The organism is Streptomyces sp. NPDC059649 (assembly GCF_042734445.1).
Lineage (GTDB): Bacteria > Actinomycetota > Actinomycetes > Streptomycetales > Streptomycetaceae > Streptomyces.
Genome location: NZ_JBHWDV010000007.1, coordinates 113,755 through 170,445, shown reverse-complemented (window position 1 = coordinate 170,445; position 56,691 = coordinate 113,755). Strand labels below are relative to the sequence as shown.

General features: G+C 70.2%; 51 protein-coding genes and 1 pseudogene (1 of these 52 only partly in view). 31 read left to right on the top strand and 21 right to left on the bottom strand.

Features of this window, described 5'->3' with window-relative positions:
• The 3 genes from ACFV1J_RS12300 to ACFV1J_RS12290 form a co-directional block, all read left to right on the top strand.
• Positions 1-115, top strand: the 3' portion of a protein-coding gene (locus tag ACFV1J_RS12300) for a VOC family protein (protein ID WP_385857257.1). 269 nt of this gene lie to the left of the window's left edge; 115 of the gene's 384 nt are visible here — the last part of the coding sequence; its start codon lies off the left edge, out of view; the stop codon is at positions 113-115.
• Positions 116-348: 233 nt separating this feature from the next.
• Positions 349-1,257, top strand: a complete 909-nt coding sequence (locus tag ACFV1J_RS12295) for an arginase family protein (RefSeq protein WP_385857256.1) — start codon at positions 349-351, stop codon at positions 1,255-1,257.
• Positions 1,258-1,473: 216 nt separating this feature from the next.
• Positions 1,474-1,959: an SRPBCC family protein gene (locus tag ACFV1J_RS12290; protein ID WP_385857255.1), complete on the top strand. Its 486-nt coding sequence runs from the start codon at positions 1,474-1,476 to the stop codon at positions 1,957-1,959.
• A 152-nt stretch (positions 1,960-2,111) separates the two neighbouring features.
• Here the strand turns inward: ACFV1J_RS12290 and ACFV1J_RS12285 are convergent, their stop codons facing one another.
• Positions 2,112-3,623, bottom strand: coding sequence for an FAD-dependent monooxygenase (locus ACFV1J_RS12285; protein WP_385857277.1), 1,512 nt, complete (start codon positions 3,621-3,623; stop codon positions 2,112-2,114).
• A 497-nt stretch (positions 3,624-4,120) separates the two neighbouring features.
• Here ACFV1J_RS12285 and ACFV1J_RS12280 point away from each other — a divergent pair, with 497 nt between their 5' ends.
• Positions 4,121-4,546, top strand: a complete 426-nt coding sequence (locus ACFV1J_RS12280) for a hypothetical protein (protein WP_385857254.1) — start codon at positions 4,121-4,123, stop codon at positions 4,544-4,546.
• Positions 4,547-5,309: 763 nt separating this feature from the next.
• Positions 5,310-5,858, top strand: coding sequence for a carbonic anhydrase (locus ACFV1J_RS12275; protein WP_385857253.1), 549 nt, complete (start codon positions 5,310-5,312; stop codon positions 5,856-5,858).
• A gap of 50 nt (positions 5,859-5,908) precedes the next feature.
• On the opposite strand, the gene ACFV1J_RS12270 is transcribed toward ACFV1J_RS12275, so the two are convergent.
• On the bottom strand, positions 5,909-6,772 hold the full coding sequence (locus ACFV1J_RS12270) for a hypothetical protein (protein ID WP_385857252.1): 864 nt from the start codon (positions 6,770-6,772) through the stop codon (positions 5,909-5,911).
• 202 nt (positions 6,773-6,974) lie between these two features.
• On the opposite strand from ACFV1J_RS12270, the gene ACFV1J_RS12265 reads away from it, so the two are divergent.
• Positions 6,975-7,145, top strand: a complete 171-nt coding sequence (locus tag ACFV1J_RS12265) for a hypothetical protein (RefSeq protein WP_385857251.1) — start codon at positions 6,975-6,977, stop codon at positions 7,143-7,145.
• A 277-nt stretch (positions 7,146-7,422) separates the two neighbouring features.
• On the opposite strand, the gene ACFV1J_RS12260 is transcribed toward ACFV1J_RS12265, so the two are convergent.
• The 4 genes from ACFV1J_RS12260 to ACFV1J_RS12245 all read right to left on the bottom strand — a co-directional run bounded on the left by ACFV1J_RS12260 (position 7,423) and on the right by ACFV1J_RS12245 (position 10,849).
• Entirely contained in the window at positions 7,423-7,947 is a 525-nt protein-coding gene (locus tag ACFV1J_RS12260; protein ID WP_385857250.1) for a MepB family protein, read from the bottom strand.
• Positions 7,948-8,196: 249 nt separating this feature from the next.
• Positions 8,197-9,321, bottom strand: coding sequence for a S8 family peptidase (locus ACFV1J_RS12255; protein ID WP_385857249.1), 1,125 nt, complete (start codon positions 9,319-9,321; stop codon positions 8,197-8,199).
• Between the two features lie 97 nt (positions 9,322-9,418).
• Entirely contained in the window at positions 9,419-9,889 is a 471-nt protein-coding gene (locus tag ACFV1J_RS12250) for an SRPBCC family protein (RefSeq protein WP_385857248.1), read from the bottom strand.
• Between the two features lie 183 nt (positions 9,890-10,072).
• Positions 10,073-10,849 (bottom strand): SDR family oxidoreductase, encoded by a 777-nt coding sequence (locus tag ACFV1J_RS12245; RefSeq protein ID WP_385857247.1) that lies wholly within the window; start codon positions 10,847-10,849, stop codon positions 10,073-10,075.
• Between ACFV1J_RS12245 and ACFV1J_RS12240 the strand changes: the two genes are divergently transcribed.
• Entirely contained in the window at positions 10,848-11,078 is a 231-nt protein-coding gene (locus tag ACFV1J_RS12240) for a hypothetical protein (RefSeq protein ID WP_385857246.1), read from the top strand. The genes ACFV1J_RS12245 and ACFV1J_RS12240 overlap by 2 nt on opposite strands.
• Positions 11,079-11,172: 94 nt before the next feature.
• On the top strand, positions 11,173-11,805 hold the full coding sequence (locus ACFV1J_RS12235; protein ID WP_385857245.1) for a TetR family transcriptional regulator: 633 nt from the start codon (positions 11,173-11,175) through the stop codon (positions 11,803-11,805).
• A 206-nt stretch (positions 11,806-12,011) separates the two neighbouring features.
• On the opposite strand, the gene ACFV1J_RS12230 is transcribed toward ACFV1J_RS12235, so the two are convergent.
• Positions 12,012-12,524: a hypothetical protein gene (locus tag ACFV1J_RS12230; protein ID WP_385857244.1), complete on the bottom strand. Its 513-nt coding sequence runs from the start codon at positions 12,522-12,524 to the stop codon at positions 12,012-12,014.
• 463 nt (positions 12,525-12,987) lie between these two features.
• Between ACFV1J_RS12230 and ACFV1J_RS12225 the strand changes: the two genes are divergently transcribed.
• Positions 12,988-14,190 (top strand): FAD-binding oxidoreductase, encoded by a 1,203-nt coding sequence (locus ACFV1J_RS12225; RefSeq protein WP_385857243.1) that lies wholly within the window; start codon positions 12,988-12,990, stop codon positions 14,188-14,190.
• 220 nt (positions 14,191-14,410) lie between these two features.
• Positions 14,411-15,649 carry a GNAT family N-acetyltransferase gene (locus ACFV1J_RS12220; protein ID WP_385857242.1) on the top strand — a complete coding sequence of 413 codons (1,239 nt, stop codon included), beginning with the start codon at positions 14,411-14,413 and terminating at the stop codon, positions 15,647-15,649.
• 137 nt (positions 15,650-15,786) lie between these two features.
• Here the strand turns inward: ACFV1J_RS12220 and ACFV1J_RS12215 are convergent, their stop codons facing one another.
• The gene (locus ACFV1J_RS12215; protein WP_385857241.1) at positions 15,787-16,752 is read right to left on the bottom strand and encodes a helix-turn-helix domain-containing protein; all 966 of its coding nucleotides are present in this window, start codon (positions 16,750-16,752) and stop codon (positions 15,787-15,789) included.
• A gap of 197 nt (positions 16,753-16,949) precedes the next feature.
• Positions 16,950-17,237: an antibiotic biosynthesis monooxygenase gene (locus tag ACFV1J_RS12210; RefSeq protein WP_385857240.1), complete on the bottom strand. Its 288-nt coding sequence runs from the start codon at positions 17,235-17,237 to the stop codon at positions 16,950-16,952.
• A gap of 100 nt (positions 17,238-17,337) precedes the next feature.
• Here ACFV1J_RS12210 and ACFV1J_RS12205 point away from each other — a divergent pair, with 100 nt between their 5' ends.
• On the top strand, positions 17,338-17,910 hold the full coding sequence (locus tag ACFV1J_RS12205) for a TetR/AcrR family transcriptional regulator (protein ID WP_385857239.1): 573 nt from the start codon (positions 17,338-17,340) through the stop codon (positions 17,908-17,910).
• A gap of 228 nt (positions 17,911-18,138) precedes the next feature.
• Here ACFV1J_RS12205 and ACFV1J_RS12200 read toward each other — a convergent pair whose 3' ends face one another.
• Complete coding sequence (locus ACFV1J_RS12200) at positions 18,139-19,575, bottom strand: oxygenase MpaB family protein (RefSeq protein WP_385857238.1); 1,437 nt, start codon at positions 19,573-19,575, stop codon at positions 18,139-18,141.
• A gap of 289 nt (positions 19,576-19,864) precedes the next feature.
• Complete coding sequence (locus tag ACFV1J_RS12195; RefSeq protein WP_385857237.1) at positions 19,865-20,245, bottom strand: winged helix-turn-helix transcriptional regulator; 381 nt, start codon at positions 20,243-20,245, stop codon at positions 19,865-19,867.
• On the opposite strand from ACFV1J_RS12195, the gene ACFV1J_RS12190 reads away from it, so the two are divergent.
• Positions 20,230-21,354, top strand: coding sequence for an NAD(P)H-dependent flavin oxidoreductase (locus ACFV1J_RS12190; protein WP_385857236.1), 1,125 nt, complete (start codon positions 20,230-20,232; stop codon positions 21,352-21,354). The two genes, ACFV1J_RS12195 and ACFV1J_RS12190, sit on opposite strands and share 16 nt — an antisense overlap.
• 754 nt (positions 21,355-22,108) lie before the next feature.
• The gene (locus ACFV1J_RS12185) at positions 22,109-22,855 is read left to right on the top strand and encodes a dienelactone hydrolase family protein (protein ID WP_385857235.1); all 747 of its coding nucleotides are present in this window, start codon (positions 22,109-22,111) and stop codon (positions 22,853-22,855) included.
• A 157-nt stretch (positions 22,856-23,012) separates the two neighbouring features.
• Here the strand turns inward: ACFV1J_RS12185 and ACFV1J_RS12180 are convergent, their stop codons facing one another.
• On the bottom strand, positions 23,013-23,501 hold the full coding sequence (locus ACFV1J_RS12180; RefSeq protein ID WP_385857234.1) for a MarR family winged helix-turn-helix transcriptional regulator: 489 nt from the start codon (positions 23,499-23,501) through the stop codon (positions 23,013-23,015).
• Positions 23,502-23,727: 226 nt separating this feature from the next.
• Between ACFV1J_RS12180 and ACFV1J_RS12175 the strand changes: the two genes are divergently transcribed.
• Together ACFV1J_RS12175 and ACFV1J_RS12170 are read left to right on the top strand one after the other, a co-directional pair.
• Positions 23,728-24,900: a cytochrome P450 gene (locus ACFV1J_RS12175; protein ID WP_385857233.1), complete on the top strand. Its 1,173-nt coding sequence runs from the start codon at positions 23,728-23,730 to the stop codon at positions 24,898-24,900.
• 88 nt (positions 24,901-24,988) lie between these two features.
• Positions 24,989-25,651 (top strand): class I SAM-dependent methyltransferase, encoded by a 663-nt coding sequence (locus ACFV1J_RS12170; RefSeq protein WP_385857232.1) that lies wholly within the window; start codon positions 24,989-24,991, stop codon positions 25,649-25,651.
• 117 nt (positions 25,652-25,768) lie between these two features.
• Here ACFV1J_RS12170 and ACFV1J_RS12165 read toward each other — a convergent pair whose 3' ends face one another.
• The gene (locus tag ACFV1J_RS12165; protein WP_385857231.1) at positions 25,769-26,578 is read right to left on the bottom strand and encodes a LysR family transcriptional regulator; all 810 of its coding nucleotides are present in this window, start codon (positions 26,576-26,578) and stop codon (positions 25,769-25,771) included.
• Positions 26,579-26,646: 68 nt separating this feature from the next.
• Here ACFV1J_RS12165 and ACFV1J_RS12160 point away from each other — a divergent pair, with 68 nt between their 5' ends.
• Together ACFV1J_RS12160 and ACFV1J_RS12155 are read left to right on the top strand one after the other, a co-directional pair.
• A complete protein-coding gene (locus ACFV1J_RS12160; protein WP_385857230.1) occupies positions 26,647-27,543 on the top strand; it encodes an NAD(P)H-binding protein in 897 nt (298 codons plus the stop codon).
• Positions 27,540-28,229, top strand: a complete 690-nt coding sequence (locus tag ACFV1J_RS12155) for an SDR family oxidoreductase (RefSeq protein ID WP_385857229.1) — start codon at positions 27,540-27,542, stop codon at positions 28,227-28,229. The genes ACFV1J_RS12160 and ACFV1J_RS12155 overlap by 4 nt, the downstream gene beginning before the upstream one ends.
• A 181-nt stretch (positions 28,230-28,410) precedes the next feature.
• On the opposite strand, the gene ACFV1J_RS12150 is transcribed toward ACFV1J_RS12155, so the two are convergent.
• The 3 genes from ACFV1J_RS12150 to ACFV1J_RS12140 are packed head-to-tail and all read right to left on the bottom strand — an operon-like array spanning position 28,411 to position 31,196.
• Entirely contained in the window at positions 28,411-29,595 is a 1,185-nt protein-coding gene (locus ACFV1J_RS12150; RefSeq protein ID WP_385857228.1) for a cytochrome P450, read from the bottom strand.
• 31 nt (positions 29,596-29,626) lie between these two features.
• On the bottom strand, positions 29,627-30,997 hold the full coding sequence (locus tag ACFV1J_RS12145; protein ID WP_385857227.1) for an NAD(P)/FAD-dependent oxidoreductase: 1,371 nt from the start codon (positions 30,995-30,997) through the stop codon (positions 29,627-29,629).
• A complete protein-coding gene (locus ACFV1J_RS12140; RefSeq protein ID WP_385857226.1) occupies positions 30,987-31,196 on the bottom strand; it encodes a ferredoxin in 210 nt (69 codons plus the stop codon). Before ACFV1J_RS12140 ends, ACFV1J_RS12145 begins: the two co-directional genes overlap by 11 nt.
• 1,805 nt (positions 31,197-33,001) lie before the next feature.
• Here ACFV1J_RS12140 and ACFV1J_RS12135 point away from each other — a divergent pair.
• The 5 genes from ACFV1J_RS12135 to ACFV1J_RS12115 all read left to right on the top strand — a co-directional run bounded on the left by ACFV1J_RS12135 (position 33,002) and on the right by ACFV1J_RS12115 (position 39,220).
• Entirely contained in the window at positions 33,002-33,181 is a 180-nt protein-coding gene (locus tag ACFV1J_RS12135; protein WP_385857225.1) for a CopG family transcriptional regulator, read from the top strand.
• A 1-nt stretch (position 33,182) separates the two neighbouring features.
• The gene (locus tag ACFV1J_RS12130; protein ID WP_385857224.1) at positions 33,183-33,551 is read left to right on the top strand and encodes a VOC family protein; all 369 of its coding nucleotides are present in this window, start codon (positions 33,183-33,185) and stop codon (positions 33,549-33,551) included.
• Between the two features lie 21 nt (positions 33,552-33,572).
• Positions 33,573-34,430, top strand: coding sequence for a class I SAM-dependent methyltransferase (locus tag ACFV1J_RS12125; protein ID WP_385857223.1), 858 nt, complete (start codon positions 33,573-33,575; stop codon positions 34,428-34,430).
• A gap of 376 nt (positions 34,431-34,806) precedes the next feature.
• Entirely contained in the window at positions 34,807-37,647 is a 2,841-nt protein-coding gene (locus ACFV1J_RS12120) for a SpoIIE family protein phosphatase (RefSeq protein WP_385857222.1), read from the top strand.
• 430 nt (positions 37,648-38,077) lie between these two features.
• Positions 38,078-39,220 (top strand): ABC transporter substrate-binding protein, encoded by a 1,143-nt coding sequence (locus ACFV1J_RS12115; RefSeq protein WP_385857221.1) that lies wholly within the window; start codon positions 38,078-38,080, stop codon positions 39,218-39,220.
• A gap of 254 nt (positions 39,221-39,474) precedes the next feature.
• Here the strand turns inward: ACFV1J_RS12115 and ACFV1J_RS12110 are convergent.
• Positions 39,475-39,710: pseudogene (locus ACFV1J_RS12110) on the bottom strand (DUF2243 domain-containing protein); the annotation flags it as partial.
• A 137-nt stretch (positions 39,711-39,847) separates the two neighbouring features.
• Here ACFV1J_RS12110 and ACFV1J_RS12105 point away from each other — a divergent pair.
• Positions 39,848-40,561 (top strand): hypothetical protein, encoded by a 714-nt coding sequence (locus tag ACFV1J_RS12105; protein ID WP_385857220.1) that lies wholly within the window; start codon positions 39,848-39,850, stop codon positions 40,559-40,561.
• Positions 40,562-40,715: 154 nt separating this feature from the next.
• Here the strand turns inward: ACFV1J_RS12105 and ACFV1J_RS12100 are convergent, their stop codons facing one another.
• On the bottom strand, positions 40,716-41,915 hold the full coding sequence (locus ACFV1J_RS12100) for an MFS transporter (protein ID WP_385857219.1): 1,200 nt from the start codon (positions 41,913-41,915) through the stop codon (positions 40,716-40,718).
• A gap of 75 nt (positions 41,916-41,990) precedes the next feature.
• Here ACFV1J_RS12100 and ACFV1J_RS12095 point away from each other — a divergent pair, with 75 nt between their 5' ends.
• Positions 41,991-42,749, top strand: a complete 759-nt coding sequence (locus ACFV1J_RS12095) for a DeoR/GlpR family DNA-binding transcription regulator (protein ID WP_385857218.1) — start codon at positions 41,991-41,993, stop codon at positions 42,747-42,749.
• Between the two features lie 4 nt (positions 42,750-42,753).
• The gene (locus ACFV1J_RS12090; protein ID WP_385857217.1) at positions 42,754-43,383 is read left to right on the top strand and encodes an HAD family hydrolase; all 630 of its coding nucleotides are present in this window, start codon (positions 42,754-42,756) and stop codon (positions 43,381-43,383) included.
• Positions 43,384-43,543: 160 nt separating this feature from the next.
• On the opposite strand, the gene ACFV1J_RS12085 is transcribed toward ACFV1J_RS12090, so the two are convergent.
• The 3 genes from ACFV1J_RS12085 to ACFV1J_RS12075 form a co-directional block, all read right to left on the bottom strand.
• On the bottom strand, positions 43,544-44,053 hold the full coding sequence (locus ACFV1J_RS12085; protein WP_385857216.1) for a hypothetical protein: 510 nt from the start codon (positions 44,051-44,053) through the stop codon (positions 43,544-43,546).
• A gap of 218 nt (positions 44,054-44,271) precedes the next feature.
• Positions 44,272-45,951: an IPT/TIG domain-containing protein gene (locus ACFV1J_RS12080; protein WP_385857215.1), complete on the bottom strand. Its 1,680-nt coding sequence runs from the start codon at positions 45,949-45,951 to the stop codon at positions 44,272-44,274.
• Positions 45,952-46,226: 275 nt separating this feature from the next.
• Positions 46,227-47,093: a GNAT family N-acetyltransferase gene (locus ACFV1J_RS12075; protein ID WP_385857214.1), complete on the bottom strand. Its 867-nt coding sequence runs from the start codon at positions 47,091-47,093 to the stop codon at positions 46,227-46,229.
• 482 nt (positions 47,094-47,575) lie between these two features.
• Between ACFV1J_RS12075 and ACFV1J_RS12070 the strand changes: the two genes are divergently transcribed.
• Genes ACFV1J_RS12070 through ACFV1J_RS12045 form a run of 6 tightly spaced genes read left to right on the top strand, consistent with a single transcriptional unit; the run spans position 47,576 to position 56,432 of the window.
• Positions 47,576-51,058 carry an amino acid adenylation domain-containing protein gene (locus ACFV1J_RS12070; RefSeq protein WP_385857212.1) on the top strand — a complete coding sequence of 1,161 codons (3,483 nt, stop codon included), beginning with the start codon at positions 47,576-47,578 and terminating at the stop codon, positions 51,056-51,058.
• Positions 51,055-52,422 (top strand): lysine N(6)-hydroxylase/L-ornithine N(5)-oxygenase family protein, encoded by a 1,368-nt coding sequence (locus ACFV1J_RS12065; protein WP_385857211.1) that lies wholly within the window; start codon positions 51,055-51,057, stop codon positions 52,420-52,422. The genes ACFV1J_RS12070 and ACFV1J_RS12065 overlap by 4 nt, the downstream gene beginning before the upstream one ends.
• Positions 52,419-52,775, top strand: coding sequence for a cupin domain-containing protein (locus ACFV1J_RS12060; RefSeq protein WP_385857209.1), 357 nt, complete (start codon positions 52,419-52,421; stop codon positions 52,773-52,775). Before ACFV1J_RS12065 ends, ACFV1J_RS12060 begins: the two co-directional genes overlap by 4 nt.
• Entirely contained in the window at positions 52,772-54,295 is a 1,524-nt protein-coding gene (locus tag ACFV1J_RS12055; RefSeq protein WP_385857208.1) for a class I tRNA ligase family protein, read from the top strand. Before ACFV1J_RS12060 ends, ACFV1J_RS12055 begins: the two co-directional genes overlap by 4 nt.
• Positions 54,292-55,083, top strand: coding sequence for a thioesterase II family protein (locus ACFV1J_RS12050; RefSeq protein WP_385857207.1), 792 nt, complete (start codon positions 54,292-54,294; stop codon positions 55,081-55,083). The genes ACFV1J_RS12055 and ACFV1J_RS12050 overlap by 4 nt, the downstream gene beginning before the upstream one ends.
• The gene (locus tag ACFV1J_RS12045; RefSeq protein WP_385857206.1) at positions 55,080-56,432 is read left to right on the top strand and encodes an MATE family efflux transporter; all 1,353 of its coding nucleotides are present in this window, start codon (positions 55,080-55,082) and stop codon (positions 56,430-56,432) included. Before ACFV1J_RS12050 ends, ACFV1J_RS12045 begins: the two co-directional genes overlap by 4 nt.
• Positions 56,433-56,691 lie beyond the last annotated feature (259 nt).

Sequence of the window (56,691 nt, the reverse complement as noted above, 5' to 3'; positions counted from 1 at the left end):
TGTCACCGACCACCGGAATCCCGATGGCTCTGGCTGGGCGGTCCTTGCTGATCCCGAAGGCAATGAATTCTGCGTGCTGCGCAGCGAGTCCGACCGAGCCGCCATGACGTCCTGACGCTTCTGCGGCCATCCGGGCCGGTTTCGGATGAGTGCTGGCCACAGCCAGACGAGTGCTGGTCACAGCCACTCGTTGAGGGCCGCGACGAGGACGGTCGCTTCGTCACGGATGACTGGCCAGGTGCAGCTTGGTGGCCGGCCCGCCGCACGCGTCCGGCAGCGCCCAGAGAGCATCGAACAGGTTTTCCCCAGGCCCGGGTATTTCCCGGGGAACTGTGTAACGATCTTCCTATGCGTCGCACCGTACTGATCGATGCCCCGTCCAACCTGGGACTGCGGCCGCCCGCGCCCGGCACCGTTCCCGGCTGCGCCAAGCTCGCCGGGGCGCTGCGCGAACAGGGCCTGCTGCGCCGGCTGGGCGCGTTGGAGGGCGGCGTCGTGGTGCCGCCACGCTACGACCTCACGGGCTGGCGGGAGGGGGTGGACGGGGACTTCAACGCCGCGGCCCTGGCCGGGTACACCCGCAAGCTGGCCGCGCGCGTCGAGGACCGGGTGCGCAGCGGCGACTTCCCGGTGCTGCTCGGCGGGGACTGCAGCATCCTGCTCGGGGCGGTGCTCGGCCTGCGTCGGCTGGGCCGGTACGGCGTCGCCTACCTCGACGGGCACGGCGACTTCAGACACCCGGGGAACGTGGCCGTGTGCGGGCCGCTGGGAGCCGCCGCCGGAGAGGGCGTCGCCCAGATCACCGGCCGCGGACAGGCCGACCTCACCGACATCGACGGACTGCGGCCCTACGTCCGCGACGTGGATCTGAGCGTCCTGGGCGTCCGTGACGCGGACGAGGACCAGGAAGAGTTGACGAAGCTCGGTATCCGCCACACCCCCGTCGGGGAAATCCGACGGCGCGGACCGGAGATGACGGCCCGTGCGGTACTCGACCACCTCGAAGGGTCCGCGCTCGACGGCTTCTGGATCCACCTCGACGTGGACATCCTCGATCCCTCCGTGATGCCGGCGGTCGACAGCCCCGACCCCGGCGGACTGCTGACCGACGAACTGCGGGCGCTGCTGGCCCCGTTGGCCGCCTCGCCGCGCTGCGTCGGGATGAACGTCACCATCTACGACCCCGACCGCGACCCGGAGGCAAAGGGCGCCGTGCTCCTCGCCGACCTCCTTGAGGACGTCCTCACGCACCCCTGATCACAGCCGGCCACACCGGCGCCCTGGGCCACTGGACCCCAGGGGGCGGCCGCCTCACACGACACACAAACCGCTACAAGCCACCATTGGTGGCACGGGCCTGGCCCCCACCCGACCGATGAGTCCCGCCTCGCCGCGTCGTCTGCATACTGGACCGGGCGTCCCCTTCCGCACCTGCGGCAGGTCCGAGATGAGACGACAAGGAGCGTGCACACCGTGGACCAGGAGCACGTGAGCGCCACCCTGACTGTCGCGGTGCCCGCCGCGACAGTGTTCGCGGTGCTGGCGGACCCGAGGACCCATTCGGCGATCGATGGCACTGGCTGGGTTCAGGAATCCGTTGACCAAGCGCCGCTGACCGAAGTGGGGCAGCTCTTCCGGATGGACATGTACCACCCCAACCATCCACACGGTGACTACCAGGTGGTCAACAAGGTCCAGGTGCTCGACCCGCCGCGCGCCATCGGCTGGCTGACGGGGACGGCGAAGGACGACGGAACCCTGGAGTTCGGCGGCTGGACCTGGCGTTACGACCTTGCGCCGCTCGGCCCGTCCGAGACCGAGGTCACGCTCACCTACGACTGGTCGGCGGTGCCGCGGTCCATCCGGGAGTACATCCAGTTTCCGCCGTTCGGCCCTGAGCATCTCACCAACTCGCTGCACCACCTGGCCGAGCTAGCCGCACCGACGCCCCCTGCCTGAACGCCCGGCGATCAGACAGCCGGCGGCCAGACATCCAGTGGGCAGACATCCGGCGGCCAGACATCCGGTGGCCAGACACCCGGTGCGCGGCCGTAGAGGACCACTGGACCGCAGACGTCCGGAAGCGGTTGGGGAGACCTCGCGGTCGCTGTTTAGGTTGCCTGGCTGCCGAACCAGTGGCCGGCGGCCCGCTCGAACTCTGCACGGTCAAAGGCGCTCTCGCCTGCCCAGGCGACGATGCCGTCGGGTCGGACAAGCACGGCACCGAGTCCGAGGTCGTTGTGCGCCGACCCGGCCGCGTACCGGATCCGCCCGGCCCAGCCCTGCACGGAATCGTGCAGACGGCGTTCGGTGGTGAAATCGAGGGCCACGCCGCGTCCTTCCCGCAGCAGGTCGCCCAGGCGGGTGCCGTCCTCCAGGCGCAGTTCCGGGGCATTGCGGCCGACCAGCGGCTGCTCGCTGCCGAGGTCGTAGCGCAGTGCCGTCCCGGACAACTTCTCGAAGACGTAGGTCGTTCCGTCAGGGGTCCCGATCAGATCGCGGATCAGAGCTTGCACCGCCTGGCCGTGCCGGTCCGGCTTCATGGCCGCCACCTGGGCGCGCGTCCAGTCGAGCACCCAGGCGCCGATCGGATGGCGCTCGCGGGTGTAGGTGTCGAGGAGCCCCTGCGGCGCCTCTCCGCGCACGGTCGCTGCGAGCTTCCAACCCAGGTTCAATGCGTCGCCGATGCCGACGTTGAGTCCCTGCCCTCCGAGGGGCGAGTGAATGTGGGCGGCGTCTCCCGCGAGCAGGACACGTCCCCTCCGGTACGTCGTCGTCTGCATCGCCCGATCGGTGAAGGTGGAGGCCAGATGGACCTCGTTCAGCGTCACATCGGTGCCGGACACCCGGCGCAGAACCGTCTGGAGGTGGTCGCGGGTCGGTTGCTGCGAGCGATCGAACGCGCCGCCGTCGAAGTCCATCATGCCGATGTGCCCTGCCATGAACGTCTGGACGTACATGCCCGTCGGCGTCAGGTTGAACCCGTGGCGCAGCTTCCCGGGATCGGCGACCGTGGCGAGCATGGTGTAGCCGGTGAACTGCGGCTCGCTGCCGACGAAGTCGAAGCCCGCGAGCTTGCGTATCGTGCTGCGCCCGCCATCGCAGCCGACGAGCCAGCGCGCCGCGTAGTCACCCTCGCCGGCGTGGGCGACCACGTTCTCCTCGTGCTGTGTGACGGCTGCGACCCTGACGCCGCGCCGGATTTCCACGCCCAGTTCGGCCGCCCGCTCGGACAACACCGTCTCGACCGCGTCGAGGCTCGTCATCACGCCTTCCGTCGCCGGGCTGGGAAGCCGAAACGGCAGGGCGGTGACGTCGATGTCGGCCGGATCGAGCACCATGCCGGCGAAGTGGCCCGCCCAACGAGGGGACGCCGGCTCGTCCGACGGATCGGGGTAGTTGTCGATGCCCGACGCCGACAGCAGCTGGGGCAGCATTCCGCGGCGGTAGAACGCCTCGGCCGACGCGGCGGACAGGCCCCGCAGCCCGAGCGGAAGGGCCCGCCGCGCGGAGTGGAGCTCCGGCTCCTGCTCAAGTACCAGGACGGAACGGTCCGCGAGACCCAGCTCGCAGGCCAGAAACAGACCGACCGGGCCGGCGCCCACGATCACTACGTCATGCACAAAGATCACCTTCGGAAAACTGGTGTGCCGGCCGAGCGGATGCGCGGCAGGTTCTCCTGGACGGTGCCAGCCCCCGCAGACAAACCACCGGCAAGTCGCCGACATCGGACCGACAACGAGACATCGCCGAGCAACGCCCGCCCGTTCGGGCTGCCCCTACCGCGCCAAGTCCCGCACCCTGGCCGAACTCGCCGTCGGGCAGGGCGAGTCCACCGCACCGTTCCTGCGCCAGGTGTTGCCCAAGAGCACCCACGAGCGGCCCGGCCCGACGTTCACACCGCCCGGCTTCTGCGAGAGGGGGTGGCCGGGCTTCGTCCTCGGTTCGGACGGATGGTGGGATCAGGCATGATTGGCGGGATTGGTCATGGATCCGTAACGGCGCCGGGCGGGGTGCAACGGGCAGGGCGGCCAGGCCCTCTGGATAGTCGGCAAGGCGCACCAGGCGCCTTCGCGAAGGGTGGGTCTCACTTGTGGCGAGATCTGCGGGAGGGAAGTCCATGACCAGGACGAAGAAGATGGGGATGATGACGCGGGGCGGCCGTGCGGCCGTGATCGGTGCGCTGGGTCTGGCGTCGGTGACCCTGGCCGCCGCGCCGGCGTTCGCCAAGGGCAGTGTGGACATCACGGCACCGCACACGGCACACGCCGGCAAGACCTTCACGGTCACGGCGCACGGGGACGACGACGCTGCCAGCTACCTGCGGATATGCCTGGAGGGCCGCAGTGGCAGGCAGGCGTGGCACCGGGTGACCTGCGGCGCCGTGGTCGACACGGGCACCGAAGCCCGGGCCACCGCACACGTCAAGGCCGCGCACCGCGGCGTCCTGGAATACCGTGCGGTCGTGTACGGCCTGACCAGCCCGAACGACCGCCACCCCGTACGCGAGAGGACCTCCGGCCCCGCGACGGTGCACGTCCGCTGAGTCCGGTCCAGCTGCGCGGCCGCGGACAGCCGGTACAACCCCCTGCCCGCGGCCGCACGTTTCACGGCGACCACCTGACCCAGCTCGGGCGGATCGTAGCTGGCGAAGAGCCCGCGGGCTCTGGGCTGGCTCGCTGGCCGGTCTCTCTCCGGTGTCCCGCCGCACTGAGCCGGACGAGGCCGTCCACAGATCGATGGTCACGGTCTTGCCGCAAGGGTCTTGGCACAAGGACGGGATCGATGGTGGCGGTCTTGCCGCAAGGGCGGGCCGGGCACTGGGCCAGCGGTGACTGGGCAGCCGCCTGGAGCAGGCCGACACGTGGGCAGCGGCGCGTCTCGCCCGTGCCGGAGCGCCGCCACGTACGTGCCACGGGTCGCTGGCCGACTCCCGGCCCTCCTGCGCCGTCCGGGCCGGTTGTGTGGGCCGTTGGCGGCAATGTGGCCGGCGCCCGCTTGCGCCTGCTGCCAGGGCACGTGCACCGCGCGAACAATCAGCCTGGGCGATAGGCAACGACGTGTCTGCGCGGCATGGAGAGGAACGAGCGATGGACAGAGCCGGACTTCCGGACCGTAGAGCGCTGCTTGGCATCGGACTCGCCGGCGCCGCGGCCGCGCTTGCCGGGTGCTCCTCCACGAGGACCACCTCGACGACCAGTGCTTCGCCCGAAGCGCGGGCCGCCCAGACGACCACCGCATCGCCCCAAGCACGGCCGACCACTCCCGCCACGGCATTCGCGCGACTGATGGCAGGCAACAAGCGCTGGGTGAGCGGAGACCTTCACCATCCAGACCGGGATCCGGACCGACGTCAGTTCGTGGCCCAGGAGCAGGAGCCCTTCGGCGCGATCCTCTCGTGCATCGACTCCCGAGTGCCGCCTGAGCTCCTCTTCGATACCGGTCTGGGCGACCTTTACGTGATGCGCACGGGCGGGGAGGCGGTCGAACCGGTGGTCACGGGCTCCGTCGAGTACGGGCCCATGACGAGCGGCACCCCGCTCGTCATGGTCCTCGGGCATCAACGCTGCGGGGCCGTCGCTGCGGCGTACAAATCCCTTCGTGACGGCAAACCACTGCCCGGCAACCTGCAAGCGATCGTCAGGGCCCTGCGGCCGGCATACGAGCAGGCGGTCCGGGAAGGCGGCGCCGACCCGGTGGAGACCATGGCCCGTGCCCAGGTCACCTTGACCGCGGCCGATCTGCGCTCCAACCAGGACCTGGCCCCGCTCGTGGCGAAGGGCACCCTCGCCGTGGTCGGCGCCTACTACTCACTCGACACGGGCAAGGTCGAAGTCCTCTCCGGCGCGCCCTCCTGACCAACGTGCAGAGACAGACGGAAATGCTCGGACTGGCGGACCTGGCGCTGCTATCGAGGCCCGTTCTCAAGGCTGTGTGACGCGGAGCGCTCGGTAGATGCCAGTCTTCCGGACGAGCGAGTGGGAGCGCCATCGCCCTCACCATCGCCCTCACCATCGCCATCGCCATCGGCTTGACTGCCCGGGGCAGGGTCCAGGCCATGATGCTCTGCAGCCCAGGCACACAGCGCGGCTTCGGCTTCCTCACGGGGCAAGGAGCCGCGTTCGAGGTGGAGTTGCTGGAGGTGGCGGACGGCCGCCCCGATCGTACGGCCTTGGGGTATGCCGAGCAGCGCGATGATTTCCTTGCCGTTGAGGACCACCGGAACTCCGGGCAGCCGCTCGTACCGGGCTCGCTCGGCCGCGACGCGCTCCGCTCGCTCGCGTTCGGCCTGCTCGTTGGCGTACCACTCGTCATAGTCGGCCGCGTCGTACGCCTTCGAGGCGGCCCGGCGCCAGTCTTCCTCGTCCCGGCCCTGCCCGAGACCCACTTCCACGAACAGGTCATGGTGGTCCGGCGCGCCTGGGCCGGGCGGCACCACGCCGATCCGGGCGAGCGCCGCGTTGATCGGCCAGTGCTCCCGCGGACCGTCGAATTCCGAGGTGTGCTCCGGCCCCCATTCCCGTGCACCGGCCCGCCACACCGCGGCGGTCTGATGCCCGTCGCCGCCCCAGAATTCCGCTTCGACATGAGCGACCGGACCGCCCGTGGAGAGGTCACACAGCATGCGCGCCACGTCGTCGCGGAGCGTGGGGGGCGGCACCAGCAGCCCCATGCGCTGTGCGAGCGGGGCGACCACCGCACCCGGTACTTCCTCAGCCCAGCTCCGCAACTGGTCGAAGTCGCCTATGACGGCGTCGAGTTGGTACGACATCCGCGCACGGTAACCACGCCCGTGCGGCGTCGGCCACCTGTTTCGTTCGATCACCGACCAGGATTCACCGGTCAGCTCCGTAAAGGTTGGCGGGCGCGGGCGGTGGCATCCCGCCGATCGGCTGAAAGATCAACCCATGACGTGAAGGTCGATCGCGGGCGTGGGCATGCCCTGGAGGGCATCCACAATTCCGGGAGGTTCCATGCGTAGCCGTCACGTCCTTCAGCTCGTGACCGTTCCACTGGCAGCCGTGCTGCTGACCCTGGGGTCAGCCTCCGCCGCCTCTGCGGTGGGCAGCACCCATATCGGTATCGGTGCGGGCGCCGGTTTCACCTCGATCGTCAGCGCCGTCCTCGGCCTCGGCCTCGGGTAGGCGGCCCCACTGTGCCTGGGTACCCCGGCAGGAGATCCGACGGAGCCCAGCCAGCTGGTCTCCGTAGGAATGCCGCCCGGACAGCTGTGGGCCGGCAGGCACAGCAGGCGACCAGCCCCCTCGTCGGCTCCTGGTCGCCCCGCTTGGTACTCGTACGGATGCTTCGCGGTGGCTGACTGGGCTCCGTCCTGTGACGCGGCATCGCGGGCCGGATGCCGAGTCCCCTGTCAGGACTGGTCCCGGCCCAACAGCTGGACGCCGCGGCAGCAACAGGCACCTACGGGTGGTAGAGGGCGCGGGCGCGCGTCAGGTCGGCGGACCCGTCCCGGTCAAGGTGGAAGAAGTAGTTCACCTGCCACGCCTGGGTACTGCGGGCCTGCCGGTTGGTCGGGGTCACCCACGGCGGATACACACGGAACCCCCGCTTCCCGCCGGAGCCGTTGCGGGAGACGATGTCGCGCGCGCACAACACCTCGCGCGGGAACACGAACTGTCCAAAGCCGTCGTCGTCACGGCTGCTGATGACGAAGAGGTCCACCCCGTCATCGGCGTCGAAGGGCCGGATCGGCCCCTCCTTGGACCGCTGCCACACGGTGACGAACTGGCCCACCTTCGTTGGTGTGGTCTTGGCCACCCGGAACCGGACGGAGCCGCCGTCGAGCGTGAACCGGCAAGCCGCGTACTCACTGCTTTCCGGTTCGGGCACCGGCAGCGAGCAGGCAAAACCGCTCGGGTCGTACACCAACGCCTTCGCCGCCAGCAGATCACCGTGAAGCCCCGCCCACGGCTGATTCGTCACCATGCCGCCATCCTGCCACCCCGCCCGTGCGCCCTGACTCAGCCCCCACCCGCCCCGCGACGCAAGGCCGACCCACCCTGTGTACGGACGCATGCAGGTTGAAGTTGCCCCAGGCACGGGCAAGCCGTACCGGACACATCAGCACCGGGGAGCCCCTGGTACACCATCGTCACCCGGACCGCTTCCGGTGCGGCGCGGTGCTTGGGCGACCGTACGACGGGGGCGGCCGGGCCAGTCAGGGGCCGGGGCAGGTCAGAGGCCGCCAGTGTTGAGCAGCCGGTTGGGAGTATCGGAACGGACTCCGTGCACGACACCGCGGGTGGCTGTGTGGTCGAGCCAGACATGGACCTCGTGTGCCGTGGCGTGGGGATGCGCCGACAGGTACAGCGCGATCACGCCGGTCGCGTGCGGCGCGGCCCAGGACGTCGCGCCGTCGTTCTCCGTGGCCGTACCGCCGCCGGCGAGGGCGGCGGTCACCTTCTGGCCAGGGGCGTACAGGTCCACGCACCGCCCGTAGCCCGAGCCGTAGGAGTCGCTGTCGCTCCACACGCGGTCGTTCGCGGTGGAGGCCGCCACGACGATCGTGCCGGGAACGCCGGCCGGCGAGTGCTTGCAGGCGTCGTCATGGAAGTTGCCGGCCGACACCACCGTCGGGATTCCCGCGTCGACCATCCTCTTCACGGCGGACTCCAGGGCCGCCGATCGGTGATCGAGGTTGAGCGACATGTTCACCACGGCAGGCTTCTGCGCGTGTGCGGTGACCCACTTGACCGACTTCACCAAGGCCGCCTCGGCCGCCGCCGGGGAGCCGCCGCCCCCGCTCTCGCACAGGATGCCCTGGACCCGTACGAGCTCCGCCTTGGGCGCCACCCCGTACCGCGCCCCGCCGATGATGCCCGCGACGAACGTGCCGTGGCCGGTCCCCGCCTCGCTGAAGCAGTCACCGGAGTCCTTCGGGCCCACGAAGTCGGCGCCGAGGTGGGCGCGTCCGCCGAACTCCTTGTGGGCGATGTCCATACCGGTGTCGATCACATAGACGTGAACGCCCTTGCCCGTGGCGGTGGTGGTGAACTTCCCGTTCAGCGGCCGCGACCGCTGGTCGAGAATGTCCAGGTTCCACGGCACCTTGCGGGTGATGGGCGACGCCGTGGTCCGCGCGATCCCGGACGGCTTCCCCACGGTGCCGGGAGACACCGGCGCCGAGCCGGACGACGGGCCGTCCCCGGAGGCCGCCATGGGCTTCGCCTTCCCGTGCGCGGGGAGCGTCTCGCCGCTCCCTCCGGCCGCCGCGCCGGCTTGCCCGCCGCAGGCCGAGACCCCGAACACCGTCGCCATGGCCACCACCACGAGACCGGCCTTCATCACATTCCGCGTCACAACGCCCCCCACATCCCCGCTTCGTACACAGTCAGCGCACAAGACGACCACACGGGCCGGGCGGTTCCGGCGGGGCGGGCGGGCCCAAGGATGGTGGCTACGGGCCCCATGAGGACTTGCCGGACGGCCCCTGAGCGGGCCGGGCGAAGCGTTCTTCAAGGGCGTTCAGGCCCGTGGCGTAGACGTTGTCGCCGAAGTGCTTCTCGATCCCGGGGACGAGTTCGTCGGCGGCCTCGTATGTCGCGGTCCAGCGGATCTCGGCGCCCGCGTCGTGCGGGTGTACGGACAGCGTGGCGACGTAATCGGAGACGGGGACGGCGGATTCATGGATGGTGTACGAGAGCATCCGGCGCGCGTCGCTCTTCTCCAGGAGCCGTTCCCGGATGACTACTTGGCCGTTGACGGAGAACGCCTGCACCGCTCCGGGCGTCTCGGGGTCGGCGCCGTCCTCGATCATCGACGGCGGAAGCAGGGGGTGCCAGTCGGCGAGGCCACCGAACCTGCCGATGATCTGCCAGACAGCATCTGGGGCGGCGGTGACGACGGTGGTGCGGGTGAGCGTGTGCACGGGTGAGCCTCCGATGACTGCGGAGCGCGATGACTGTGATGGCCATGACTGCGGATGGCGATGACTGCAGATTGGCCATGACTGTGGACTGGCCATGACTGCGGTTGGCCATGACTGCGGTTGGCGCTGACTGCGGATGGGGCTGACTGCGGGTTGTCTCCGGTCGGTCGTTTCGTCGACGGCTCACCAAGTGTCGTCGCCGCGCAGTACGGCGTCGGCGCCGCCGTCGATGAAGACGACCTGGCCGGTGACCAGTTCGTTCGCGGGAGAGGTGAGCCAGGTCAGGAGGGGAGCGATCTGTGCCGGCTGGGCGTGGCCGTGGAGCGGCATGGGGACGGTCGCATCGATGATCTCGCGCACGTCCGGGCTGGCCAGCATGGGTTCGGTCATGGGGGTGACGACGGTTCCGGGAGCGATGGCGTTGAGGGGAATACCGGCGCCCGCCCAGTCGGCAGTCACGGCGGTGCGGCGCACCCATCGGGCGATGGCGGCCTTGGTCGAGCCGTAGATCGCATAGCCCTCTCCCCGGTCGACCGCTGCCTGGGCGGCGGTCAGCGCCGCTTCCTCGTCACCGGCGAGCGCCGCGTCGGCGATGGCCGTGTCGTGAGGGTGGACGGAGGCGACCGACGTGATGACGACGGCGCGCGGGTCTGTGCCGGCGGCCAGCAGGGGGCGCAGCCCTTCCAACGTGGCGACCGCGCCGAAGTAGTTGACGCTGACGGCTCGGGGGGCGAAACCGGCGAGGCCGGCGCCCGCGATCACGGCATCGAGTCGCCCACCGCTCAACTCGTTTGCCTGTTGGACCAGTTGGGCCCGGCCGTCGGGGGTGGCGAGGTCGGCAACGATATCGGCGTCCTTGAGGTCGGCGCCGATGACCGTGTGTCCCTGCTGCTTGAGGCTGGTTGCGGTGGCCTTGCCGATGCCGGAGGAAGCTCCGGTGATGAGGTAAGTGCGGGACATGGTCCGCTCCTTCGTCGACGCTGGATGTGCACCGGTGACTGATCACCGTGCCTCGGCCATTGACCAGGCGGCCGTCGATTGCCGGTCACACGTCACCGGCCACCGATCGCATTGGCCGTTCGCCGCGCGGCTCCACCGCGGCGCCGGCATGCAGAGACAGCGCGACGGCACGGTCCCCGGCAGAGGCATCGACCGCTGGCCGATCGACGACTGGCCGATCGACGTCTGATCAGTCGTTGATCAACATACGCTTTATTGGCACAGCGCGCCAATAAATTTCTGCGAGAATGCAGGCCAAGGTGGAACACGGCAAGGAGCACACGATGGCGGCAGCGCGGGGCCGTCCGTCCCTGACGGAACATCAGCGCAGGCAGACTCGGCTGGAGATCGCGGAGGCCGCGGCAGCCCTGTTCGCCGACCGCGGCTATGAGGCGACCACGGTCGAGGACATCGCCTCGGCCGCGGGCCTCTCCCTGCGCAACTTCTACCGCTATTGCCCGACGAAGGAAGACGCTCTCACCCCCCTTTTCGCCTCCGGTGTCGGCCAACTCGTGGACGTCCTCGTGGAACATCCCGTCGAGGAACCGCTCAGCGCCGCCATCGAGGCGTCCTTCGGGACGGCGACGGCCGAGCGGCGCCTGGAGGACGCCGCCCGGGCCCGCCGACTGGTCCGCGTCTTGGGGACCGTCCCCGTCCTGAGGATGCGCTGGCTCGCCGCGGGTCGGGAGATGCAGGAACGGCTCGCGCCCGCGCTGGCGTCCCGGGCGGCGGCCCCTGTCGACAGTCTCGAAGTGCGTCTGATGACCACCGCGGTGCTGGACGCGTTCACCGTCGCCATGGAGCACTGGGCCTGGCAGGACGAGCCCGAGGAGCTCGTCGACCTGATGCGCCGCGCCGTGGCGTTTCTGCGACTCGACGAGCTCCAGGTAAGGACCGGGCCATCCGCCGACAAGTAGCCAGGAATGCCAATGGGCCTGTCCGACGGGCCTGTCCGACGGGTCAGGGCGCGGGTCAGGGCGTGGGTCAGGACCGGCAGTATTGACCTGGAGTGTTGTTTTCAGAGCTGATTGGCGGGTGCGCCGGGTGTCCACACTGTGCATCCATACTGTGCGCCCACACTCAGTGATACGGGTGATCACTCGTACCGGGCCGGGCGGGTCGCTCAGTCGTCGGCGATCTGCAGGGCCAGCGCGAAGTGCTCACCGTCCGTCCCTGCGAGCAGGCTGTCGAATACAGGGGTGAGGCCGTTCACTGCGCCACATCCGGCGTCGTGGTTGGTCCACCAGCTGGCCTCCGGTCCGAGCAGGGACACCACCCGGTCCGCCGCGCGCTCGGCGACCTCGGCGGGCAGGTGCCGGTGGCTCGGCCAGACCAGGTCAACGGCCGCGAGCCCAGCCAGGAACGCGGCGGCCTCGTGCATCTCCACCGGCTCCAAAGCGGCGCAGATCTCCCGGACGGGCGGCGGGGCGTATCCGGGAAGGAAGCGCCGCCATGCCTCGTCCGCCGCGATCTCGGCCAGCAACAGGCGGATGCGAGCCGCCAGTTCGGGCAGATCGGGTTCCGGCTCGGTGAACCGCCCGGCCGCCACGTACACCCGCATCGGCGTGGACAGCTCTGCCATGCCCACTTCCAAGCCGGCCAGGATCCCCATCGGCGTCACTGCGGAATACGTCACAGCGGGATTCTGCCGTACGCCATTGCTCGCTCCGCGCCCCCACCCGCACCCGCACCCGCACCCGCACCCGCGACGACATCCACGAGGGGTTGCCGATCGCACGCCGCGCCCTGCCTGGCAGACGTCCCGTGCGCCGTGCCACTCGATCAGGACCGTGTGGCGAGCGGTCGTGATCGACTGGAGGGGGTCATTACCACGTGTTAGCTTGATGCTGTTCAACGCCTACTGGGCACGCACCCGCTTTCCTCGAATTTCGGCAGAGGAGATGGTGGCCATGGCGCGGGCTCCGCTTTTCCACGCGCCTCGGGAAACGTCGGCGGTCGTCGGCCCGCTCAAGGCAAAAGTGGATTGGGACCGCTTGCGCGAACGCATGCGGGGACCACTACTGCGTCCGGGAAATCCCGGTTTCGAGGATGCCCGGAAGCTGTTCAACCCACTCAATGATGACCACATACCCGCGGCAGTGGCCCAGTGCGAGTCGGCGGAGGACGTCCGTCAGGGCGTACTGGCGGCCGCGAACCAGGTGCCGCTGGCTGCCCGCAGTGGTGGCCATTCCTACGTCGGCTACTCGGCTCCGCGCCGCGGTCTCGTCCTCGACCTGCGCCCGATGTCAGCGGTGACGGTCCAGGCGGACGGCACCGCGACCGTCGGCGCCGGTGCGTCGCTCCGGGACGTCTACACCGGTCTCAGCCAGGCGAACCGCTGTCTGCCCGGCGGCTCCTGTTTCACCGTCGGCATCTCCGGAGTGGCACTGGGCGGCGGAATCGGCGTACTCCAGCGTAAGTTCGGGCTCACCTGTGACCACCTGGTGTCGGCCGACCTGGTCACCGCCGACGGGCGGACCATCACCGCCACCGCGACCCGCACCCCGGACCTCTTCTGGGCTCTGCGCGGAGGAGGCGGGGGAAACTTCGGGATCGTCACACGCTTCACCTTCGCCACCGATCCGGCGCCAGCACTCACCGTGTTCCTGCTCCTCTTCCCCGCGGGAAAGGTGACCGAGGTGTTCACTGCGTGGCAGCCGTGGATCACGGACGCACCGCGGGAACTCTGGGCGAATCTGAACATCTCCAGCGGCGCGGTGCCCAGTTGCCGGGTCGCCGGCTGTTTCGTGGGGCCGAGCAGCGGCTGCGGTCCGCTGCTGGACGATCTGATCGCCCGCGCCGGTGTGATTCCCACCCGGCGTACGGTCCAGGACCGGGACTACTTCAACGCGATGCGTTTCTTCTCCGGCAAGCCTGACCGGGAAGCGTTCGTGGCATCGTCGCGGGTGCTGAGCTCGCCCACGCCCGACCCGGGCCGTGTGGTCGCCCTGCTCACCGGCCGTACGGGGATGTCGCTCATCCTGGACGCCCTCGGTGGCGCGGTGGCCGATGTCGGTGCGCAGCAGTCCGCCTTTCCGCACCGTGCCGCGTTTGCCACCGCGCAGATCTATGCGACTGCCACGGCAGCGTCCGAAGACGAGGTGACGCGCAACGTCGGCGAGGTGGTGGCGGGGCTGGCGGATCTGGGGATCAACGGGGGCTATGTGAACTACATCGACCCGGCACTGCCTGACTGGGCGACGTGCTACTACGGTCCGAACCTGCCGCGTCTGCGTTCCGTCGCACACGACTACGACCCGGACCGGGTCTTCGACTTCGCACAGAGCCTGTTGAGGGCGTAAGGGCCCCGATCACGAGAAGACCTGTATCTCAGCCCATGGCGATCAGCAGAGCACGAAGTGGAAGCGATCAGCAGAGCGCGAAGTTGAAGTTGGAGTGGGAGTTGCTGGGACCGGCCGCCGGCCCGGCCGTAATCCGCTTGACCTGGCCACGGGTCAACGCTGCACTGTGGCGGGGCACCACGAGTCGTGGTGCCGGTATCCCGGGGAGGCAGCGGCAGCAATGGAGATCCGTCCCACGACCGACCAGGATTTCGACGTCTTCGTCGACACACTCCATGCCGCGTTCGGGCGCTTCCCGGAGACGCCGACCGAGGGTGGCGGCGGGGTCTGGTGGGCGGCGCTCGAAATGGACCGCAACCTCCTCGCCGTGACGGCGGACGGGCGGCCCGTCGGCACCGCCGGTGCGTACTCCTTCGAGCTCACCCTGCCCGGTGAGATCCTCGTCCCGGCCAGTGGGGTGACCGCCGTCGGCGTCCTGCCCTCGCACCGCCGCCGGGGCGTGCTCAGCTCGATGATGCGGCATCAGCTCGCCGAGTTTCGGGCCCGGGGGGAGTTCCTCTCCGTACTGCTGGCCTCCGAGGCCGTGATCTACCGCAGGTTCGGCTACGGACCGGCGACCTACACGCAACGGCTGACGGTGCCGCGCCACAAGGCCGCCTTCGCCCTGCCCCGGGCGCGTGGAACGGCCGACGCGCCGGCGACCGGGTCGGACACCGGCTCGGTCGAGGTGCTGCGACGTGCCGAGTGCGGCGAGATCCTGGAAGAGGTCTACGACCGGTACCGCCGCGCACAGCCCGGCGCGCTGTCCCGCCCGCACCGCTGGTGGGCCTTGCGCGCGGGGCAGCCACCGATCTCGCCGGCGCCGCGCTACGTCGCCGTCCACCGCGACGCCGACGGCGTCCCGGACGGGTACGCCAGCTATGCGACCGGCGACCCCGACTACACCTTGACGGTCGACGAGACCATCACCACCGACGACGCCGTCTTCACGGCCCTGGCCCGGTTCGTGCTCGGACACGACTTGGTCAGTCAGGTCGTGTTCAAGCACGTCCCGCCCGAGCACCCGCTGCGCCGGCAGTTTGCGGACTTCCGCGCCGCCCAGGTGAGCGATGACGCGGACTGGCTCTGGGTGCGGCTGTTGGACGTCCCGCGTGCGCTGACCGCGCGCGGCTGGTCCCTCGACGGCGAGCTCGTCCTCGACGTCGACGACCCGTTCCTCGGCGAGCGCGGTCGCTATCTGCTGACCGTTCGGGACGGCAAGGCCGACTGCGTCCCGACGGACCGGGAGCCCGACCTGTCCCTGGACGTGAGCGATCTGGGCTCGGTCTACCTCGGCGGCACCGCCCCGAGCACGCTCGTGCGTGCCGGACACATCCGGGCCCACCGCCCGGGCGCGGCCACCCTCGCCGACGCCCTCTTCCGCACCGAACGTCCCCCGCACTGCCTGCACTGGTTCTGACCCCGCGCACGCAGCTGCGCACTCTCCAGGGCCCTCAGATGCTGCTGGTGGCCCTCGCACGCTCTTCACATCAGGTGGTGATGCGTGAGAGGGATCGTGGGCCTGGGAGCCTGCGACATGGCCACCCGGAGACCTGGCTACCCGGTCAGGGGGCAGGCCGACATCCGGTAGTCCCTTGGTGGCATGCCATACGCGGTGCGGAACGCACGGGTGAAGTCGGCCGCATGGGCGAACCCGCAGCGCATGGCGATGGCGTGGATGGGGGTGGTGCGCCAGGTGGGGTCGGCGAGTTCGCGGCGGGCGCGTTCGAGACGCTGTCGGCGGATCCATGCGGCAACGGTGGTCTCTTCGTGTTGGAAGAGGCGGTGAAGGTAGCTGGTGGAGATGTGGTGCGCGGCTGCGATGGCCGGGGGCCGCAGGTCCGGGTCGGCCAGATGCCGGTGAATGAAGGCTTGGATGCGCAGGATCAGAGTGCGACGGTGGGATTCGGGGGGCACCTGGTCGTCGGCTTCCAGGTGGTGGGCGAGGGTGGCGGTGAGCAGGTCCAGGGCCACCGTGCCCAGCCGAGCAGTGTCTGCGGGCCGGTAGGGCGTGGTGTCGGTGGCCAGGCGCGTAAGGAATTGCGTGAGCAGGGCTCCGATTCCGTCCCGGCCGGATAAGGAGCGGGCCAGAAACCGGTCAACGCTGTGGGCAGGAAACGGCAGTAACTCCTTGGGTATCCCCATTCCCACCGACGTCACTGAGCCGGCCATGCTCTCCCAGGGGCGTGAGGTGTCGACGACATACATCTGCTGGGCACCGTGCACCGCTTCATGACCGGCGTGGCGGATGCCCAGTGTTCCTTGTAGGAGGAGGGCGAGGGTGTAGCACTCCGGGTCGGATCGCCGTATCAACTTGGCTGTCCGCAGCCCCGTGACCGGCTGAACCTTCGTTGGCACAACCGATATCGGCCCCAGCTGGAGACTGCGCAGCTCAGCGTGGAAGTTCCCCGAATACTCGCTGCTGGTCTCCATCGGACAGATCGTCTTGGCCAGGTGTTCACGCCAGACACCGAATCGGTCCGGCCCCGGCACATCACCACTGCTGAAGACCGTCTCCATCATTCTTCCTCCTCGTGTAGGGCGCTGTGTCCCAAGGCGCGTCCAAGGGGTCCGTGACTGGCCGTGGCGGCGGCTTCCGCCCACTGGCTGACTGTGGCCACGCCGGACGACCCCAACGGGGAGGCCCCAACGGGCGGGCTCCTCACGGACAGTTCCCCAACAGGTGTGGCAAAGCCAGGCGTTGATCCCGGTCGGCTTTCCTAGCGCGACACAAGGAAGTGGACCTCGCGGGGCCTGACCTCCAGATCACTCAGGCCGTCGGGTGTCGCGCCCATCTCGCGGCCGACTTCGGCCGCCGCCAAGAAGGCCTCCTCGGACTCGAACGCGCCGGTGGTGACGACGGCGTCGCCGGCCGGGGTGACCCATACCCCGACGGACAGGAAGCCAGGCTGGCGCCGCGTCGCCTCGGCGACCTCGTGGCACTGGCGAACGAACACCTCGAGGTGCTCGGGAGCGGGGTAGTGGAAGGCAACGAAACCGAATGACATGACGCGTCCTCCTCGGGTTGTACGATGCCGTACAACGCAACCTTAGGCCGTTATACGACCCCGTACAACAGCAGGTCTTGCAGAGTGAGGTGAGCCACAGATGGGCGCATTGCGCACACCGCGGGAGAAGTGGATCGAGGCAGGACTGCAGGCGCTGGCCGCAGGCGGGGTGGACACGGTGCGGGTCGAGACACTCGCCAAGACGCTGGGGGTGACCAAGGGCGGCTTCTACGGGTACTTCGCCGACCGTGACGCCCTGCTGGCCGAAATGCTGGACACCTGGGAGCGCGAGAGCGTTGACGACGTCATCGCCCGGGTCGAGCAGGAGGGCGGCGACGCGCGGGACAAGGTCCGCTTGGCCGGGAAGCTCACCTTCTCCAGCGACCGCCTGCTCCCCATCGACCTGGCCATCCGCGAATGGGCCCGCCGCGACCAGACCGTCGCCGACCGCCTGCGCCGCGTGGACAACAAGCGCATTCAGTTGGCGCGCGACGCGATCAGCACCTTCTGCACCGACCCCGACGAGATCGAGGCCCGTGCCCTGCTCGCCTTCTGCACGGCCATCGGCAGCCACTTCCTCGCCGCCGACCACCCTGGCGGCACCCGCGCCCCGGTCATCGCCCGCGCCTCCGACATCATCCTCGACGTGCCGCGTGACAACCCCGCTGAATGACACCTCGGCAGGGCCCTGGCCGCCGGCAACGCCGGAGTGCGGAAACGCCGGAGTGCGAGAACCGGAACCGGAGCGCGAAAACGGGACCGCACGGATCGGATGGCTGTCGAGCCGCGCGCCCTCCCGGCGGGCGGTGCCCCCGTCAGAACGCTTCCAAACCGGTACGGCGCCGGGCCGGCGCCGTCGTGCTGACATGCTGACGTGCCGGCGCCCTCGTGCTGCGTCGCGTCAGGGGCGGCCGAGGAGTTGGGCGCCGGCGGCGGTGTCGGCGTGGGCGGTGAAGTACTCGGTGAACGCGTCGAGGAATTCCTCTTCGGTGATCTGTCCGTCGCCGTCGGCGTCGAGTTGGCGGAAGCCGTGGTTGAGTTCTGCCGGGTGGATGCGGGAGCCGCCGAAGAGGACGCGGTATTCGTCGGCTCCCAGGGACCCGCTGCCGTCGGTGTCCGCCGCGCGGAAGAGCGCGCGCAGCGCGGCGTGCAGTCCCTTGTGGAGGTATTCGGGGTCGCGGTCGATGCCGGCGAGCATGGCGGTGGTGAACTCACCGCGGGAGACCCGGCCGTCGCCGTCGGTGTCCATGCTCTCCCGGATGTGCTGCCACCACGTGTCGAATCCCGCGTACACCTCGGCTTCCCGGCGCTCGTCCAGTTCCAGGTGCCAGCACACGTTGTGTGCCATGGCCTGGAGGTCGGGCGCGGTGAGGTATCCGTCGCCGGTCTGGTCCAGCACCTGCCGGAAGAACGCCTCCACCCGCGCCCGGCGCGGGCTGCGGCGGCCGGACCGGCAGGGCCGCGGCACACGCCCGGCCGGCGTGGTGTCACCGTGGCCCTGGGGCGCGCCGGCGGCCCGCGGGTCGGCCGGCCGGGGAACTCCCGGGGTGCCGTAGCGGAGCCGCTCCGGCAGTTGCGCCATGAGGTGGCGCATGCCGTGGTGCAGCACCCAGGACAGGCCGGCGGCGCTACGGCTGCGACGCAGGCCGAACCGCTCGCGGAAGGAGGGCGGCAAGTCCGCGAGGGTCAGGGCGGTCAGCATGCGGGCGATCACCGGACGCATGAGCGGCCAGGCGGGGCGGAGACGGCCGAGGCGGCGCGGGGCCGGGGCCTGACGCAGCATCTGGAACAGCAGGTCGTGTGCGGCCGCGGTGTACTCCAGGCGTTCGCGGATGGTGCGTTCCACGTAGGCGGGCACATCCGCGGCGGTGGCCGGGAAGAGCTCCGCCGGCAGTGCGAACTCGGCGCACACGGAGCGGAACTCGGCATAGAGTTGGTCGCGTTGGGCGTGGTCGAGCGGGGCACCGGACAGTTCGCCCATCGCCGTCATCGACTCGTACAGCGTCACCAGCACCCAGACCCGCACCGCCGGATCCAGCGCGGTGAACGACCGGCCCTGGTCGTCGGTGCCTTTGATGCGACGGTGCGCCCGCTCCAGGCGGGCGATCTCGCGGCGCAGCCCCTCGCGGTCGGAGAAGAACAGCCGATGGCCGCTTTCCATGGTGTGCTCCACCCGCCGCCAGGGATGCGCGCGGTAGGTCGAGAACTCCGCGAGGCCGGCGGCGACGCCCGGATCGGCGTTCTGCAGCACCAGCAGCCGCCATGCCACCAGGGCGATCCGCCGATCGCCGAGGGTGCGGCGCAGCAGGGTGTCAGGGCCGGGCAGGACAGTGGTCACGAGCGTCTCCCTGGGGGTGGCTTCGGGGTGATCGTTGTTGCGCGACTCAGTACAAGTAGCCGTCACAGAGCGGTACTTGGAAGTCACGCACGGGTGAATCCACACGTCCGGGCGATCTGGCGGCCCGGCGGGTTTGCCATCTGATGGCCCGGCGGGTTTGCCATCTGGCGGCTCCGCGGGTTTGCCGCCCCACCTGCCGCGACCGGGCAACGCTCGCCGGTCCGCGCGGCACGCACCGGCATCCGCCGCTCGCGAGCCGTGGCCGGCACAGTGGTGCGGGGAGACGCCGCTAGGGGATATCCGGGGCGTCGGCGGTAGCGGTGTCGTCGTCGGAGGAGTGCTCGGCCAGTTCGGCGGCCCAGGTCGCGGACCAGTCGACGAGGGGGCTGAGCGCTGCGTGGGCTTGTCGCCCCAGCGCGGTGAGGGCGTACTGGCCGTCGGGGTCCTGGTACACCAGACGTGCCTCGATGAGCTCGACGAGGCGTTGGCGCAGCACGCTGGAGGACATGTCGCCGCAGCGTCGGCGCAGGGCACGGAACCCCAGGGCGCCTTCGTGGAGTTCCCACACCACGCGGAGGCTCCAACGCCGGCCGAACAGATCGAGCGCGGCCATGAGCGGGCGTCCGGTGGTCGAGCCACGCACCGGCCGTCCTGGTGTCGGTGTGCCCATCGCGCTCCTCCTTCGCTCCTACTGACCCACGCCCCTGGCGTTTCGGATTTCGAAACGTTAGCATCGCCGATCGATTCGGAAATCGAACCACCCAGCGTGTGGAGGTCCGCATGACGACGTTGACCACTCCCCTGCGCCGCCAACTGGGCATCGAGGTACCCGTGGTGCAGGCGCCCATCGGGTCCGCGGTCACCACGGAGCTGGTGGCCGCGGTGGCCGACGCGGGAGGACTCGGCACCCTTGCTCTGACCTGGGTCACCGCCGAGGAGGCGGTGCGCAGGATCCGGCAGGTCCGGCGGATGACACCAAGGCCCTTCGCCGCGAACCTCGTACTGGACTTCCCGGTCGATGAGCTTCTCGACGCCTGCCTGGCGGAAAGCGTGCCGGTCATCTCGACGTTCTGGGGTGATCCTGCGGCCGTCACCGAACGCGTGCACTCGGCCGGTTCCCTGCATCTCCACACGGTCGGTTCCGTCGCCGAGGCCGTACGCGCCGTTGCCGCAGGCGTCGACGTGATCGTGGCCCAAGGGTGTGAAGCGGGCGGCCACGTGCGCGGGGACGTCACCACCATGGCGCTGGTGCCGGCGGTCGTGGACGCCGTACACCCGGTACCCGTCATCGCGGCCGGCGGCATCGCCGACGGGCGCGGGCTCGCCGCCGCACTGGCTCTCGGGGCCCAGGCCGGATGGCTGGGCACCCGATTCCTCACGGCATCCGAGGCGGCCACACACGAGGTCTACCGGCAAGCCGTCATCCAGGCGGCACCGCAGGACGCGGTGCACACACGGTGCTTCGACGGCGGCTGGCCCAACGCCCCGCATCGTGCGCTGCGCAACTCCACGCTCCGCGCCTGGGAGGCCGCGGACCGCCCAGCCGCGCCGAACCGCCCCGGCGAAGGCGCCGTGGTGGCCCGGAGCGCCGACGGACGGGCCTGGTCACGCTACGACGACATGGTCCCCGCGCCCGGCATGTCGGGCGACGTCGAGGCTCTCGCGCTCTACGCGGGCCAGAGCGCCGGACTCGTCCACGACGTCGCCCCGGCGGGCCGCATCGTGGCGGACATCGCCGCGGATGCCACAGCCCTCACGCGGCGGACGCACACCAGCTGACGCTGCGGCTCCCGGCTCCCGGCTCCCGGCTCCCGGCTCCTGGCTCCTGGCTCCCGGCTCCTGGCTCCTGGCTCCTGGCTCCTGACAGACCGTGCTCGACGACGAGAGTGTCCCGGGCCAGTCAAGAGTGATCGTTTGCCGGCGAAGGTCGACGATCGTTGGGTTCGGGTTCGTGCCATCACCATGGATCGGCGCGATGACCGGATGGGTGTGAGACTGGGCGCGGAAGGGGTGAACCCCGTGTCTGACATGTCTGACCCACCGCACGCGTCCGTCGGTTCCGGCGCCGCCGTCGACGAGAGTCGGTTGGAAGAGCTGATCACTGAAGCGCAGACCCCTGCCGTTCGAACTGCCCGACCTGGCGAACCGGTGCGCTTCGGCCCTCGGCCTGGACACCGCGCTGATCTACCTCGTCGACCTGCAACAACGAGTGCTCATTCCACTCGACGAAACGTTGCAGCCGCTGTCGGTGGCCGACTCGTCGGCCGGCTGGGCGTACCGCCACATTTTCCCCAGAGGTGTCGACTCCGACGACGGCGTCATTCTCTGGATGCCTCTGGTCGACGGTGTGGAGCGGCTGGGCGTGCTGGCGGTGCGAACCGCCGCCCATTGCTCCGAGTTGCTCCGAGCCTGCGGCGCACGTTCACCGTCTTCGCCCGAGACACCAATCAGGAGCACCGCTCCCTACCCACGCTGTTCTGCCGACAGTGAAGACCGGACCGACCCGGTGCGGCGATCACTACATTCCAGTCCCATGACGACGATTACCACGCGCCCGGTCGCCTACCCGGCCGACGGCCTCACGATGATCGGGCACCTCGCGCTGCCCGCCGGTGTCGACCGCCGGCCCGCAGTCCTGATCGGGCCCGAGGGTCTGGGACTCAGCGACGTCGAGCGCCGACGAGCCGATGCCCTGGCTGAGCTGGGATACGTGGCGCTGGCCTTCGACCTCCACGGCGGGCGCTATCTGGGCGACCCCGAGGAGATGCTGGCCCGTTGCATGCCGCTGCTCGCCGACCCCGACCGGATGCGGGACATCGGCCACTCGGCACTCGATGTGCTGCGCGCCGAACCACGCACCGACCCGGACCAGATCGCCGCCATCGGCTACGGCACCGGCGGCGCGATCGCCCTGGAACTCGGGCGCGACGGCGTCGACCTGCGCGCGATCGGGACGGTCAACGCACTGACCACGGGCCGACCGGGCGAGGCGGCGCGCATCCGTTGCCCCGTGTGGGCCGGGGTCGGATCGGAGGACCCGATCATGCCGCCCGCGCAACGGGACGCGTTCACCGCCGAGATGCAGGCCGCGGGCGTCGACTGGCGCCTGGTGGTCTACGGCGGAGCCCTGCACGCCTTCCACCACCCAACGGTCGACCACACCGTGCGCCCCGGCGTCGGCTACCACCCACAGCATGCGCAGCGGGCCTGGCGCGACATCGTCAACCTGCTGGCCGAGTGCCTGCCCGTAACTGTCCTGTGCGGTGCATCTGGCGCATGAGGGGCTACTGATCTGCTGGGGTTCCAGGTGAGGGGAGAACGCCGGGGCTCCCAGTTCTCCCCTCACCTGTCTTTCGCGAAAGTCCGGTTCCCGACAGACGCGGGAAACCGCCTGTTGAAGCGGCTCCCGCTGGAGATGCCGGACGGTCGATCACTCGTCATACGTCCCCGGCCTGCCGTGTGAGCTGAATGTCCATGGCGGAGCGCAGTTGGGTCAGGACGGTCTCGAGTTGCTGAAGCAGCTCGGACGGGTACCGGGACAACACGGCGTCCTGGCGTGCGTTGACGGGGCCGAAGAACGCATCAGCGCGTTCCTTGGCCTGGGGAGTGCTGCGCAGGGTGACGATCCGCCGGTCGGTGTGTTCGCGGGTACGGATGACGTACCCGGCCCGTTCGAGGCGGTTGAGCAGTGCGGTCATGGCCCCCGAGGACAGCGGGATGCGGCTGCTGAGCAGAGCCGGGGACAGCGGGGCGCCCCTGGCTTCCGCCGAGGCGATCTCCAGCAGCGCGAAAGCATCGGTGGCGTGCACGCCGATCTGAGCGGCGAAGCGTCGGCCCAGTTCAGTGAAGCTCGCACCGTAGGCCTTGAGCTCTTCGGCCAACTGCTCGCGCTGCGCCGCGATTTCACCGGGCACCGATGCGTCCACCAGGCCCCTCCCTTCCCTTTGCAGCCGACGGTTCATTTCGCCGGCACGCGTTGACAGCCTGTCGCCGAGCAGCATAGCTTCGTCGCGAAGTTACTTCACCATGAAGTATTTTGCTCATGGAGTTACTTTAGCGCGGAGGCATAAGGGAGGCGACACGTACCGGATCGTCATCACTCGCCCCGTCGCCTTCCCTTCCCCTCCCCTCTCCCTACTCATGGAGTCCCAGATGCTGAACGCCCCCTACCTCGAAGGCATCGACCCGTTCGCCGCAACCGTCCGCAGCATCACCGAACCCGACCCGGTCCACGCCGCCCTGCGCACCGCCGGCCCCCTCGTCCAAGTGGACGCCCCGACCGAAGGACGGGCGTGGATCGTGACCGACCACGCCCTGGCACGCGAGGTGCTCCTCGACCCCCGAATCTCCAAGGACCCCGCGTTCGCGCCTCCCGGCTGGGATCGTTACACCGCCGGACTTGAGCAGACCGCCGCTGAGCAGCCGTCCCTCACCACCCTCGACGGCCCCGAACACGCCGAACTGCGGCGCGCCCACGCTCCGCTCCTCAACGCCCAACGGATCGTCGAGCAGTCCGATCGGATCCACGCGATCGCCCGGAAGTTACTCACCGAGCTGGCCGCCGACCGCACGGAGATCGACCTCATGGCCGGCTTCACCACCCGCTATCCGCTCACCGTCCTGCTTGACCTGCTGGGCATCCCCCTCGAACACGTCGACCAAGCCGCCGACGCCTGCGGGCAGATGCTCAGCAAACGGCCCGGCGCACAGGGCGGCGCGATCGCCGCACTCGCCGAACTCGCCGCTTCCGGGCTCGGCGACAACGGCCGGGGACTCGCCGCCGAGCTGCGTGACCGGGTCCCCGCACACACCACCCAAGAGCAGTTGCGGTACCACTTGTTCGCGTTGATCTTCGCCGGACAGCTCACCACCGACGCCGCCCTCGGCACCTTGATAGCGCACGCCCTCGCGGACGGCCCGCACCAGCCCTCGGCCGACGAAGGGAGAATCGACGAACTGGTCCGTGAGACGCTCAGGCAGCACCCGCCCGCCCCTTTCACTCTTTGGCGGTTCACCACCGTCGAGATCGAACTCGCCGGAACGCGACTTCCCTCCCGAGCACCCGTGCTCGTCGACATCCAGGGCATCAACACCGACCCAGCCCGCTCACCCGGACCAGACCTGACCTTCGGCGCCGGCCCGCACTTCTGCATCGGCGCCCAACTCGCACAACTCGAACTGCGTGCGGTGATCACCGTACTGCGCACCGACTTTCCCCAAGCCTGCCTCGCCATCCCCTTTGCCGAGCTTCAGCAGGCCTCCACTGGCGGGCTGCAAGGAAGCCGACTGACTGCTCTCCCCGTCACACTGCACGGCCGACACTGAGGGGTCGCGCACACGACGATGACGCCGGGGCCCGGGCCCCAGGTCCGTGTCGCAGACTTGGTGAGCGTCAAGGACTACTGTCGCGAGCATGGTTGAACACGATGCCCTCAGCGCCACCAGCGAGGCCTACGACACAGCTGCCCACACCTATGCGGAGCTGTTCCGCGACACGCTGCGCGACCGCCCCCTGGACCGTGCGATCCTGGGTGTCTTCGCCGAGGCCGTACGCGCGAGTGGGAACGGTCGGGTCGCGGACGTGGGATGTGGGCCTGGCCACATCACCGCTTATCTGGAGGAGCTGGGACTGGCGGCGTTCGGTGTTGATGCCTCTCCCGTGATGATCAAGTTGGCTCGACAGGCCTATCCGGGCCTGCAGTTCGACGTGGGCTCGATGGCTGCCTTGGACATCGCTGACGGCGTGCTGGACGGCGTACTCTCTCGTTGGTCCGTCATCCACACTCCGCCGCCGGAACTCCCCGCCATCCTGGCGGAGTTCCACCGTGTGCTGGCGCCGGGCGGCCACCTTCTGATCGCCTTCTCGGCAACCGATGGTCCGTCGCACCCGACGCAGGTCTTCGATCACACCGTTGCGCCGGCCTATCGTTGGTGGCCTGATCACCTCGCCGCGATGCTGCGCAAGTCCGGGTTGGCAGAGGTGGCCCGGATGGTTCGCGAGCCCCAGCCCACCGACCGACGGCAGTTCCAGGAAGTCCAACTGCTCGCCCGCAAAGCCCAGACAGAGGCTGCCTGACTGCATACCGGCGGCGGGCCTCGGGGTTGTCGCCACGGCCACGGTTGATCGCCACGGTTGGTCGCCACAATTGCTTGCACTTGCACGATCGCTCGGAACGCGGAGCGCGCGTGCCGCTCAGGCATGCCGCAGTGTCGCGGCGGCGATCTCCAGGAAGTCGCGCAGTAGCTTCTCGCGTCGGTCCGCGGCAACGGCCAGGCAGGTCTCGATCCCCGTGGCGTCCGTGACGGGGAGGTGGACGAGGTCGGGGCGGGAGTAGGACCGCGCGACGCTCAGCGGGATGAGGGCGATGCCGTGCCCGGAGGCGATGAGCTCGAACTTTTCCTCAAGGGACGAGGTCCGCCGCTCTGGTGCGTCGAGCATCCGCTCGCCGTTGAGGTCCGCGGTGGTGAGCTCCGGGCGATCCGCCAGGGCGTGCGTCGCGGGCATGCAGGCGACCCTGGGATCGTGGCCGATGGGAATGATGCGCAAACCCGATTCGTCGAACGGCCGCCGCAGATAGCCGACTTGGGCCCGGCCGTCCCGGAGCGGTCGGTCCTGCTCCCACCAGCGGGCCGGGACGACGTCGATCTCGACGTCCGCGTGGCGCGCCGTGAAGGCCCGGATCGCCTCCGATACGGGCAGGCCCGGTGAGAAGGCGACCACCAGCCGTTGGACGCCTTGATCGACGTCGTGGACACGGCGGACCGCCGCGGCGACCGACGGGAGGATCTGCTGCGCCTCCTCGTAGAGCTGCGTGCCGGCGGCGGTCAGCTCCACGCTGCGGGTGGTCCGCAACAGGAGTGTGCACCCCAACTCCCGCTCCAGCGCCTTGATTTGGCGGCTGAGAACCGGCTGGGCGATATACAGCTGTTCCGCTGCGCGGCCGAAGTGCCCATGCTCGGCCAGCGTGGCGAAGTAGCGGAGTTTGCGCAGATCGAGATCCATGCCCTGAAGGTATCAATCGTCGGGAAGGGTATTGGACGCCACGAACGGCCGGCCCGAGACTCAAAAGCATGATCGTCATTACCGCTCCCACCGGCCAGATCGGCAGCCGGCTCCTGGAGATCCTCCTCAACGAGACCCGCACACGCGGCGAAGCGCTCCGCGTCATCGTGCGTGACCCCGGGAAACTCCCCGACGCGGTCCGCGCCCGGGTCGACGTCGTCACCGGCTCGCACGGCGACGCGGAGGTCGTCGACCGGGCCTTCACCGGCGCGGACGCCGTCTTCTGGCTGGTTCCCTCAAACCCCCAGGCGCCGAGCCTGGCCGCCATGTACTCCGAGTTCACCCGCGCCGCCGCGAAGGCGTTCACGACCCATGGAGTCGGACACGTCGTCGGCGTCTCGGCGCTCGGCCGGGACACCCCCGTCGCCGGCCGCGCCGGGCACGTGACGGCGTCGCTGGCCATGGACGACCTCATCGCGGGTTCGGGCGTGGCCTACCGGGCGCTCGCCAACCCGACATTCATCGACAACCTGCTGTGGCAGGTGGCTTCGATCCGCGACGACGGCGTGTTCACCGGCACCGACACCGCCGACCGCAAGGGGCCGGTGGTCGCCACCCGGGACATCGCCGCGGCCGCCGCCGACCTGCTGCTCGACCGCTCGTGGACGGGGACGGGCGAGGTCCCGGTGCTGGGCCCCGAGGACCTTTCGCCGAACGACCTGGCGCGCATCATGTCCGACGTGCTCGGCCGCCCGGTCCGCTACGAACAGCAGACGTTCGACGACTTGCGCCAGGCACTCGCCGGACGAGGCATGCCGGACGCGCTCGTGCAGGGCTACCTCGACATGATGCGGGCCAAGGCCGACGGCCTCGACGACGGGGTGCGGCGCACCGCGCAGACCGCGAGCCCCACGTCCTTCCGTGAGTGGTGCGAGCAGGTCCTCAGGCCGGCGGTCCAGGCATGAGCGCCGGAACCGCCCTCATCGTCGGGGCGTCCCGGGCCCTCGGGCTCGGCCTGGCCACCGAGTACGCCCACCGGGGCTGGGACGTCATCGGGACCGTCCGGGGCGATCGGCGCACCGGCCTCCACGACCTGGCCGAGGCATCCGGGGGTCGCGTCACCGTCGAATCGTTGGACATGACGGAGCCGGAGCAGATCGCCGCGTTGCGCGAACGCCTGGCGGACCGCACCCTGGATCTGCTGTTCGTCAACGCCGCCATCGCGCGGGGCAACGTTCCCGTGGGCGAGGTCCCGACGGAGATGTTCGTCGACGTCATGGTCACCAATGCGCTCAGCCCGATGCGCGTGGTCGAGTCCCTCCGCTCGCTGGTGGCGCCGACCGGGACGATCGGCATCATGTCCTCGCGCCAAGGCAGCCTCGGCCTGAACACCAACGGCGGTCAGGACGTCTACCGAGCCAGCAAATCCGCCCTGAACCAGCTGATGCGCAGCTACGCCGCCCGGTACGCCGATGCCGCGCACACGTTGCTGCTCCTCTGTCCCGGCCACGTCCGCACCCAACTCGGCGGCCCCGACGCGCCGTTGACGATCGACGAGTCCATCCCGGGCGTGGCGGACACGATCGACCGCCACAGCGGCGAACCGGGTCTGCGGTTCCTCAACTACCAGGGCCAGCCCGTGCCCTGGTAGCCGTCGCCGGAATGCCGTCATCCGCCGGGAGACGACCACAGCCCGGTGCTCCGTTCCGGCTCGACGACGGGGCGGCGGGCGATGTGGGCGAGGCGGGTGCGGCATGGGAAAGAGCAGGTGGCGACGCTCACCGACGCCCCCAGGAAGGCAAGCCGTACCGACCCCGGCAACGGTCCCGCCGTCAAAGGTGGACGGGCAGGTGGCGGGGTCCGCGGAGCATGGCGTTCTGCCGGTAGGGGGGCGGGTCCTCCACCAGGCGGGCCGTACCGAGGAGCGGCAACAGCGCGCCGAGCGCGGACTGGGCCTCGATACGGGCGAGGGGCCCGCCGAAGCACAGGTGGATGCCGCCGCCGAAGGCGAGGTGCTCGATGTCCGGGCGGGTGGGATCGAACCGGTCGGGGTCGGAGAACCGCTTGGGGTCGCGGTTGCCCGAGGCCAGCACCAGGATGACGGTCGTGCCGGCGGGAATCGTGGTACCGCTGACGTTGATGTCGGCGAGGGGAAGGCGCTCCCGCATGTGGACCGGGGGCTCGTAGCGCAGCAGTTCCTCCACCGCTCGCGGCAGCAGGTCGGGCGCCCGCCGCAGGTGGTCCAGGTGCTCGCGGTGGCGCAGCAGGGTGAGCACCCCGTTGGTGATCAGGTTGACCGTGGTCTCGTGTCCGGCGATGAGGAGGAGCACGGCGGTTTCCGCGAGTTCCTCCTGGGTGAGCCGCAGGGCCGGGTCCGGCTCGTTGACGAAGGCGGAGAGCATGTCGTCGCCCGGCCGGCCACGGCGCTGCTCGGCGAGGTTCACCAGGTACCCGCCCATCTCGACCCGTGCCTGTTCGCCCGCCTTGTCCGCCTCGGTGGTGTCCTCTTCGGGCCGGACGTCGGCGGATGCGACCAGAGCGTCGGACCAGGCGCGGAACAGCGCCTCGTCCTCGCGCGGCACGCCGAGCAGGCGGCAGATCACCGTGACCGGCAGCGGGTAGGCGAAATCGTCGACGATGTCGATCTGCCCGCCCGCCTCGAACGGCTCCATCAGTTCCTTGGTGATCCGGTCGATCTCACCGCGCATGGCATCGACCCGGCCCGGGCTGTGCGGCGGGCCGAACGGCCGCATGGCCAACGTGCGCAGCCGGTGGTGCTCGGGGTCGTCGAGCCGCAGGAACGGCGGCTTGTGCGTCATCTCGCCACGGGTACGGGGATCGACACTCATCCGCGGGTCGTGGAGCAGGGCGGCGATCTCGTGGTAGGTGCCGACCAGGCAGCTGCCGTCCGCCTGCTGCACCACGGGACCGGCCTCGCGCAGCTCCGCGTACAGCGGGTAGGGGTGGGGGCGACTGGTGTAGTCGGTGATGCGTGCCAGCAAGGTGTCGGGCTGCATGGTGATTCCTCGTGGTGGGGCGGGACGTGGCTCAGCCGGGCCGTACCACGGTCAGTCGGCGATCGGGCAGATAGCCGGTGAGCGCCACGGTGGGGCCGTGGGACAGCTCCTTCGGGTCCGGCACGTCGGACGGGATCGGGATGTCGGCCGCGATCGCACGGTCCGCCGCACCGGCCGGGGGCGGGAACGGAGCAGCCGTCTCGATCAAGTACCGGTAGTAATCGAGCGACTTGGCCATGTCGACGGTGACCGCGGCGGTGACCCGCCCCTGGTAGCCGTAGACCATCGCCAGACGGCGCGCCTCCAGCGAGCCCTGGGCAATGACCACATGGTCGGAGAAGGTGGGCACACCCACCGACTTGATGTTGAACCCGAACTGGGTCGACCAGAACATCGGGATCGCCAGGTGCGGGCGCTGCAGCGGCCCCGGATTGATCATGTTGTGGGCCGCCACCTCGGCCTGTGCGACCGCGTTGCCCCAGTGCTCCAGGGAGAGCATCTGGTATCCGAACAGCGGGTGGGGAAAGCGGGACACGTCCCCGGCCACGAAGATGTCATCGCTGACGATCCCGTACATGGTGAAGGCCCGGCAGCCTGCGTCACAGGCGATCCCGCGCCGGCCCGCGGCCAGCCCGGACTCCGCGAGCCACTCCACATTGCGGACCGCTCCCAGCGCCACGACACACAGGTCCGCCTCGACGCGGCTACCGTCGGACAGCTCCGCACCGGTGAACCGGCTGTTCCCGTCGCCGCGCAGGGCGGTCACCGTGACCCCGCAGCGCAGGTCGACGCCGTGGTTGCGCTGCATGACGGCCGCGAGCCTCGACAGGGTGCCGCCCAGCGCGCCCACCAGGGGCGCGGGGCCGCGTTCGGCGACGGTGACCTCCAGCCCTCTTTCCCGGCAGGCCGAGGCGATCTCCGAGCCGGTGAAACCGGCACCGATCACCAGCACCCGCTGCGGCCCGGCTGCCAGTCGCTCGGCCAGGCTCCCCGCTTCGTCCCGGGTACGCAGCGTGAACACCCCTTCCAGGGCGGCCTCCTCCGGGTTCGGCCAGGGACGCGCACGGGTCCCGGTGGTGATCAGGACCCGGTCGAACGGCAGCGAGTCGCCGTTCTCCAGCTCCACCCGCTTCTCGAGGGGGTCCAGCCCGGTGGCCTGTACGCCCAGCCGCCAGTCGGCGTCGGGGTCGCGCCGCATCGGCAGCCCGGTGGTGTCCGCGGCCGCCCGGCCGAGGAGCACCTGTTTCGACAGCGGGGGCCGGTCATAGGGCGGATGGGGTTCGTCCCCGACCACGGTCAGTGAGCCGGTGAAGCCCTCCGCGCGCAGCGCCTCGGCGGCCCTCAGCCCGGCCAGCGACGCGCCGACGATGACGATGCGGCCGTCCTTGAGGTCACCGGGCACCGGCGCTCACCTCCTCACCGAGGAGGATCGCCTGGACCGGGCATGCTGCCGCGGCCTGGCGCACCCGTTCGACCTGGTCGTCGGGGATGGCCGGGGTGTACAGCAACCCCTCCTCCCCGTGCAGTTGGAACACTTCCGGCGCGAGGAACACGCACTGCGCATAGCCCTGGCAGCGCGTGAGGTCCACAACGGTCCGCATCCTCACCACTTCCTCCGTCGCCTCAACCCCCTCATATCCAGCATGGAGCGAGACCGGACCGCCCGCACGGCCTCGCCCGGTGGCCCGACAAGCTGATGGGCGGGCCCCTCGTCACGGCGTCACGGCGTCACGGCGGCGGTGGCCGCCGGCCGGCTCCGTGCCGCTCTGCACGTGTGGTTGCCCAGCTGACGCGGGCGCCGGGGCCGCATGGTTCCGCTCCGTACCGGCCGCTGGCTGAGCCTGCGCGCGATGTGCCGGGAACAGGTCCCGTCGGCCCGGCCCTGGTGTCTGACGCCTCCAGGGCCTCTGGCGGCCCAACTGACCTCTCCCGGCCGACTGAAGGGGCTCGGCTCGGCCGCGTGGAGACCATGCGTGCCCACTACGTGATCGAGTACGACGGCGGGTGGACGTGTCCAGCGAGCCGACCGGCCGGCCGCACCGCCCCTCGCGCAACAGCTCGGTGAAGTCCGTCTCGACTACCAGCTGTCGGAGTATCAGCACGCCCAGGAGTCAAGGCGATAGGGATTCATATGCGGCCGATTCGAGCGGTCGAGCCCAGGCGCCGGTATATCCGCCCTGCGGCAGATCCGTCCGCACCATTTCCCCTTCCTCCGACCTTCCAGCCCCTTCGACTCTGTGGCTCACCACTGCTGGATTCTTTGCACTGCCTTCCACTCGAATCGTTTGATTCCGTAAGGGTTTCATGGAAAATCCGGAGAGCAACCAACGGCCACTTTGAGTGCACGCAATACGTGAATTTCCGTAAACTTTCATCCTTTCTCCCTTTGATTTCGGTTCGCGTCTCGACGTAGCGTGGTAAACGGCCCAACTGGAGAGGGCTGGGCCATCATCAGAGATCCAAGGAGGCAAATGATGAGCTTCCGCGTACTTCCTCTCAACGGCGGTTGGGGTCACGGCCACGGCGGACGTGGCTACGGACGCGGACGTGGTTACGGACGCGGACGCGGCTACGGCGGTGGACGCGGCTACGGCCGGGGACGCGGCTACGGCGACGAACGCGGCTTTGGTCGCGGATTCGGATTCGGATTCGGCCGAGGAGGCCGTTACTAGCGACCCCACCAGACCAATCGAGGCCGGCACCCTCTGTGAGGGCCGGCCTCACCCATGAGGGCCGCCCGCCGAATCCGAGTGCCATTGGCGAGGCCGAGCTACTGCAGAAGTTACCTGCAAAATACAAACGCCGCGTGCGGAGAACTAGCTCCACACGCCGCGTGCTTCCGATGCCTTGGCCTTCCCGCTGGGCTCCCTAAGTATCCTTCTGGATTCCCTGCCTGGCAATACCGTCGAGTTCGCGCTCAAACCCGTGAAACACGCCTTGCACCACACCAATCGGTTACGCATGGTGCAACCTTTTTCGCCTCGAAGAAAAGGAAGTTGAGCGAGGACCAGCAGCGGCCAGAACTTCAGGCTCGCCTTCTCCCAACGCCCGGCGGCGCAGGACGGGTTCCTTGCGCGCCGCCCGCGGCATGGTCAGCAATCTGCGCGCGCAGGCCGTCCCGTTCCCAACGACCCGCGCATCGCCCAGGTCATCGGTGAACTCTCCCTGCACAGCGTGGCGTTCGTCGACCTAGGGCTCGGCACGGCGTACGGCCCTACAGAAGCGACGACAAACCGCCGTGGCACTCAACCGGCACACGCGAACGGGGTCCATGACACGACCTCAGCTCCCCAGTCACCCAGTCGCCCAGTTACTCAGTTGCCCAGTTGCCCACGGACGGACGGGGTCCGTCGCTGATCTCGTGCCGGCACTACGGACTAGCTTGCTAGGATGCTAGCATCGCCTCGTGAGCGATGAGGAAGTCAAGCAGTTCAACGTGTACCTGCCGATCGGGCTGATCAAGCAGGTCAAGTTCCGCGCCATCGAGTCGGGCATGTCGTTGTCGGCGTTGGTCGCTGACGCACTGCGCGCCTACCTCGACGACACCCATGGGCACAGACAGCAATCGACCGAGAAGGAGTCCTGATATGGCGACCGAAGGCATCGAGGCCGTGTTCCTGACGACCCACAACTGGGGGAAGGCGGCCAAGTTCTTCCAGGGCCTGGGCTACGAGTTGGAGTTCTCGACCGACCACAACTCCGGCCGACTCCGCAACGGCGACGGGCCGTACGTCTTCATGGCCGAGGTCCCCGCGGACCAAGAGCCCCAGACACAGATCGTGCTGAAGGTTCCGGACGCAGACACGTTCCGTCCCGATGCCGCCCTCGAGGTGGTCACGCCGTTCGAGGACACCCATTACGGGACCAAGGAGATGACCGTTCGGGACCCCGACGGGCGGGTGTGGAGTCTCCAGGCTCCCGCCAGGAGCAGCCTCCAGGCTCCCGCCGACAACTGACCGCGACGAAGGGGGAACACCATGGCAGTCGAGCAGACCCAGGCACCGGACAACACTGCGGTGCGGACCGCCCTCTGGCGGGCGATGCACGTCCAGGTCGACCCGCCACCACACGTACTCAAGGACGAGATCGGCCTGCAGTTGGCGGCCCCGGACGCCGACTGGCGCCACCGCCCCGACATGGACCCGCACACCACCAGCAGGTTACGGGCGGCGATCGTGGCCCGCGCTCGTTTCATCGAGGACCTGATCACGGAGCAGGCCGACCGCGGCGTCACCCAATACATCATCCTCGGAGCCGGCCTGGACACCTTTGCCCAGCGCAGGCCGGAGGTCGCCTCCCGCCTACGGGTCTTCGAGATCGACCAGCCCGAAACCCAGGCATGGAAGCGCCAGCGCCTGGTCGAACTCGGCTACGGCATCCCCGACTGGCTGCGCCTGGTACCGGTCGACTTCGAGACGAACGAAGACTGGCTGAAGAAGTTGGTCGCTACAGGCTTCGACTCCGACCGGCCGGCGGTCATCGTCTCCACCGGCGTCACCATGTACCTCACCAAAGACGCCACCGCGGCCACCCTGCGCCAGATCACCGGGCTCGCACCCGGCTCAACGCTGGCCATGACCTTCCTGCTGCCGACCGAACTGCTCGACGACACCGATCGCCCCGGCCTCCGGGCGAGCAAGGAAGGCGCGCAAGCATCCGGAACGCCATTCATCAGCTTCTACACCCCGCCCGAGATGCTGGCCCTGGCCCGCGAAGCCGGCTTCGCAGACGTCCGCCACGTGTCGGGAGGCTCACTTGCCGAGCGCTACTTCGCCGATCGCACCGACGGCCTCCGCCCGTCGAGCGGAGAGGACCTGCTGCTGGCCACCACCTGACTCCCTCCTCGACGCCATCTTCTGCGCCATGGGCACGGCGGCGCAGGAGTGGCCGGAGCGGCTCGACGATCCCGAGGGCCCGCAGAAACGGATGACGGCGGCACAGCTGGTGGAAGCTGTCCACTACCTGGCGGACGCTGTCCACGGGCGGCGGCCAAGCGGGCACCGCGAACCGCCGACGTGCCTCTGACTGCCGCGTACGCCCGCAGCCCCGTTCCTTTACGCCTGGGCACAGGCGGGGCGGGGCATGGTCTGCTACGGCGCGCGGCCTGAGCCACCGGGGCGGCGGCAGCCACGTCCGCCGATGCCCGGTTGCCGCACAAGCCGCAGCGGCACGCCTTGCCAGCTCCCGAGCGTCACAGGATAAAAAGGGAGCATGACCGGACATTCAGGGCGCTTTCGGCGTTGGTTGAGCCGCGCGCCCAGCCGCTCCGCTTCCCGGGGCGTCTCCCGTACCGAGAGCGGTCCAGACGAGCGGCACGGCGAGCACCCTGCGGGGGCCGGGGGCCCGCAGGGCCTGCGGGGCTGGTTGACGACGCGCAGTGTCGCCCGGGAGGTCTTCCTGCTCCAGTTGGTGCTCGTGGTGCTGCTCGTCGCGGCGGCAGTGGTGGCCATCGTCATCCAGACACAGCGGGACGTCATGACCGACGCCAGGCACCGGACGCTCGCCGCCGCTGAGTCCTTCGCGAACTCCTGGGGGCTCCAGGAGGCGCTGAACAGCAACGATCCGACCGCCAAGCTCCAGCCCCGCGCCGAGGCGGCCCGCAAGGCATCCGGCGTCGACGCCCTCATCGTCTACAAACTCGACGGCATCGCCCTCACCCACAGCGACCCGCGGCAGATCGGCAAACACGTCATCGGCCCCTATGCCGACGCCGCCCGGGGCAAGCCCTTCACCAGGACCTTTCAGGGCGCCCTGGGCCTCTCCGTGATCTCCGCGGCCCCGGTCAAGGACTCCTCGGGCAGGGTCATCGCCATCGTCTCCGCACCGGTCACGGTGGAGAACGTACAGAAATCGGTCAACCAGCAGCTGCCCCTCTTCCTGGGCACAGCGGTCGGGGCGCTGGCGCTCGCGGGAGGCGGCGCGGGGCTGGTGAGCCGTCGGCTGCGCCGGCAGACCCACGGTCTGGGGCCGGCCGAGATGACCCGGATGTACGAGCATCACGATGCGGTCCTCCACGCGGTGCGGGAGGGTGTCCTCATCGTCGGCCGCGGTGGGCGGCTGCTGCTGGCCAATGACGAGGCGCGGCGGCTCCTGGACCTGCCGGCGGACGCGGAGGGACGCCACGTCGGCGACCTGGGCCTGGACGATCGCACCGTCGACCTCCTGACGTCGGACCGGACCGCCACCGACGAGGTGCACCTGGCCCAGGACCGGCTGCTGGCCCTCAACAAGCGGTCCACCACCCCCTACGGTGCCCGTCACGGGAGCGTGGTGACCCTGCGCGACACCACGGAACTGAGGTGGCTGACAGGGCGTGCCGAGAGGGCGCGGGAGCGGTTGCGGCTGCTGTACGACGCCGGGGTGCGCATCGGCTCCACGCTGAATGTCGAACGCACTGCCGCGGCGCTGGCGCAGGTGGCGGTCCCCCGGTTCGCCGACATCGTCGCCGTCAAGCTGCGGGAACCGGTCCTGCGGGGCGAGGAGCCCGCCGCGGCGGGTACCAAGCTGCACCGGGCGGCGATCGCGGGCCTGGCGGCGGACCATCCGCTCCATTCCGTCGATGAGCTGATGGGGTTCGTCCCGGGCACCTCGGTGGCGGCGGACGTGGACCAGGGCCACTCCATGGTGGTGCCGGACCTGGCCGACTCCTCCGAATGGCGGTCCCAGGACCCGGAACGCGCCCGACACATCCTGGACCACGGGGTGCACTCCCTGGTGGTCGTACCGCTGCTCGCCCGGGGCGTGGTGCTGGGAGTGGTGGACTTCTGGCGGTCGGGAAGCTCCCCTCCGTTCGACGACGAGGACCTGTCCTTCGCCGAGGAACTGGCGGGGCGGGCCGCCGTGGGGATCGACAATGCCCGGCGCTACACCCGTGAACGCACCATGGCGATGACGCTGCAGCGCAGCCTGATGCCCCGTGGTCTGCCCGAGCAGGACGCCCTGGAGGTGGCGCACCGCTACCTCCCCGCCCAGGCGGGAGTGGGCGGCGACTGGTTCGACGTCATCCCGCTGCCGGGTGCCCGGGTGGCGCTGGTCATCGGGGACGTCGTCGGACACGGGCTGCACGCCGCCGCCACCATGGGCCGGCTGCGCATCGCCGTGCACAACTTCTCGGCCCTGGACCTCTCCCCCGACGAGCTGCTGGGCCACCTGGATGAGCTGGTGACCCGCATCGACGTCCAGGACGAGGACACCGAGGCGGGGCCGGCCATCACCGGCGCCACCTGCCTGTACGTCGTGTACGACTTCGTCTCCGGACGGGTCACCGCGGCCACGGCCGGCCATCTGCCGCCGGCCGTGGCCTACCCCGACGGCAGGGTGGAGTTCCTGCAGCCCCCGGTCTCGCCGCCGCTGGGTCTGGGCAGCAGCCTGCCCTTCGAGCCTGTTGAGCTGTCCCTTCCGGAGGGCTCCCGGCTGGTGCTCTACACCGACGGGCTGGTCGAGGACCGCAGCCGCGACCTGGACGAGGGGCTGGAAGCGCTGCGTGCGGCCCTCGCCGGACCGGACCGTACGCCGGCGGAGACCTGCGCCACCGTCATGCGATCGCTGCTGCCGACCAGGTCCGCCGACGACGTCGCGTTGCTGGTGGCCCGGACCCGGCGGCTGGACCCGGCACGGGTCGCCGAGTGGGACGTGCCCCGCGACCCGGCGGCCGTGGGCCCGGTCCGTAACGCCTGCGTCCGGCAGTTGACGGACTGGGGTCTGGAGGACCTCGCCTTCGGCACCGAGCTCATCCTCAGCGAACTGATCACGAACGCCGTTCGCTACGGCTCCGAGCCCATCCACGTACGGCTCCTGCACACCCGGACCCTGATCTGTGAGGTCTCCGACGGCAGCAGCACCTCCCCGCACATCCGCCAGGCGAAGGACACCGACGAGGAAGGCCGTGGCCTCTTCCTCGTCGCGCAGTTCGCCGAACAGTGGGGCACCCGCTACTCCCCCAGGGGTAAGACGATCTGGGCCGCTCAGACGGTCGGCCCCGACGCACCCTCTTCGGGCGAAGAGTCGTGGGAGTACCTCGCCGGCCTTGAAGGGCCCAGCGGGGAGGGGTGAGGCCGTGGTGTGGCGGCCGCGCCCAGGGACGGGGGTGGTGTTCGGCAGTGCCTGGCTCCCCGTGTGGCGCCTGCTCGCCACTGTGACCTGGCCCGATCACCGTCCTGGCCGAGATCCGCAAGGGGGCGGAGTACTCTGGTCCGGACCATTGCTGGAGGAGAGAAACGTCGGACAGTGGCATGCCCGCCTCGGTGTGGCGCCGGGACCGCCCGCATGCCAAGTCGTCGGCGGGCCCGCGGGAGTGCCGAGGACACCCGCTCGGCGAGCCTGCCAGGCACCTCGGAGTACCGCCCCACCTCCGGGTGTGCGCCGTCCTTGACCGGCGGGCGGCCGTACCGGTCGTGCGGCGACCGCACCCCTCGTGGCCGGCCACTGTCTGCTCCGCCGGCCCCCGGCGGACCGCCCCCCACCCTGCATTGCTGGAGGCGTCGTGGCTACACACCATCGGGTCCGCGCAGGCGCCCTCGCCTGCTGTCTGGGACTTGCGGCGCTCGGGCTGAGTGCCTGCCAGGAAGAGGGCACCACCCGGACGGTCGAGCCGGCCCGGGCCCAGTCCGTCGCGGAGGCGGGCGGGACGGCGGCGCTGGTCAAGGCGGCGAAGCAGGAGGGCAGGCTCAACGCGATCGCGCTGCCCCGGCCGTGGGCCAACTACGAAGGACTGATCAACGGCTTCGAGAAGAAGTACGGCATCAAGGTCGTCGTCGACAATCCCTACGGCCACAGCCAGCAGGAGATCGACGCGGTGAAGCGCTACCGCGGACAGCAGCGCGCCCCCGACGTGCTCGACCTCGGGGATTCCTTCGCCCAGTCAGCGGCGCGGCAGAACCTGCTGGCCCCTTACCGGGTCGCGCAGTTCGACCAGATTCCACCGGAACAGAAGGACCCCAAGGCCCGCTGGTACAACAACTACGGTGGGTACATCTCCATCGGCTGCGATGCCGCCCGCGTCCGGACCTGCCCCTACTCCTTCGCGGATCTGCTCCGGCCGGAGTACAAGGGCCTGGTCGCGATCCACGGCGAGCCCACGATCGCGGGATCGGCCTTCGCCGCCGTGTACGCGGCGGCACTCGCCAACGGGGGGTCGTTCAACAACATCCAGCCGGGCATCGAGTTCTTCTCCAGGCTCGACAAGATCGGCAACTACAACCGTGCCGACCCCAACCCGGCCGCCATCGCCCAGGGCAAGACACCGATCAGCATCGAGTGGGACTACCTCAACCTGCAGCACATCGACCAGCTCCGCGGGACGCGCGTGGACTGGAAGGTCTCCATCCCGTTCGACGGCAGCTTCTCGCAGTACTACGCACAGGCGATCAACAAGCACGCCCCCCACCCGGCCGCGGCGCGACTGTGGGAGGAGTACCTCTTCAGCCCGGAGGGTCAGAACCTCCGCCTCGTGGACTACGCCCGGCCGGTGCTGATGGACGTCATGGCGAAGGCCGGCACCCTCGACAAGACCCTGGCCGCACGGCTGCCGACGGTCGAGGGCACACCGCAGTTCCCGACCGAGGCCCAGCTGAACAACGCGTTGCGCACCGTCCGTCAGAAGTGGCCCCAGGCCGTGGGCGACTGATCGGTCCGCGCCGGGCCCGGTGCGGACGCGGACGCGGACGAACACGGAGCCGTCCGTATCGCCGCATGATTGACCCCATGAATCACTGACCCACCCGCGCCCCGGCGATCGGTCGCGGGGAGGTCGGGTGCCGTGCCGTCAACCTCCGAGCCACGCACCTCGGCTGGAGACGCCAGCAACCTCTTGCGGGCGGGACGGCGGCATGGCCTCCGTGGTCCGGCGCCCGGGCCGCCAGTTGTCTCCGGCTCGCTCGTTGCCGCGGGGGCGTCCGGGGCGATGGGCCGGCCGCTGTGCTGGAGCAGATAGCCGCCGATCAGGAACAGCGCGCCCAGGGCGAGGAAGCCGGCGTCCCACCATGCCTGTAGGGGCCGCCGTGGACGTGGTGAATGCCCAGGACCTGATGGTCCAGGAGGCCCTCGGCCAGGTTGAACAAGCCCCAGCCGGCCAGGATCCAACCCCATAGGACACGCGAGGCCCGTACCGCCCGCCGGACCAACCTCCAGGTCCTGCCCGACGTTCGTCGGTACAGGCATAAGAGGCACGGCGGGCGCGAAAGGATTCAGCCCTGGCCAGGAGCCCGCACCGTCGGGTGGAGCGAGCCGACCGCGCCGGGGGATGATTTGCTGTATGGCTGACGAGGCAGGTACCGGGGCGGACGACGCTTGTGCCTGGCATGAGCGACTGGGCTGGGCGTTCGGACTGATAGCGGATGATCCGGCTGCGAGGACTGCCGCGCTTGCCCATCTGATTGAGGCACGGAGGCAGGTCGCGGACGCTCTCGTCCGGTTCAACGAGATGTGGCGGCTGACGTTGCCCCTGGGAGCGGAGGAGCAGTACCAGGAGCCGGCCTTTCTTGAGGCGCGTCGGAAGTATCACCGAGCGCAGGGACGTTCGCTGCCTGACGGATTGTGGGGTGGCCCTGCGAGCGGGGATCTGGCGACTTGGCCGGGGTTGCCGTATGCGCTGCTCTTCCTGGAGTGGGAAGCGAGATACCCCCAGGAGTGGACGCAGCATGCGAAGGCGTGGGGTACGAAGCAGAGTCTTGTCCGGGGCATGGCCCTGGCTCCCCAGGAGGACGCGATCAGGGCGAAGCTCACCGATCTGGTCGAGCTCGTCGTCCGCCGCGCGTATCGCTGCAAGGACCGCGAGTATGTGCGGGTTGCCCGGGCTGTCGACGGCGCTGATCTGCGCGGCAGGCTCCATCGTGCAGTCGATTCGGACAGTCCGTGGGCCCGGTGCCAGGCAGGGTACGTGCTCTGGCTCCTCGACCACCCTGACATGCCGAACACACCTCATGTCTGGCGGGCCTGGGTGGCAGGCAGGGCCGCGGCATTGAGGTGACCGGAGGACGATTGCGGGTAGGCCCGGTGGTCACGGAACCGCGGTCACAGGCGAGGCGCTCCCCACACAACACACAACACGAGCACGCCGCCCACCTCCTGAGCCGCCGGGCCCCCGCAGCGCCCCGTCTCCCGGCTCACCCGGTGCGTTCCGGTCAGGCGGGGTCGGCCTCCAGACGGCTGGGGGCGCTGTTCCGTGAGCGCAGGACGCCGGCCGTGCAGGCGGCGATGACGCAGAACGTCACGGGCAGGAAGAACGTGAGGTTGAGCGGGACGAAGCGGGTCAGGGGCCCGATGAGGGCGGGCCCGGCGAGCATGCCGAGGTAGCCGAGGCCGGCGACGCGGGAGACGTTGGCTCCGGCAGTGTCCTGGTCGGCATGGCCCGCGGCGCTGAAGAGTTGGGGTATGCAGCCGGACAGTCCGGCCCCGAACAGGGTCCAGCCGATCAGCGCCAGGGGGATCCACGGGGAAAGCGCCGACGCCGTCAGGCCGAGTGCGGCGACGGAGGCTCCATAGCGGAGGACGGCCGTGGGGCCGAAGCGCTCCGCCACCCGGTCGGTGAGCAGGCGGCCGACGGTCATGGCGGTGGCGAAGGCTCCGTAGGCGAGGGCGGCGGTGGCGGCAGGCGCGTCCAGGACGTCCCGCAGCTGCAGCACGCTCCAGTCGTTGGCGACGCCTTCGCAGAGCATGAGCATCAGCGCGAGAGCGGCAAGTGCCCAGATGCGCCCGGGAGTTCGGCGGGTGTGGGGCCGTTGCGGCTGCCTCTCGGACGCGGGGGCCTCAGCGGCACGGGCACGCTCGGGCGGCAGCAGCGCGGGCGCGGCCAGCGCGGAGACGACGAGGCCGAAGACGGCCACCGCGCCGAGGGTTGCCGCCGCCCCCGCCCCCCAGCTGAGCGTGCGCGCACCGACCAGCGCGGACAGCACGCCGCCGATGGAGAACGTGGCGTGGAAGGCGGACATGACGGGCCGTCGGTAGCCGCGTTCCACCTGTACGGCATGGGCGTTCATGCTGACGTCCAGGCAGCCGTTGCCGAAGCCGAGCACCAGCAGCGCCGCCCCCAGCGGCCAGACACCGGTGGCCAGACCCGGCAGGACCACGGCGGCGCTGCACAGCGCCGCGCTGACCGGTACGACGCGGCGGGCGCCGAAACGGTCGGTGAGCGGGCCGACGATCTGCATGCCGGCGAAGGCTCCGGCGCCGAGCAGCAGCAGGAGCCAGCCGAGCACGGCGTGGGTGATTCCCGCGCGGTGCTCGACGACGGGGATGTGGACGATCCACATCCCCATGAGGAAGCCGTTCAGGGCGAAGTAGGCAGTGGTGGCCAGCCGGCCACGCCGCAGTGTTCTCTCCATGCTCACGAACATACCGAACATGATTCGTGTTCGTAAGATTGATTTTCTCCCATGGAACGTGTTCAAATCGACACCATGGGAAGCACAGACCGACTGAGGCAGATCACCGAAGCCGTGCGGGAAGCGGGGCGGATGGGCGTCGCGGAACTGGCCGGGCTCACCGGCGCCTCGGAGATGACGATCCGCCGCGACCTGGAGGTGCTGGCCGACCAGGGAGTGCTGGAGCGCTACCGGGGTGGGGCCAGAAGCCTGCTGCTGCGCGGTGAGGAACCGCCGTTCGCACTGCGGTCGCAGGAGGGTCTGGAGACCAAGCGGCGGATCGCCGACGAGGTCGCCGGGCTGATCGCCGATGGGGAGTCCGTCGTCCTCGACAGCGGTACCACCTGCATGGAGGTCGCCCGCGCGCTGGCACACCGCCGCCTGACCGTGATGCCGCTGTCCCTGCACGCGGTCAACGCCCTGACCGGGACACCGCAGTTGACCCTGCTGGTGCCCGGCGGCCGGCCCCGGCCGGGCGAGCTGGCGCTGACCGGCCCGCTGACCGAGGCGTCCCTGGCGGCCCTGCGGTTCGACACCGCCGTCATCGGCTGCTGCGGCCTGACCGCGACGGACGGCCTGACCGCGTACGACCTGGAGGACGCCGCCGTCAAACGCGCCGCGATCGCCTCGGCCCGCCGCGTCCTCGCCGTCGCGGAGTCCGCCAAACTCACCCGCACCGCCCTCGCCTTCGTCGCCCCCGCGTCCGCTCTGCACGCGGTCGTCACCGACGAGGCCGCCCCGAGCGACGAAGCCGACGCACTGGCCGCCGTGGGCGTGACCGTACGGAAGGTGTGACCGCATGACCGGCACCACGTCCACCGTGCTCTTCGACCTGTTCGGTGTCATCGCCCACCACCAGTCCGCGGAAGGCAGGGACCGGCTGGTCCGGACGGCGGATGTCGACGACCGGGCCTTCTGGGAGGCGTATTGGGCGCTGCGCCCGCCCTACGACCGGGGAGAGGTGACCGGCCCCGGCTACTGGCAACGGGTGGCCGACGCTCTTGGCGCCCGCTTCGACAGCCGTCGGATCGCGGACCTCATCGAGGCCGATATCGCCAGCTGGAGCGCCGTCGACGACGCCATGGTCGCCGTCGTGGAAGAACTCGCCGCATCCGGCCGCCGGATCGCGCTGCTGTCCAACATCCCCGAGGAGCTGGCCGCCCACTACGAAGCGCAGCACCGCTGGCTCCGGCACTTCCCGGTCCGCGCCTTCTCCTGCCGCATCGGCCACGCCAAACCTGAGCCGGGCGCGTACCGGTGGTGTCTGAACGCCCTGCGCGAAGAACCGGACCGCATTCTCTTCGTCGACGACCGGCAGGAGAACATCCGGGCCGCCGAGGCAACCGGCATACCCGGTCACCTCTTCACCACCCCAGCCCGACTGAGAGAAGCCCTCGCCTGGTGGGACGCCCGCCCCTCGCCAGGATGACCCACCCGATTCACTTCTGACTGGAGCGCTGGGGCCGTCTGCGTGTAGTGCTGGGGTCCGGTCCGCCTGGAGTGGTGGGGGCCGGTCCGCACTGGCCCCACTCCCCCAGGCGGCCCCGGATTCGATTCACCCGGGGCCGCCTGGGGTGCCGTCCGCCCGGTCAGCGGATCAGACGCACGGTGATCTGCGTTTCCGTGTCGCTGACGTTGTCGCCGTGGACCGTGCCGTGCGCTGTGCGGTAGCGCCCCGTACCTCCGGTGATCGCGAGGTCGATGTTGCCGGGGCCGGCACCCGTGACGGTGAACCGGCCCTCGACGGTGAGCTGTCCCAGGGGAAGGGCGAGGTCGGCCGCGCACTGGAGGTCGAACTCGTCGGCGGGGGCGGTGCGGGTCAGCGTGCAGATCTGGCTGTAGGTGCCGACCGTGACGCCGCCGCGCAGGAGATTCCCGGTGATCACGAATTCATCCCCCTGGCTGGGCCCGGACGACCCGTCCACATCGATGAAATTGCCCTGAGTTTGCTGCGCGGTCAACTGGAACACTTCCTCTCTCGGAGGATAGTGATCGCTGCTGATACCAGCCGCGGCCGATGCCGGGTGCGGGCAGAAAAGAAGGGCCGCGAATCCGGTGGCTGCGCCCAGGGCGATGCGCTTGAAGTTGAAGTGACGCACGATTTCTCCTGTCGGACTGGAAGGGAAATGCATGTGGCTAGGAGAGGAATGCATTTGGCTAGGTGCCTGGAGGTGTTCTCGTGCCGGGGCCCGCATCGAGCGGTCGGGACGGGCCCGCGGCTTGAGGCTCGATGTCGGGCAACCGAGCGCCCGGCCGACCGGGATCTCGCCGTTCCGGTCCGGCAGCGGCGCCCGCCCGGACGGCGGGCGCCGCCGGGTCAGATGACGGGTCCGGAAACGTAGGTGAACGCGCCGGCGGGAGTACCGCCGGGGGTGGTGACGGTGACGTCGAAGGTGCCCTCGGTGGCGCTGGGCGGGGACGTGGCGGTCACGGTGGTGTCGGAGATGACCGCGAAGGGCGCCGGAACGCCGTGGAAGGTGACCCGTTCGGTGTGGCTCAGGCCGGTGCCGGTGATCGTCACCCCGGTGCCGCCGGTGGTCGGTCCCGCGCTGGGGGTGACGCCCGTGACGGTGGACTGGTCGACGTAGGTGTAGGTCAGACCGTCGGCGCTCCCGCCGCTGGTGATCACGGTGACGGCGACGCCGCCCGGGGCCGGGGCCCTGGCGGCCCTGACGGTGACCTGGGTGTCGGAGACCCGTTGGATGACGGCTCGGGTGGTGCCGAAGTACACGTCGATCGCTCCGGCGAGGTTGCGGCCGGTGAGGACGATCGCCTGGTCGCTGCCCGAGACGGGGCCGGTGTCCGGGCTGATGCCGGTGAGGGCGGGCACCGGCGCGTAGTAGAAGGATCCGAGGGGGCCGGTGCCGCCGGGGGTGGTGACCGTCACGGGGACGGCACCGGACCCGGCGGGGGCGGTGGTGGTCACCGATGTCGCCGTATTGGCGGTGATGGCGGCCTGGGCGGCGCCGAAGTGCACGGCGCTGGCGTTGGCCAGGTGGTGACCGGTCAGGGTCACGGTGGTTCCGCCCGCCTTGGACCCCTGGTCGGGGATCACGGTCGTCCCCATGACTCCGACGGTGCCGGCGTTGGCGTTGCTCACATAGGCGCGTGTCCCGTCCGGGAAGACGGCGATGCCGGTCGGGCCGTCTCCCGCGCCGATGTTCTCGACGACGGTGCGGGTCGCGGTGTCGATCACACTCACCGTGTCCGGTTCGGAATTGGCCACGTACAGGTGGGAGCCGTCGGGGCTCAGCGCCGAGAAGCGCGGCTGGGCGCTGACGCCGATGGTGTCGGTGACGGCGTTCGTGGCGGTGTCGATCACGCTCACCGAGGAGCTGCCGGCGTTCGTGACGTAGACGCGGGCCCCGTCGGAGCTGACGGCCAGCAGGATGGGAACGTCGCCGGCGATGATCGTGGCGATCACGGTGTTCGTGGCGGTGTCGATCGCGCTGACGGAATTCGAGAAGCTCGCCACGTAGGCGCGGCTCCCGTCCGGGGTGATCACCACCCCGGTCGGCCCGGGCCCGACCGTGATGGTGCCGGTCACGGCGTTGGTGGCGGTGTCGATCACACTCACCGTGTCGGTGGCCTGCTGCGTCACATAGACGCGCGTCCCGTCCGGGGTGACCGCGGCCATCGTCGGCCCGGACCCCACGGGGATGTCCGTGACGAGGGCGTTCGAGGCGAGGTCGAAGACGCTGACCAGACCGGCGTCGGAGACGGTCACATAGGCCCGGGTGCCGTCGGGACTGATCGCCACGTCGGTGGGGCCGGTCCCCGTGGCGATGGTGGCGGTAACGGTGTCGGTGGCGGTGTCGATCACACTCACCGTGTTCGAGCCCCGGTTGGCCACATAGGCACGGGTCCCGTCAGGGGTGAGGGTAATTCCCAGGGGGGTGGCCCCCACGGGGATAACAGCACCTGCGACAAACGCGGCATTCAATGTCGAGGCGGGTGCCCGGGCGGGCTCCGCGGATGGCGAGGCTAAGGCGAACATGACACTCCCCAAAACAGGCGGGACGATCTTTGTCCCGCACCTGGAAATGCCTGCTCCGCCGTATGGGCAAACAGCGAGCAGTCAACCGGCCATGAATCCGGCCGGCGAATACACACGCAAACGGAGAATACCCTCCGAGGGAAAGTGTTTAAAGGTCACGAGATATGTCCGATAATCACTTCGAGGCGCGGGGGTAGGCAATCCGGCCACGGTCCACCTGCTCGACCACGGACGAGGCCCCCGGTTCCGGAGCGGAACCGGGGGTCTGGCACCACCTAGGCGTCCCGGCGTCGGTCCCGGATCTCGGGGAGTGGCTGGAAGCCGGCCGATGTGTAGGTGGCGACGGCGCCGAGGTTGGAGCTCGGGGTGCAGACGAGCGCGGTCGACGAGCCCAGCTGCTGGAGTGCGGCCGCCGCGGCGACGGTGATCGCCTTGCCGTAGCCGTGACCGCGATGTTCCCGGTGCACGCCCATCGGTTCGAGCAGCCCGGGCTTGCCCGGACCGGCCGACCACACCGTCACCGCCGCCACCGCGTCGCCCTGTTCGTCGTACGCGACCAGACACCGGGCGTCGGCGTACGGCAATCCGGCCGCCATCGCGTGCCAGCTCTCGTCCGTGAACGTCGACCCGTCGAACGATGCCCGCTGTACGGCGGTCCGCACCTGCGCCCGCTCCGGCCCGACCACCTCGATCCGTACGCCTGGATCCTGCACCGGGTCCGTGAGGTCGCGACGCAGCGGCGTCCACGGCTCGTCGGCGTACCAACCGTCCTCGCACAGCAGCTCGTTGACCAGTGCGCCCCTCGGCACCTCGATGGACACCTTTCCGTCCCTCAGTACGCCGCGCTCCGGCTCGGTCACGTCCTCCACCAGCTGCCGCGCCAACTCCTCGTCCCGCCGAGCGTCCGGCGCGATCGTCAGTCGCAACAGCCCGGGACCGTCCAGCAGCCCGACGGCGAGAATCCGTCCGTTCCGGCTCCAGGTCCGCACCGCCGCGGCCGTCGCCCGGGCACCGAACCGCCAGAACCAGCCCAGATCCCCCGGATGCAGTTGCATCGGCGCCCCGTCGTACTGCCAGTCCCGCAGCACGCCCACGGCCTGGCTCAACCCGTCGATTCCGGGCTCGCCCCACACCATCGCCATACCCCCGATCAGACACCACCGCGCCGACCGTCCGCACCCGGTTTCCGGCCGGTGTGGGGGGGTGGGGTTCGGGGACAGTGGTGGGGTTGGGGGTAGGGGAAGGGAGGCTTCCGGTGGCATTCCAGGACTTTCCGGCCGAGCACTGGATACTCCTGGGCATCACAGGCCCCATCGAGTCGTCCACTTCTCGGCCGTTCGGCTGCGGACAGTGGCGAAGGTCGACCGCGGTGCCGGCTGCCGTACCGCCGCCCTGGCCATGGTGTTCAAGGTCGCGGAGTCCCTCTTGAGCCCGGTTGCGGGCGGACGCTGCGCGCGGTCCGCGGGCAAGGAGACGTTCGTCCGATTTCTGACCTTTCGCGTTTCTCGCGCGTCAATTAAACATGCCTGTGGCATCGGATCGTGACGCCTGTTCCAACACCCTCACGTGTGCAGCGCTGTCCCTCCCAGACTTCCCGCGACTGGCGGAGATCGGTGGTTTCTCCATGCCGTTCCTGCACGACCTGCTCACCATCCAGGCACGGACGGACCGGAACGGCATCGCCGCGCTGTACGGTGATGCCACCCTGACCTTCGGCCAGGCCGAGACCGGTGCCGACCGGGTCGCGGCCGGACTGGCCGCCCTGGGCGTGCGGCCCGGTGACCGCGTGGGCCTGCACCTGACTCGGTCCCTCCACTTGTGGCCGGCCCTCTTCGGCCTGCTGCGCGCCGGCGCCGTCTGCGTGCCCGCCGACCCCGAGGATCCGGCCGAACGCCGCCGGACGATCCTGGAATTCTCCCGCGCCCGCGTCGTGCTCACCGAACGCGCCCTCATCGGCGCGCCCTGCCCGCCCGGTGTGCGTGCCGTCGCCGTCGAGGACCTGCTCCACGAGGCCGCCGCACCGCTCGCCGCACCCGTACAACTGGCCGACGACGCCCTGGCGTTCGTCTTCTACACCTCCGGCTCCACGGGCGTGCCCAAGGGCGTCATGCTCACCCACCGCGCCCTGCTCAGCGGACAGCAGTGGCTGCAGCGGACGTTCCCGCTGGAGCGCGGTGACCGGCAACTGCTGCGGAGCACCCTCAGCATCACCAACCTGGTGCGCGAGGTCTTCTGGCCCATGCTCTCCGGCGGCACCGTCGTGGTCGTCCCGCCCGGGGAGCACAAGGATCCGGACCGACTCGTCGAATGGCTCGACACCGGCCGCGTGACGACGCTGATGGTCGTGCCGGCCCTGCTCTCCGGCATGCTGGAGAACCCCCGCTTCGCCTCCGTCACCTCACTGAAGTACGTCTTCTGCAGCAGTGATGCGATGCCCGGGTCGCTCCCGGAGGCATTCTTCTCCGTCGGCCTCCCGGCCCGGCTGTTCAACGTCTACGGCCTCACCGAGGCGCTGTATGCCGGCTATTGGGAATGCCGGCCCGGCGCCACGTACGACGGTTTCGTGCCGGTCGGAAGGCCGGCCGAGCTCACCCCGCTGATCCTGGACGAGGAGCTGCGCCCGGTTCCGGACGGCGAGACCGGAGAGCTGTGCCTCACGGGCACCGGCATGGCCGAGGGCTACGACCGGTTGCCCGACCTCACCCAGGCGAAGTTCACCGACAGCCCGCACGGCCGGCTGTTTCGCACCGGCGATCTGGGCCGGCTGGCGGCCGACGGCCGCCTGGAGCTCCTCGGCCGCCTCGACGACCAGGTCAAGATCGCCGGCTACCGGGTGGAACTGGGCGAAGTGGAGGCCCGATTACGCGAGGTGCCGGGTGTCACCGCGGCCGTCGCCGTGGGTCGTCGGGGCGCGGGCGGCCACCAGCGCCTCGTCGCCTACCTCACCTGCGACGGCACACCGCCGACCGCAGCCGATATCCGCGCCCGCCTCGCCGGACTGCTGCCCGACTACATGATCCCCGCCGCGTTCACGGTCGTCGACGCCATCCCGCTCACCCACAACGGCAAGGTGGACCGCCGGGCGCTGGCCGACCGGGACGGGATCCGGCTGGAGCTGTCGGAGGAGTACCACCCGCCGCGCAACGAGCTGGAGCAGTACCTGTGCGAGCTGTGGGAGGAGGTGCTCTCCCTGCCGCGGGTCGGCATCCACGACGACTTCCTCGCGCTCGGCGGCGACTCCATCCAAGGCTTCCTCATCAGCGCGAAGGCCAATACGAAGGGCCTGGGGCTGAGCTCCACCCAGTTCTTCAACACGCCTACGATCGCCGAGACCGCCGCCGCCGTCGAGGAACGGCGCGGTGGCCGCGGCGACTTCGACGGCGCATTCGTCGCCGGGCCCTTCGCCGTGGCCGACGAGGACCTCCAGGTCGTACGGCGGACCGCCGCCGATCCCGAGGGCGTCGCCACCGTGCATCCCGTCACCGAGATGCAGAAGGGCATGCTCTTCCACTCCTTGCTCGACCCGGACTCCGGCGTCTACGTCGAGCAGTTCCTCTACACCCTCGAAGGCGAGCTCGACCTCGACGCCTACCACCGGGCCTGGCAGGAGGTCGTCGGCCGGCACGAGATCCTGCGGTCGTGGATCGCCGTCCAGGGCCTGGCGGAACCCTTGCAGGTCGTGCAGCGGCAGGCCGCGCTGGAGTGGACCGTCCTCGACTGGTCGGACACGCCCGAGGCGCGGCAACGTGCCCTGCTGGACGCCCACTTGGCCGAGGATCGGCGCCGCGGCTTCGTCTACGAACAGGCCCCGCTGTTCAGGCTGGCCGTCATCCGCACCGGCGCCGACCGGCACCGGCTCGTCATGAGCTACCACCACCTCATCCTGGACGTCTGGTCGCTCTTCCTGCTCCTGCGCGACTCCCTGGAGATCTACCACGCCCGCCGCCGCGGCACCCCGCCCCGGCTTCCGGCCACCCGCCCCTTCCGCGACTACGTGGCGTTCGTCGGCGCCCAGGACCGCCGTGCCTCACGGGACTACTGGAGCGGGCACCTGGCGGGCTTCGAGGGGCCGACCACGATCGGCCGCACGGCCCGGCCCGGCCTGTCCGCGAGCCCCCAGGAGATGCACGCGGGCGCCGCCTACCCGATCGGCGCAGACCTGACCGCCAGGCTGACGGCCTACGGAAGGGCCCACCGGCTCACCCTCAATTCCCTGATCCAGGGCGCCTGGGCGACGGTGATCTCCGGGCTCAGCGGACGGCACGACGTGTGCTTCGGCATGACCATCACCCACCGGCCCGTCGGCCTTTCCCACATCGAGGACATGGCCGGCATCTTCGTCAACATCCTGCCGATGCGGCTCGCCCTCGACCCGGCGCGGCCCGTGGCCGGCTGGTTGCACGACGTACAGCGCACCCAGGTCACCGCCCGGGCCCACGAGCACTACCCCCTGCCGCTGATCCAGGAACGCCCCGACGTCCCCAGCGGCCGCCCCCTCTTCGAATCCCTGCTGATCTTCGAGAACATCCCCCACGGCATCGGGTGGGCCGGTCGCGACGGGATCACCGTACGGCACGAGCGGAACCTCGGCTGGACCAACTACCCCCTCACGATCGGGGTGATGGCCGAGGGCGAGCTGACCTTCCAGGCCGAGTACGACCTCGCCCACTTCGACCAGGAAACCGTCGACCGCGCCATGGGCGCGTTCCGTGATGTCTTGGAGGTCATCGCCGACGGCGGCGGCGAACCCCTCGGCAAACTCCTCGACCGCGTCGCCGGCTCCCTGCCACCCCGCCCCGCGCAGGAGGCGGCACCACCGACCGCAGTCCCGCGATCCCTTCCCGACGGGCCCGCGGCCCCGCCCGGCACCCCCAACGAGGCTGCCCTGGCCGGCATTTGGGCCAGCGTGCTGCGCACCGGCAGCGACGCGGTGGACGTGCATACCCCGTTCCTGGAACTGGGCGGCAGCTCCTTGGCGGCGCTCAAGGTCACCTCGCTCGCCCGCGCGCAAGGGTTCTCCTTCGCGCTCCGCGACCTGTTCACCCGCAACGGCACCGTCCACCACCTCGCCTCCTCCCGCGCCGATGAGGAGGGCCGATCAGCGTGACCGGCACCCCCTTGCGGCGGTACCCGCACTACGGGCTGCTCGGTGTGGGCTTCGGCCCGTCCCATCTGTCGCTCGCCGCCGTGTGCGACTCCACCCGTGAGCCTTCCGTACGGGCCCGGCTGCACTGCCTGGAAGCCCGGCCCGCCTTCAGCTGGCATCCCGACATGCTGCTGGACGGCACCCGGATGCAGATCGCCTTCCTCAAGGACCTCGTCAGTCCCCAGGCCCCCACCAGCCCGTTCTCCTTCACCAACTACCTGGTCAGCAAGGGGCGACTCGAACAGTTCCTCAACCTCGGCACCCTGCACCCCACCCGGCGCGAATACGCCGACTACTTCGGCTGGGCCGCGGACCGGCTCGCCCACCACGTCTCCTACGGCTGCCTGGTGGAACGGGTCCGCCCCGTCATAGCCAACGACGGGGGCGTCACCCACCTGGAGGTCGACTACCGCGACCTCACCGGCGACAAGCACACCGTCACCGCGGACCACGTGTCCTTGGCGCCCGGTGGCCGGCCCGTCGTTCCGGCCGGAGTCGAACGCGACGCCCTCGACTCCGGTGTCGTCTTCCACAGCAGCACGTTCCTGCCCAGCATCGACCGCTTCCACCGGCGCGGCCGCGATCTGCCCCACCGCTTCCTCGTCGTCGGAGCCGGCCAGAGCGCCGCCGAGGTCTTCCGCTACCTGTCCCGGGAATTCCCGTACGCCGACGTCACCCTGGCCCACCGCGGGTTCGCCCTCATCCCCGCCAACAGCAGCCCGCTGGCCAACGAGATCTTCGACCCGGCGTCCGTCGACCTCTTCCACGCCGCCGACGCCACCCGCCGCCACGCCATCCTCGCCGAGCTGCGCACCACCAACTACGCGGCCGTCGACGACGAGGACATTCACGCCATCGCCGAGCTCCTCTACGACCAGCGCGTCCGCGGCGAGGAGCGGCTGCACCTGTGCCGGTTCACCGAACTGGCGGCCTGCCGGGCCGACGGCCCGACCGCCTTCGTCACCCTGCGCGCCCCCGCAAGCGGGCAGGCCCTCACCAGCCGATTCGACGCCGTCGTCCTGGCCACCGGCTACGACTTCCGCGAGGCCGGTGACCTGCTGACCGGCGTCGAACCCCTGCTGCTGCGCGCCCCCGACGGCAACCTGCGCATCCGGCGCGACTACTCGGTGGAAACGACCGCGGAATGCCGGCCCAGCATCTTCCTGCACGGCGCGGCCGAGCACTCCCACGGTCTGAGCAGCACCCTGCTGTCCGTCCTCGCCCACCGGGCCGCCCGCATCCTCGACTCCGTCTTCGGCCCCCGCGAGCCGGACGACGGCAGACGGTCTCCCCTCTCCGACGCCCTTGAAGGAGCCGACGCGTGAGCAGCACCCCCATCCAGCGGCGAGCCGACGCCCCGACGACGCAGGAGTACGGCTGCGACTTCCGCCGGATCCTGCCCTGGGGCTCGACGGGCCCGTCCGACACCGGCATGGGCGTGTGCACCGTCGCCCCCGGCACCACCACCACGCCCCATTCCCATGCCGATCACGAGCACTTCTACGTCGTCCGCGGCACCGGCCTGCTCCACCTCGACGGTGAGAGCACGGCCATCGGGCCCGGCGACGCCTTCGTCGTCGACTCCCACCGGCGCCACCACTTCGAGAACACTTCGGCCGGGGAGGAATTGGAGATGGTGTCCGTGTGGTCCATGGGTCCCTTCGGAGCGGCCCGGTGACCGCCGACCGCGCCAAGCGCCCCCGCTCCTTCCTCGTCACCGCCACTCCCCCGACCACCAACGGCGATCTGCACCTCGGCCACCTTTCGGGCCCCTACCTCGCCGCCGACGTCTTCTGCCGGGCCCAGCGCATGCTGGGGCACACCGCCCGCTACGTCACGGGCGGCGACGACCACCAGAGCTATGTGGTGACCACGGCGCGGCGGCTGGGCGTCGAACCCACCGACCTGGCCGCACGCTGCAACCGCGACATCCGGGAGACCCTCCGCCTCGCCGACATCGCCGTCGACGCCTTCACCACCCCGGACGAGCCCTACCGCGCCCACGTCCGGGACTTCTTCGCCGGTCTCCACCGTGCCGGCCGCCTCGCCCGGCGCAGGTGGACCTTTCCGTACGACCCGGCGACCGGGCGCCACCTCCTCGAAGGGTTCGCCGCCGGGTACTGCCCGGAATGCCTCGCCGAGACCTGTGGCGCGATCTGCGAGACCTGCGGGCATCCCAACGAGCCCGCCACGCTGCTGTACCAGGCACCCACCGGCACCGCCGAACAGGCCGCCACCGAACCTCGTGAGGCCGACGTCCTCGTACTGCCCCTGGAGGAATACCGGGACCGGTTCGAGGACTTCTACGACCGGCACCGGGCCACCATGCGGCCGCACGTCCTGCGCTTCGTCGACGAGATGCTGGCCCGGCCGCTGCCCGACTTCCCCGTGAGCTACCCCGCCGACTGGGGCATCCCCGTCCCCGTCGACGGCTTCCCCGGCCAGGTCCTCAATGTCTGGGCCGAAATGCTGCCCGGCCTCATCCACATGGCCGCCACCGCCGGCGCCGGGCTCGACCCGGGCCGGCCGGCACCGGATGTCTGGGCCCACGACTCCGGATACGAACTGGTGCAGTTCCTCGGCTACGACAACACCTTCTACTTCGCCTTCGCCCACCTCGGCCTGGGCTTCGCCCACGGCGGCCTCATCGAACCGACCGCGATCATCACCAACGAGTTCCTCCACTTGGAGGGCGCCAAGTTCTCCACCAGCCGGGGCCACCTCGTCTGGGCCCGCGACCTCGTCACCCAGCACGGCGCCGACGCCGTCCGCTTCCGCCTCGCCCTCGCCAACCCCGAACACCAACCCGCCGACTTCTCGGAGAAGGACTTCCTCACCACCGTCGACGACCGGCTGCGACGGCCCCTCGCCGCGCTGCACACCGTCCTGGCCGGGTACGACCGGCCCGCCCCACCGGACCCGACGACCGCCGAGGTCCTCGGCCGCTACCGCGACCGCATGCTGCGCGCCTACGCCCTGGAGACCTTCAGCCTCCGCCAGGCCGCCGAGACCACCGCCCATCTGCTCGGCCTGCTCGCCGACCGTGCCACCACCGATCCCGCCCTCGCCCTGCACGGTCTGCGGACCCTCGCCGCGTGGGCCGCGCCCCTGCTGCCCGGCCTCGCCCGCGAGTTGCAGGGACGCTACGGCCCCACCGGGCAGGACCCCGCGCGTGGGGAGGTGCCCGCCCTGTGGTGACGTTCGTCCCTTCCCCTTCGCCGCCGGCCGTGCGGCAGCCCGGGGCCACGGCGCTGTTCTGCCTGCCGGGTGCCGGTGCCTCGGCCGGCCTGTTCGCCGGCTGGGACGAGGACCTGCCCGCCACCATCGAGGCCTTCGCCCTGGAACCGGCCGGCCACGGCCTGCGCACGGACGAGGAACCGCACACCGATCTGGACACCCTCCTCGCCGACCTCATGGACGCCGTCCGGCCGTACGCCGGGCGGCCCCTGGCACTCCTCGGGCACAGCTTCGGCGCCGTCCTCGCCTTCGAGCTCGCCCTCCGCCTGGAGCGCGAGGGCACGCCCGTCCGCCACGTCTTCCCCGTGGCCGCCCGCGCCGCTGCGGTGCGGACCGGCTCACCACCGGGGCGCGAGCCCACCGACGAGGAACTCAAGGCCCGGCTGCGCGCCCTCGGCGGCACCCCGGCACCCGTCCTCGACGACGAGGAGATGTTCGCGCTCCTCCTGCCCGCCCTCCGGGCCGACTTCGAGCTCACCGACGCCTACCGGTACCGCGCCGGAGACCTCCTCGACTGCCCGGTCACCGCCTTCGCCGGCGCGGACGACACCGTGGTGCCCTGGGCGTCGGTGAAGGCCTGGGGTGCCTGCACCCGCGGCCGTTTCACCGTCCACCGCGTACCCGGCGGCCACTTCTTCCCGTTCGCGCACCGATCGGCCCGCGCCGACCTCCTGCGCACCCTCGCACAGGAACTGGACCGCCGTCCCGGCACGGCCCCCCGTCGGCCCGACACCCCGGAGCACGGATGACCTCCTCGCCCGAACAAGCCCCCGCCGCCCAGGGGGTCTCCGCGCGCGCCCACGACCGGGAGATCCTGCGCCTCGCCCTGCCGGCGTTCGGCGCGCTCGTGGCCGAGCCCCTGTTCCTCCTCACCGACTCCGCCATCGTCGGGCACCTGGGCACCGCTCCCCTCGGCGGCCTCGGTGTCGCCGGGCAGGCGCTCGGCACCCTGGTGAACATCTGCATCTTCCTCGCCTACGGCACCACCGCCGCCGTGGCCCGGCTGGTCGGCGCCGGCCGACTCGACCAGGCCATCCGCCAAGGGCTCGACGGCATCTGGCTGGCCGTCGGCATCGGCCTGCTCGTCATCCTCGCGGGCTGGCCGCTGACCCCCGCCATCGTCGACGCCTTCGGCGCCTCCCCGGCCGTCGCCCCACACGCCGAGACATACCTGCGCATCAGCCTCTTCGGCGTACCCGGCATGTTGGTGGCCCTGGCCAGCACCGGCGTACTGCGCGGGCTGCAGGACACCCGCACGCCCCTGGCCGTCTCCGTGGCCACCTTCGCGGGCAACGCCGCGCTCAACGCAGCCCTCGTCTACGGCCTCCACTGGGGCATCGCCGGCTCGGCCTGGGGCACCGTAGTTGCCCAGACCGTCGGCGGCGCCGTCTACGTGGCCACGGTGCTTCGCGCCGCGCACCGCCACGGGACCCCGCTGCGCCCCGACCTGGCAGGGCTCCGAGCCGCCGCGACGGCCGGGGTGAACCTCGTCGTCCGTACGCTCACCCTGCGCGTCGTCCTGGTCGCCGGCACCGTCGTCGCCACGGCGATGGGTGACGACGAGATCGCCGCCTACCAAGTGGCTTTCCAGGTGTGGTGGTTCCTCGCACTGGCCCTCGACGCCATCGCCATCGCCGGGCAGGCGATCACCGGCCGCTGCCTGGGCGCCGGTGACGCGCCCGCGGCCCGTGCGGCGACCTGGCGGATGACCCAGTGGGGCATCGTCGCCGGCATGGGCGTCGGCCTCCTGCTCCTGGCGGTCCGCCCCTGGCTGCCCGCACTGTTCGGCGTGCAGCCGCACGTGCGGTCCCTGCTGCTGAGCACGCTCGTCGTGGTGGCCGTCCTCCAAGTCGTGGCCGGACCCGTGTTCGTGCTCGACGGGGTACTGATCGGCGCCGGCGACATGCGCTTCCTCGCCGTGGCGGGCGTCCTGACCACCCTCGTCTTCCTCCCGGCAGCCGGCGCGGTCCGCCTGGCCGGCGGCGGACTGGTGGCCCTGTGGCTCGCCATCGGCATATGGATGCTCGCCCGCCTCGCCACACTCGCCTGGCGCGCCCGCGGCGAGGCCTGGCTGGTGACGGGAGCGGTACGCCGCTGAGGAACTGCCGCCGCACGTCGTCCGCGGGTTCGCGTCGTCCACGGGTTGGGTTCCTCACCCACGACCAGAAGCGCAACTCTTCTCCAACAGGTGTCTTTGGGCGCGGCCCCAAGTCTCCGCCGGATCAAAGGCGTCCGAGAGCCAGGTGGTGGAGGTCAGGGCGCCTCTCCCCCGGTATGCGCGCATGATCTCGACGTGCGGCGGCCAGGCGACGAACCGGTGCAGAGCAGCCTGGTCACGCCAGACAGCCACGGCACCG

Coding starts and splice junctions, on each gene's coding strand:
- ACFV1J_RS12280 (WP_385857254.1), top strand. CDS start 4,121: ATGACCAGGACGAAGAAGATGGGGATGATGACGCGGGGCGGCCGTGCG.
- ACFV1J_RS12185 (WP_385857235.1), top strand. CDS start 22,109: ATGACGACGATTACCACGCGCCCGGTCGCCTACCCGGCCGACGGCCTC.
- ACFV1J_RS12260 (WP_385857250.1), bottom strand. CDS start 7,947: ATGGTGACGAATCAGCCGTGGGCGGGGCTTCACGGTGATCTGCTGGCG.
- ACFV1J_RS12240 (WP_385857246.1), top strand. CDS start 10,848: ATGGTCCGCTCCTTCGTCGACGCTGGATGTGCACCGGTGACTGATCAC.
- ACFV1J_RS12120 (WP_385857222.1), top strand. CDS start 34,807: ATGACCGGACATTCAGGGCGCTTTCGGCGTTGGTTGAGCCGCGCGCCC.
- ACFV1J_RS12215 (WP_385857241.1), bottom strand. CDS start 16,752: ATGATGGAGACGGTCTTCAGCAGTGGTGATGTGCCGGGGCCGGACCGA.
- ACFV1J_RS12105 (WP_385857220.1), top strand. CDS start 39,848: ATGGCTGACGAGGCAGGTACCGGGGCGGACGACGCTTGTGCCTGGCAT.
- ACFV1J_RS12270 (WP_385857252.1), bottom strand. CDS start 6,772: ATGTCGTACCAACTCGACGCCGTCATAGGCGACTTCGACCAGTTGCGG.
- ACFV1J_RS12210 (WP_385857240.1), bottom strand. CDS start 17,237: ATGTCATTCGGTTTCGTTGCCTTCCACTACCCCGCTCCCGAGCACCTC.
- ACFV1J_RS12160 (WP_385857230.1), top strand. CDS start 26,647: ATGATCGTCATTACCGCTCCCACCGGCCAGATCGGCAGCCGGCTCCTG.
- ACFV1J_RS12150 (WP_385857228.1), bottom strand. CDS start 29,595: ATGCAGCCCGACACCTTGCTGGCACGCATCACCGACTACACCAGTCGC.
- ACFV1J_RS12130 (WP_385857224.1), top strand. CDS start 33,183: ATGGCGACCGAAGGCATCGAGGCCGTGTTCCTGACGACCCACAACTGG.
- ACFV1J_RS12045 (WP_385857206.1), top strand. CDS start 55,080: ATGACCTCCTCGCCCGAACAAGCCCCCGCCGCCCAGGGGGTCTCCGCG.
- ACFV1J_RS12175 (WP_385857233.1), top strand. CDS start 23,728: ATGCTGAACGCCCCCTACCTCGAAGGCATCGACCCGTTCGCCGCAACC.
- ACFV1J_RS12090 (WP_385857217.1), top strand. CDS start 42,754: ATGACCGGCACCACGTCCACCGTGCTCTTCGACCTGTTCGGTGTCATC.
- ACFV1J_RS12070 (WP_385857212.1), top strand. CDS start 47,576: ATGCCGTTCCTGCACGACCTGCTCACCATCCAGGCACGGACGGACCGG.
- ACFV1J_RS12295 (WP_385857256.1), top strand. CDS start 349: ATGCGTCGCACCGTACTGATCGATGCCCCGTCCAACCTGGGACTGCGG.
- ACFV1J_RS12165 (WP_385857231.1), bottom strand. CDS start 26,578: ATGGATCTCGATCTGCGCAAACTCCGCTACTTCGCCACGCTGGCCGAG.
- ACFV1J_RS12170 (WP_385857232.1), top strand. CDS start 24,989: ATGGTTGAACACGATGCCCTCAGCGCCACCAGCGAGGCCTACGACACA.
- ACFV1J_RS12155 (WP_385857229.1), top strand. CDS start 27,540: ATGAGCGCCGGAACCGCCCTCATCGTCGGGGCGTCCCGGGCCCTCGGG.
- ACFV1J_RS12195 (WP_385857237.1), bottom strand. CDS start 20,245: ATGGGCACACCGACACCAGGACGGCCGGTGCGTGGCTCGACCACCGGA.
- ACFV1J_RS12095 (WP_385857218.1), top strand. CDS start 41,991: ATGGGAAGCACAGACCGACTGAGGCAGATCACCGAAGCCGTGCGGGAA.
- ACFV1J_RS12075 (WP_385857214.1), bottom strand. CDS start 47,093: ATGGCGATGGTGTGGGGCGAGCCCGGAATCGACGGGTTGAGCCAGGCC.
- ACFV1J_RS12125 (WP_385857223.1), top strand. CDS start 33,573: ATGGCAGTCGAGCAGACCCAGGCACCGGACAACACTGCGGTGCGGACC.
- ACFV1J_RS12080 (WP_385857215.1), bottom strand. CDS start 45,951: ATGTTCGCCTTAGCCTCGCCATCCGCGGAGCCCGCCCGGGCACCCGCC.
- ACFV1J_RS12265 (WP_385857251.1), top strand. CDS start 6,975: ATGCGTAGCCGTCACGTCCTTCAGCTCGTGACCGTTCCACTGGCAGCC.
- ACFV1J_RS12220 (WP_385857242.1), top strand. CDS start 14,411: ATGGAGATCCGTCCCACGACCGACCAGGATTTCGACGTCTTCGTCGAC.
- ACFV1J_RS12205 (WP_385857239.1), top strand. CDS start 17,338: ATGGGCGCATTGCGCACACCGCGGGAGAAGTGGATCGAGGCAGGACTG.
- ACFV1J_RS12235 (WP_385857245.1), top strand. CDS start 11,173: ATGGCGGCAGCGCGGGGCCGTCCGTCCCTGACGGAACATCAGCGCAGG.
- ACFV1J_RS12140 (WP_385857226.1), bottom strand. CDS start 31,196: ATGCGGACCGTTGTGGACCTCACGCGCTGCCAGGGCTATGCGCAGTGC.
- ACFV1J_RS12100 (WP_385857219.1), bottom strand. CDS start 41,915: ATGGAGAGAACACTGCGGCGTGGCCGGCTGGCCACCACTGCCTACTTC.
- ACFV1J_RS12245 (WP_385857247.1), bottom strand. CDS start 10,849: ATGTCCCGCACTTACCTCATCACCGGAGCTTCCTCCGGCATCGGCAAG.